The sequence below is a fragment of the Sphingopyxis sp. EU05-FHT14B03 genome (assembly GCF_058790875.1).
The window spans coordinates 172,445-227,403 of record NZ_JBYTDC010000002.1 but is presented as its reverse complement, the minus strand read 5'-3'; the positions used below and the strand labels follow the sequence as shown (position 1 = coordinate 227,403).

At 65.5% G+C, this 54,959-nt stretch carries 54 protein-coding genes, 1 tRNA gene and 2 riboswitches (1 of these 57 cut by a window edge); of the genes, 23 read left to right on the top strand and 32 right to left on the bottom strand.

The genetic code is table 11. The annotated features are described in order from the left end of the window. Nucleotides 1–107: 107 nt before the first annotated feature. Together AC3WS4_RS10180 and AC3WS4_RS10175 are read left to right on the top strand one after the other, a co-directional pair. Nucleotides 108–239: a hypothetical protein gene (locus AC3WS4_RS10180; protein ID WP_262407985.1), complete on the top strand. Its 132-nt coding sequence runs from the start codon at nucleotides 108–110 to the stop codon at nucleotides 237–239. A 60-nt stretch (nucleotides 240–299) separates the two neighbouring features. Continuing rightward, nucleotides 300–479, top strand: coding sequence for a PspC domain-containing protein (locus tag AC3WS4_RS10175; protein ID WP_056348315.1), 180 nt, complete (start codon nucleotides 300–302; stop codon nucleotides 477–479). A 97-nt stretch (nucleotides 480–576) separates the two neighbouring features. Here the strand turns inward: AC3WS4_RS10175 and AC3WS4_RS10170 are convergent, their stop codons facing one another. From AC3WS4_RS10170 to AC3WS4_RS10155, 4 genes are all read right to left on the bottom strand, one after another. After that, nucleotides 577–1,290: a TonB-dependent receptor gene (locus tag AC3WS4_RS10170; RefSeq protein ID WP_492739039.1), complete on the bottom strand. Its 714-nt coding sequence runs from the start codon at nucleotides 1,288–1,290 to the stop codon at nucleotides 577–579. Nucleotides 1,291–1,427: 137 nt separating this feature from the next. Beyond that, a complete protein-coding gene (rpoC, locus tag AC3WS4_RS10165; protein ID WP_187138896.1) occupies nucleotides 1,428–5,714 on the bottom strand; it encodes a DNA-directed RNA polymerase subunit beta' in 4,287 nt (1,428 codons plus the stop codon). 55 nt (nucleotides 5,715–5,769) lie between these two features. Beyond that, nucleotides 5,770–9,948: a DNA-directed RNA polymerase subunit beta gene (rpoB, locus tag AC3WS4_RS10160; protein WP_056348324.1), complete on the bottom strand. Its 4,179-nt coding sequence runs from the start codon at nucleotides 9,946–9,948 to the stop codon at nucleotides 5,770–5,772. A 224-nt stretch (nucleotides 9,949–10,172) separates the two neighbouring features. Beyond that, nucleotides 10,173–10,853, bottom strand: coding sequence for a TetR/AcrR family transcriptional regulator (locus AC3WS4_RS10155; RefSeq protein WP_492739040.1), 681 nt, complete (start codon nucleotides 10,851–10,853; stop codon nucleotides 10,173–10,175). A 142-nt stretch (nucleotides 10,854–10,995) separates the two neighbouring features. Between AC3WS4_RS10155 and AC3WS4_RS10150 the strand changes: the two genes are divergently transcribed. After that, a complete protein-coding gene (locus tag AC3WS4_RS10150) occupies nucleotides 10,996–13,353 on the top strand; it encodes a TonB-dependent receptor (RefSeq protein WP_492739041.1) in 2,358 nt (785 codons plus the stop codon). 158 nt (nucleotides 13,354–13,511) lie between these two features. Here AC3WS4_RS10150 and AC3WS4_RS10145 read toward each other — a convergent pair whose 3' ends face one another. Continuing rightward, on the bottom strand, nucleotides 13,512–14,180 hold the full coding sequence (locus AC3WS4_RS10145) for a DUF4197 domain-containing protein (protein ID WP_262407984.1): 669 nt from the start codon (nucleotides 14,178–14,180) through the stop codon (nucleotides 13,512–13,514). A 399-nt stretch (nucleotides 14,181–14,579) separates the two neighbouring features. Here AC3WS4_RS10145 and AC3WS4_RS10140 point away from each other — a divergent pair, with 399 nt between their 5' ends. Beyond that, nucleotides 14,580–14,870, top strand: a complete 291-nt coding sequence (locus AC3WS4_RS10140) for a hypothetical protein (RefSeq protein WP_187138899.1) — start codon at nucleotides 14,580–14,582, stop codon at nucleotides 14,868–14,870. 42 nt (nucleotides 14,871–14,912) lie between these two features. Here the strand turns inward: AC3WS4_RS10140 and AC3WS4_RS10135 are convergent, their stop codons facing one another. Both AC3WS4_RS10135 and AC3WS4_RS10130 read right to left on the bottom strand, forming a co-directional pair. After that, entirely contained in the window at nucleotides 14,913–16,700 is a 1,788-nt protein-coding gene (locus tag AC3WS4_RS10135; RefSeq protein WP_492742761.1) for a sensor domain-containing diguanylate cyclase, read from the bottom strand. A gap of 92 nt (nucleotides 16,701–16,792) precedes the next feature. Then, nucleotides 16,793–17,401, bottom strand: coding sequence for a TetR/AcrR family transcriptional regulator (locus AC3WS4_RS10130; RefSeq protein ID WP_492739044.1), 609 nt, complete (start codon nucleotides 17,399–17,401; stop codon nucleotides 16,793–16,795). Between the two features lie 85 nt (nucleotides 17,402–17,486). On the opposite strand from AC3WS4_RS10130, the gene AC3WS4_RS10125 reads away from it, so the two are divergent. Then, nucleotides 17,487–18,929: an 8'-apo-carotenoid 13,14-cleaving dioxygenase gene (locus tag AC3WS4_RS10125; protein WP_492739045.1), complete on the top strand. Its 1,443-nt coding sequence runs from the start codon at nucleotides 17,487–17,489 to the stop codon at nucleotides 18,927–18,929. Between the two features lie 100 nt (nucleotides 18,930–19,029). After that, the gene (locus AC3WS4_RS10120; protein ID WP_492739046.1) at nucleotides 19,030–19,359 is read left to right on the top strand and encodes a beta/gamma crystallin-related protein; all 330 of its coding nucleotides are present in this window, start codon (nucleotides 19,030–19,032) and stop codon (nucleotides 19,357–19,359) included. Here AC3WS4_RS10120 and AC3WS4_RS10115 read toward each other — a convergent pair. Together AC3WS4_RS10115 and AC3WS4_RS10110 are read right to left on the bottom strand one after the other, a co-directional pair. Further along, nucleotides 19,294–20,181: an NTP transferase domain-containing protein gene (locus AC3WS4_RS10115; protein ID WP_492739047.1), complete on the bottom strand. Its 888-nt coding sequence runs from the start codon at nucleotides 20,179–20,181 to the stop codon at nucleotides 19,294–19,296. The two genes, AC3WS4_RS10120 and AC3WS4_RS10115, sit on opposite strands and share 66 nt — an antisense overlap. Beyond that, the gene (locus AC3WS4_RS10110) at nucleotides 20,178–21,206 is read right to left on the bottom strand and encodes a D-alanine--D-alanine ligase family protein (RefSeq protein ID WP_492739048.1); all 1,029 of its coding nucleotides are present in this window, start codon (nucleotides 21,204–21,206) and stop codon (nucleotides 20,178–20,180) included. The genes AC3WS4_RS10115 and AC3WS4_RS10110 overlap by 4 nt, the downstream gene beginning before the upstream one ends. A gap of 135 nt (nucleotides 21,207–21,341) precedes the next feature. On the opposite strand from AC3WS4_RS10110, the gene AC3WS4_RS10105 reads away from it, so the two are divergent. Together AC3WS4_RS10105 and AC3WS4_RS10100 are read left to right on the top strand one after the other, a co-directional pair. Further along, on the top strand, nucleotides 21,342–22,865 hold the full coding sequence (locus AC3WS4_RS10105) for a hypothetical protein (protein WP_492739049.1): 1,524 nt from the start codon (nucleotides 21,342–21,344) through the stop codon (nucleotides 22,863–22,865). Nucleotides 22,866–23,098: 233 nt separating this feature from the next. After that, nucleotides 23,099–24,037, top strand: a complete 939-nt coding sequence (locus AC3WS4_RS10100; protein WP_492739050.1) for a hypothetical protein — start codon at nucleotides 23,099–23,101, stop codon at nucleotides 24,035–24,037. Nucleotides 24,038–24,139: 102 nt separating this feature from the next. On the opposite strand, the gene rplL is transcribed toward AC3WS4_RS10100, so the two are convergent. Further along, on the bottom strand, nucleotides 24,140–24,511 hold the full coding sequence (gene rplL, locus AC3WS4_RS10095; RefSeq protein WP_056348362.1) for a 50S ribosomal protein L7/L12: 372 nt from the start codon (nucleotides 24,509–24,511) through the stop codon (nucleotides 24,140–24,142). A gap of 58 nt (nucleotides 24,512–24,569) precedes the next feature. Further along, the gene (gene rplJ, locus AC3WS4_RS10090; RefSeq protein ID WP_056348365.1) at nucleotides 24,570–25,085 is read right to left on the bottom strand and encodes a 50S ribosomal protein L10; all 516 of its coding nucleotides are present in this window, start codon (nucleotides 25,083–25,085) and stop codon (nucleotides 24,570–24,572) included. A gap of 441 nt (nucleotides 25,086–25,526) precedes the next feature. On the opposite strand from rplJ, the gene AC3WS4_RS10085 reads away from it, so the two are divergent. From AC3WS4_RS10085 to AC3WS4_RS10060, 6 genes are all read left to right on the top strand, one after another. Next, the gene (locus AC3WS4_RS10085) at nucleotides 25,527–25,730 is read left to right on the top strand and encodes a hypothetical protein (protein WP_156377715.1); all 204 of its coding nucleotides are present in this window, start codon (nucleotides 25,527–25,529) and stop codon (nucleotides 25,728–25,730) included. A 126-nt stretch (nucleotides 25,731–25,856) separates the two neighbouring features. After that, nucleotides 25,857–26,456 (top strand): PadR family transcriptional regulator, encoded by a 600-nt coding sequence (locus AC3WS4_RS10080; RefSeq protein ID WP_492739180.1) that lies wholly within the window; start codon nucleotides 25,857–25,859, stop codon nucleotides 26,454–26,456. Between the two features lie 12 nt (nucleotides 26,457–26,468). Further along, nucleotides 26,469–26,789 (top strand): DUF2218 domain-containing protein, encoded by a 321-nt coding sequence (locus AC3WS4_RS10075; protein WP_187138908.1) that lies wholly within the window; start codon nucleotides 26,469–26,471, stop codon nucleotides 26,787–26,789. Nucleotides 26,790–26,878: 89 nt separating this feature from the next. After that, nucleotides 26,879–27,406: a DUF2975 domain-containing protein gene (locus tag AC3WS4_RS10070; RefSeq protein WP_187138909.1), complete on the top strand. Its 528-nt coding sequence runs from the start codon at nucleotides 26,879–26,881 to the stop codon at nucleotides 27,404–27,406. Continuing rightward, entirely contained in the window at nucleotides 27,406–27,615 is a 210-nt protein-coding gene (locus tag AC3WS4_RS10065) for a helix-turn-helix domain-containing protein (protein WP_187138910.1), read from the top strand. Before AC3WS4_RS10070 ends, AC3WS4_RS10065 begins: the two co-directional genes overlap by 1 nt. Before the next feature lie 140 nt (nucleotides 27,616–27,755). Next, nucleotides 27,756–28,016 (top strand): TFIIB-type zinc ribbon-containing protein, encoded by a 261-nt coding sequence (locus AC3WS4_RS10060; RefSeq protein WP_492739181.1) that lies wholly within the window; start codon nucleotides 27,756–27,758, stop codon nucleotides 28,014–28,016. A 3-nt stretch (nucleotides 28,017–28,019) separates the two neighbouring features. Here the strand turns inward: AC3WS4_RS10060 and AC3WS4_RS10055 are convergent, their stop codons facing one another. The 3 genes from AC3WS4_RS10055 to AC3WS4_RS10045 are packed head-to-tail and all read right to left on the bottom strand — an operon-like array spanning nucleotide 28,020 to nucleotide 30,408. Then, nucleotides 28,020–29,417: an amino acid permease gene (locus AC3WS4_RS10055; RefSeq protein WP_492739051.1), complete on the bottom strand. Its 1,398-nt coding sequence runs from the start codon at nucleotides 29,415–29,417 to the stop codon at nucleotides 28,020–28,022. A gap of 60 nt (nucleotides 29,418–29,477) precedes the next feature. Next, nucleotides 29,478–30,116: a YoaK family protein gene (locus AC3WS4_RS10050; RefSeq protein ID WP_492739052.1), complete on the bottom strand. Its 639-nt coding sequence runs from the start codon at nucleotides 30,114–30,116 to the stop codon at nucleotides 29,478–29,480. A 4-nt stretch (nucleotides 30,117–30,120) separates the two neighbouring features. After that, nucleotides 30,121–30,408 carry a 4a-hydroxytetrahydrobiopterin dehydratase gene (locus AC3WS4_RS10045; RefSeq protein WP_187138912.1) on the bottom strand — a complete coding sequence of 96 codons (288 nt, stop codon included), beginning with the start codon at nucleotides 30,406–30,408 and terminating at the stop codon, nucleotides 30,121–30,123. A gap of 53 nt (nucleotides 30,409–30,461) precedes the next feature. Between AC3WS4_RS10045 and AC3WS4_RS10040 the strand changes: the two genes are divergently transcribed. The 3 genes from AC3WS4_RS10040 to AC3WS4_RS10030 are packed head-to-tail and all read left to right on the top strand — an operon-like array spanning nucleotide 30,462 to nucleotide 32,115. Next, nucleotides 30,462–30,890: a metallopeptidase family protein gene (locus AC3WS4_RS10040; RefSeq protein WP_187138913.1), complete on the top strand. Its 429-nt coding sequence runs from the start codon at nucleotides 30,462–30,464 to the stop codon at nucleotides 30,888–30,890. Beyond that, nucleotides 30,890–31,471: a heme ABC exporter ATP-binding protein CcmA gene (ccmA, locus tag AC3WS4_RS10035; protein WP_492739182.1), complete on the top strand. Its 582-nt coding sequence runs from the start codon at nucleotides 30,890–30,892 to the stop codon at nucleotides 31,469–31,471. Before AC3WS4_RS10040 ends, ccmA begins: the two co-directional genes overlap by 1 nt. Next, the gene (locus tag AC3WS4_RS10030; protein WP_056348396.1) at nucleotides 31,468–32,115 is read left to right on the top strand and encodes a heme exporter protein CcmB; all 648 of its coding nucleotides are present in this window, start codon (nucleotides 31,468–31,470) and stop codon (nucleotides 32,113–32,115) included. The genes ccmA and AC3WS4_RS10030 overlap by 4 nt, the downstream gene beginning before the upstream one ends. A 716-nt stretch (nucleotides 32,116–32,831) precedes the next feature. Here AC3WS4_RS10030 and rplA read toward each other — a convergent pair. From rplA to AC3WS4_RS10000, 6 genes are all read right to left on the bottom strand, one after another. After that, nucleotides 32,832–33,530 (bottom strand): 50S ribosomal protein L1, encoded by a 699-nt coding sequence (gene rplA / locus AC3WS4_RS10025; RefSeq protein WP_056348398.1) that lies wholly within the window; start codon nucleotides 33,528–33,530, stop codon nucleotides 32,832–32,834. Between the two features lie 4 nt (nucleotides 33,531–33,534). After that, entirely contained in the window at nucleotides 33,535–33,966 is a 432-nt protein-coding gene (gene rplK / locus AC3WS4_RS10020) for a 50S ribosomal protein L11 (protein ID WP_056348400.1), read from the bottom strand. Nucleotides 33,967–34,122: 156 nt separating this feature from the next. Continuing rightward, nucleotides 34,123–35,052 carry an acyl-CoA thioesterase gene (locus AC3WS4_RS10015; RefSeq protein WP_492739053.1) on the bottom strand — a complete coding sequence of 310 codons (930 nt, stop codon included), beginning with the start codon at nucleotides 35,050–35,052 and terminating at the stop codon, nucleotides 34,123–34,125. Between the two features lie 40 nt (nucleotides 35,053–35,092). After that, on the bottom strand, nucleotides 35,093–35,629 hold the full coding sequence (nusG, locus tag AC3WS4_RS10010) for a transcription termination/antitermination protein NusG (RefSeq protein WP_056348403.1): 537 nt from the start codon (nucleotides 35,627–35,629) through the stop codon (nucleotides 35,093–35,095). Between the two features lie 30 nt (nucleotides 35,630–35,659). Beyond that, nucleotides 35,660–35,857 (bottom strand): preprotein translocase subunit SecE, encoded by a 198-nt coding sequence (gene secE, locus AC3WS4_RS10005; protein WP_056348406.1) that lies wholly within the window; start codon nucleotides 35,855–35,857, stop codon nucleotides 35,660–35,662. A 182-nt stretch (nucleotides 35,858–36,039) separates the two neighbouring features. Then, nucleotides 36,040–37,356 (bottom strand): MFS transporter, encoded by a 1,317-nt coding sequence (locus AC3WS4_RS10000; protein WP_492739054.1) that lies wholly within the window; start codon nucleotides 37,354–37,356, stop codon nucleotides 36,040–36,042. A 193-nt stretch (nucleotides 37,357–37,549) separates the two neighbouring features. On the opposite strand from AC3WS4_RS10000, the gene AC3WS4_RS09995 reads away from it, so the two are divergent. Next, on the top strand, nucleotides 37,550–39,178 hold the full coding sequence (locus tag AC3WS4_RS09995; RefSeq protein WP_492739055.1) for an alkaline phosphatase family protein: 1,629 nt from the start codon (nucleotides 37,550–37,552) through the stop codon (nucleotides 39,176–39,178). 251 nt (nucleotides 39,179–39,429) lie between these two features. Here AC3WS4_RS09995 and AC3WS4_RS09990 read toward each other — a convergent pair. After that, nucleotides 39,430–39,505, bottom strand: a tRNA-Trp gene (locus tag AC3WS4_RS09990). 97 nt (nucleotides 39,506–39,602) lie between these two features. Here AC3WS4_RS09990 and AC3WS4_RS09985 point away from each other — a divergent pair. Genes AC3WS4_RS09985 through AC3WS4_RS09975 form a run of 3 tightly spaced genes read left to right on the top strand, consistent with a single transcriptional unit; the run spans nucleotide 39,603 to nucleotide 41,966 of the window. Next, nucleotides 39,603–40,535: a DMT family transporter gene (locus tag AC3WS4_RS09985; protein ID WP_492739056.1), complete on the top strand. Its 933-nt coding sequence runs from the start codon at nucleotides 39,603–39,605 to the stop codon at nucleotides 40,533–40,535. Next, nucleotides 40,532–41,152, top strand: a complete 621-nt coding sequence (locus tag AC3WS4_RS09980; protein WP_492739057.1) for a glutathione S-transferase family protein — start codon at nucleotides 40,532–40,534, stop codon at nucleotides 41,150–41,152. Before AC3WS4_RS09985 ends, AC3WS4_RS09980 begins: the two co-directional genes overlap by 4 nt. A gap of 13 nt (nucleotides 41,153–41,165) precedes the next feature. Beyond that, the gene (locus tag AC3WS4_RS09975) at nucleotides 41,166–41,966 is read left to right on the top strand and encodes an SDR family NAD(P)-dependent oxidoreductase (protein WP_492739058.1); all 801 of its coding nucleotides are present in this window, start codon (nucleotides 41,166–41,168) and stop codon (nucleotides 41,964–41,966) included. On the opposite strand, the gene AC3WS4_RS09970 is transcribed toward AC3WS4_RS09975, so the two are convergent. The 3 genes from AC3WS4_RS09970 to AC3WS4_RS09960 all read right to left on the bottom strand — a co-directional run bounded on the left by AC3WS4_RS09970 (nucleotide 41,898) and on the right by AC3WS4_RS09960 (nucleotide 45,583). Further along, the gene (locus AC3WS4_RS09970; protein ID WP_492739059.1) at nucleotides 41,898–43,517 is read right to left on the bottom strand and encodes an energy transducer TonB; all 1,620 of its coding nucleotides are present in this window, start codon (nucleotides 43,515–43,517) and stop codon (nucleotides 41,898–41,900) included. The genes AC3WS4_RS09975 and AC3WS4_RS09970 overlap by 69 nt on opposite strands. Before the next feature lie 93 nt (nucleotides 43,518–43,610). Beyond that, nucleotides 43,611–44,030, bottom strand: coding sequence for a GFA family protein (locus tag AC3WS4_RS09965; RefSeq protein WP_492739060.1), 420 nt, complete (start codon nucleotides 44,028–44,030; stop codon nucleotides 43,611–43,613). Then, a complete protein-coding gene (locus AC3WS4_RS09960; protein ID WP_056346926.1) occupies nucleotides 44,027–45,583 on the bottom strand; it encodes a fatty acid--CoA ligase in 1,557 nt (518 codons plus the stop codon). The genes AC3WS4_RS09965 and AC3WS4_RS09960 overlap by 4 nt, the downstream gene beginning before the upstream one ends. A gap of 281 nt (nucleotides 45,584–45,864) precedes the next feature. Between AC3WS4_RS09960 and AC3WS4_RS09955 the strand changes: the two genes are divergently transcribed. Both AC3WS4_RS09955 and AC3WS4_RS09950 read left to right on the top strand, forming a co-directional pair. Next, entirely contained in the window at nucleotides 45,865–47,085 is a 1,221-nt protein-coding gene (locus AC3WS4_RS09955) for a hypothetical protein (protein ID WP_492739061.1), read from the top strand. Between the two features lie 70 nt (nucleotides 47,086–47,155). Beyond that, nucleotides 47,156–48,427 (top strand): hypothetical protein, encoded by a 1,272-nt coding sequence (locus AC3WS4_RS09950; RefSeq protein ID WP_492739062.1) that lies wholly within the window; start codon nucleotides 47,156–47,158, stop codon nucleotides 48,425–48,427. Here the strand turns inward: AC3WS4_RS09950 and AC3WS4_RS09945 are convergent. The 8 genes from AC3WS4_RS09945 to AC3WS4_RS09910 form a co-directional block, all read right to left on the bottom strand. After that, the gene (locus AC3WS4_RS09945) at nucleotides 48,424–49,041 is read right to left on the bottom strand and encodes a DUF938 domain-containing protein (protein WP_492739183.1); all 618 of its coding nucleotides are present in this window, start codon (nucleotides 49,039–49,041) and stop codon (nucleotides 48,424–48,426) included. The genes AC3WS4_RS09950 and AC3WS4_RS09945 overlap by 4 nt on opposite strands. Before the next feature lie 14 nt (nucleotides 49,042–49,055). Next, complete coding sequence (locus tag AC3WS4_RS09940) at nucleotides 49,056–49,511, bottom strand: ABA4-like family protein (RefSeq protein WP_492739063.1); 456 nt, start codon at nucleotides 49,509–49,511, stop codon at nucleotides 49,056–49,058. Between the two features lie 43 nt (nucleotides 49,512–49,554). Continuing rightward, nucleotides 49,555–49,893 (bottom strand): hypothetical protein, encoded by a 339-nt coding sequence (locus tag AC3WS4_RS09935; RefSeq protein WP_492739064.1) that lies wholly within the window; start codon nucleotides 49,891–49,893, stop codon nucleotides 49,555–49,557. After that, a complete protein-coding gene (gene gcvPB / locus AC3WS4_RS09930; protein WP_492739065.1) occupies nucleotides 49,890–51,482 on the bottom strand; it encodes an aminomethyl-transferring glycine dehydrogenase subunit GcvPB in 1,593 nt (530 codons plus the stop codon). The genes AC3WS4_RS09935 and gcvPB overlap by 4 nt, the downstream gene beginning before the upstream one ends. Continuing rightward, complete coding sequence (gene gcvPA / locus AC3WS4_RS09925; RefSeq protein WP_492739066.1) at nucleotides 51,479–52,837, bottom strand: aminomethyl-transferring glycine dehydrogenase subunit GcvPA; 1,359 nt, start codon at nucleotides 52,835–52,837, stop codon at nucleotides 51,479–51,481. The genes gcvPB and gcvPA overlap by 4 nt, the downstream gene beginning before the upstream one ends. A 117-nt stretch (nucleotides 52,838–52,954) precedes the next feature. After that, entirely contained in the window at nucleotides 52,955–53,326 is a 372-nt protein-coding gene (gene gcvH / locus AC3WS4_RS09920) for a glycine cleavage system protein GcvH (RefSeq protein ID WP_056346911.1), read from the bottom strand. Between the two features lie 3 nt (nucleotides 53,327–53,329). Beyond that, on the bottom strand, nucleotides 53,330–54,475 hold the full coding sequence (gene gcvT / locus AC3WS4_RS09915) for a glycine cleavage system aminomethyltransferase GcvT (protein WP_056346909.1): 1,146 nt from the start codon (nucleotides 54,473–54,475) through the stop codon (nucleotides 53,330–53,332). Between the two features lie 56 nt (nucleotides 54,476–54,531). Further along, nucleotides 54,532–54,638: riboswitch (glycine riboswitch) on the bottom strand. Continuing rightward, a riboswitch (glycine riboswitch) is annotated at nucleotides 54,639–54,740 on the bottom strand. A gap of 57 nt (nucleotides 54,741–54,797) precedes the next feature. Then, nucleotides 54,798–54,959 carry the 3' portion of a Rossmann-fold NAD(P)-binding domain-containing protein gene (locus tag AC3WS4_RS09910; protein WP_492739067.1) on the bottom strand. Its footprint extends 498 nt past the window's final position, so the window shows 162 of its 660 coding nt (coding positions 499–660); its start codon lies beyond the right edge, outside the window — the gene reads right to left on this strand; the stop codon is at nucleotides 54,798–54,800.

Here is a 54,959-nt window from a genome sequence, read left to right as displayed (position 1 = left end):
CCGAAAAACCGCAGTTAACCGCCAATGAATGAAATTGGCACGGCTCCTGCATTACCCTTGGCATCTGCCGGAAGGTCCGGCGGGATGAAAAAAGGAAGGACAAAATCATGGCCCATTTCAACGCAGACTCGCTTCGCAGCTACGCCGTCGCCGCTTTCGCTTCGGTCTATTGCTCCGCGATGCTCTTCATGGTCGCCGTCGGTCAGACGGGTGCACATGTCGGTCAGTTGGTCGCTTGACCAACTGACCCGCCGCCACCGAAAAACGCCGGCCCGATGGCCGGGATGGAAAGGAAAGAAATGACACAGGGTTTTCGCAAGAATCGTCGCGATGGGATGGTCTTCGGCGTCTGCGCCGGCATGGCCGACCGCTTCGGCTTCGACGTCTTGTGGACGCGCGTCGCCTTTGTCGCGCTGACTTTGCTGGGCTTCGGCCTGCCGCTGCTGCTGTATGTCACCGTCGCGATCCTCGCGCCGTAGAGCCAGCACCGGGCCGGCCGCCTTTCAGGCGCAGTCGCACCGGCCCGCACATTCCCACAGATCAAAGGCTCGCCGGTCTATCCCCCGGCGGGCCTTTTCATTTGGGTCGGATCGAGAAATTATACGGCAGGTACAGGAACACCTCGGTCGGGCTGGCCTGCGCCCAGGCAAGCTGCTCGTTGAGCCCGGTGACCTCGACGCCATAGTCGGGACCGAAGACCGCCGCGGTCTTCAGCCCCTCGGCGGCGACCAGCCTGACGATCTCGGTCCGATACTGGTCGGGATTCTTGATCGTCAGCGTGATGCCGCCACGCTTCTCGATCAGCGCACGACCGTTCGCGGGCACGCCTTTGACAAAAGTGTCGATCCGCTCCTGCGCGCTGCCGACCGAACCCGCGAGTCCCGCCTTGACGAACAGCCCGATCTCGCTGGTGTCGGGCCGTCCGCCGCGCTGGAAGACCAGGCCTTTGTAGTTTGTCAGCGTGACCTTGGTCAGTTCGAAATCGCCGGTAACCAGTTCGACGCCGGCACTCTCGGCGCGGCGGATCGCGGCCTCCAGCATCGCGTGGATCTCACGCTTGCGGACATCCTCCTCGCGCGAGTCCGAGGTGAATTGCACCCGCTGGATCGCGCTGTCGGCGGTGCGGCGCAGGCCCACCACCGGCTGCACATCGGCAAGATAGCCCGCCGAGGCGCGCTGCGCGGTGACCACCACCTCGCCCTGGATATTGCTGTTGTCCTGCGCGGCGACGCCACCGCCGCCCGCCGCCAGCGCGAGAACCGCCGCCAGTCCGATCCTGCCGATGCTCATGATACCCTCCTTCGCCGCAGATGTGCGTTCCGTGGACGGCGTATCAGGCAATGGCCTGCCCGGCCATGAACGAAAAAGGACCCGCCGGTTTCCCGGCGAGTCCTTGTTTCTTGTCGCAAGCCGTGTGGCCGAGGAGCTTACTCCTCGCCCTCACCTTCGGGACGGTCGATCACCGCGACATCGTCGGTGGTGAAGTCCTCGCCCTGCACCTTGCCCAGCGGATCGTCGCCGATCGCCGCTTCAGGGCCCTGCGCCAGTTCGGCGGCATGCTCTGCGGCGGCGGTCGCCGGTGCGATCAGGTCTACCTGGTTCGCGGCGCGCATCGCAGCGCGCAGCGCGGCATCCTTCGACGAGGCCGTCACGCGGACGCGGTTCATGGCAGCGCCGGTACCCGCCGGGATGAGGCGGCCGACGATGACATTTTCCTTAAGCCCGATCAGCGAGTCCACCTTGCCCTGCACCGACGCTTCGGTCAGCACGCGGGTCGTTTCCTGGAAGGATGCCGCCGAAACGAAGCTGCGGGTCTGCAGCGACGCCTTGGTGATGCCCAGCAGGACCGGGCGACCTTCGGCCTTGCGGCCATTCTTCGGCAGCTTGGCGTTATATTCCATCATCTCCAGATAATCGAGCTGCTCGCCCGGCAGCAACGTGGTGTCGCCGCCTTCGGTGATCTCGACCTTCTGCAGCATCTGGCGAACGATCACCTCGATGTGCTTGTCGTTGATCTTCACGCCCTGCAGTCGATAGACTTCCTGGATTTCGGCGACGAGATATTCGGCCAGTGCCTCGACACCCATGACGTCGAGGATGTCGTGCGGGTTCGGCGAACCGCTGATCAGCGCATCGCCGCGCTTGACCTGGTCGCCTTCCTGCACTTCGAGGACCTTCGACTTGGGGATCAGATACTCGATCGGATCGCCTTCTTCCGGAACGATCGCGATCTTGCGCTTCGCCTTGTAATCCTTGACGAATTCAATGCGACCGCTGATCTTCGCGATGACGCTGTTGTCCTTCGGAATGCGCGCTTCGAACAGCTCGGCAACACGCGGCAGACCGCCGGTGATGTCGCGCGTCTTCGACGCCTCGCGGCTGACACGCGCCAGCACGTCGCCCGCCTGCACTTCCTGGCCGTCCTCGACCGACAGCATCGTGCCGACCGCCAGCAGGTAGCGCGCAGCCTCGCCCGACTGGTCGTCGAGCAGGGTCAGGCGCGGCTGGAGGTCTTCCTTCTTCGAACGACCCGCCGAGCGATATTCGATCACGACGCGCTGGGCGATGCCCGTCGCTTCGTCGACCTGTTCGATCAGGGTCTTGGTATCTTCCAGATCCTGATACTTCACGACGCCCTGCTTTTCGGTGATCAGCGGCATGGTGAACGGATCCCATTCGGCAATCCGCTCGCCCTTCTTCACCTTGTCGCCATCCTTGAGCAGGATGTGCGCACCATAGGGCAGCTTGTGCGACGCGCGCTCGCGGCCTTCGCTGTCGATCACCGCGACCTCGCCCGAACGCGCCAGCGCCAGGCGGCGGCCACGCTGGTCGACGATCGTCGGCATGTCGCGATATTCGATCGTGCCGTCCGAGATCGATTCGGCGTTCGACTGCTCGTTGACCTGCGCCGCGCCACCGATGTGGAAGGTACGCATGGTCAGCTGGGTGCCGGGTTCACCGATCGACTGGGCGGCGATGACGCCGACCGCTTCACCGATGTTCACCGGGGTCCCGCGCGCGAGGTCACGGCCATAGCATTTGCCGCAAACACCCAGCGTCGCTTCGCAGACCAGCGGCGAACGGATCTTCACCGACTGGACTTCGGCGTCTTCGATCCGCTGCGTCGTCGGCTCGTCGAGCAGGGTGCCGACGGGCGCCAGCACATTGCCGTCCTTGTCGAGCACATCTTCCAACGTGGTACGGCCCAGGATGCGCTCGCCCAGCGAGGCGATCGTCGAACCGCCCTGGATGATCGCGCGCATTTCCATGCCGCGTTCGGTGCCGCAATCTTCCTCGATGACAACGCAATCCTGCGACACGTCGACCAGACGGCGGGTCAAATAACCCGAGTTCGCCGTCTTGAGCGCCGTATCCGCGAGGCCCTTGCGGGCGCCGTGGGTCGAGTTGAAATATTCAAGGACGGTCAGGCCTTCCTTGAAGTTCGAGATGATCGGGGTTTCGATGATCTCACCCGACGGCTTGGCCATCAGGCCGCGCATGCCGGCGAGCTGCTTCATCTGCGCCTGCGAACCACGAGCACCCGAGTGCGCCATCATATAGATGGAGTTGATCGGGGCCAGACGACCCGTTTTCGGATCCTTCGGTTCGGCGCGGATTTCGTCCATCATCGCGTTCGCGACCTTGTCGCCGCACTGCGACCAGGCGTCGATCGCCTTGTTGTACTTTTCCTGCTGCGTGATCAGGCCGTCCTGATACTGCTGCTCGAAATCCTTCACCAGCGCGCGGGTTTCGTCGACCATGCCTTCCTTCGACGCCGGGATGATCATGTCATCCTTGCCGAAGGAGATGCCGGCCTTGAACGCGTTGCGGAAGCCCAGCGCCATGATGGCGTCGGCGAACAACACGGTCTCTTTCTGGCCGGTGTGACGATAGACCTGATCGATCACGTCGCCGATTTCCTTCTTGGTCAGAAGGCGGTTGACGACGTCGAAGGGCACGGTGTGCGACTTCGGCAGGCATTCGCCGATCAGCATGCGGCCCGGGGTCGTCTCGAAGCGGCGCAGATATTCATTGCCCTTCTCGTCGGTCTGCGGGACGCGGCTGATGACCTTGGTGTGGAGCGTCACGGCACCGGTGAACAGCGCCTGATGCACTTCGGCCATGTCGGCGAGCAGCATGCCTTCGCCGGGTTCGCCCGCGCGCTCCATCGACAGATAATAGAGACCCAGCACCATGTCCTGCGACGGAACGATGATCGGCTTGCCGTTCGCGGGGCTCAGGATGTTGTTGGTCGACATCATCAGCACGCGCGCTTCCAGCTGGGCTTCCAGCGAGAGCGGTACGTGGACGGCCATCTGGTCACCGTCGAAGTCGGCGTTGAACGCGGCGCAGACCAGCGGGTGAAGCTGGATCGCCTTGCCCTCGATCAGCACAGGCTCGAACGCCTGAATGCCGAGGCGGTGAAGCGTCGGGGCGCGGTTCAGCAGGACCGGGTGCTCGCGAATGACTTCGTCGAGGATGTCCCAGACTTCCTTGCGTTCCTTTTCGACCCACTTCTTCGCCTGCTTCAGGGTCATCGAGAGACCCTTGGCGTCGAGGCGCGCGTAGATGAACGGCTTGAACAGCTCGAGCGCCATCTTCTTGGGCAGGCCGCACTGGTGCAGCTTGAGTTCGGGACCGGTCACGATGACCGAGCGGCCCGAATAGTCGACGCGCTTGCCGAGCAGGTTCTGACGGAAGCGGCCCTGCTTGCCCTTGAGCATGTCGGACAGCGACTTCAGCGGACGCTTGTTGGCGCCGGTGATCGTGCGACCGCGGCGGCCGTTGTCGAACAGCGCGTCGACGGCTTCCTGCAGCATGCGCTTTTCGTTGCGGACGATGATGTCCGGCGCGCGCAGCTCCATCAGGCGCTTCAGGCGATTGTTGCGGTTGATGACGCGGCGATACAGGTCGTTGAGATCCGACGTCGCGAAGCGACCACCGTCGAGCGGCACCAGCGGGCGCAGTTCGGGCGGGATCACGGGAACGACTTCGAGGATCATCCATTCGGGGCGATTGCCCGAATCGATGAAGCTTTCGACGACCTTCAGGCGCTTGATGATCTTCTTGGGCTTCAGCTCCGACTTGGTCGTCGCCAGATCTTCCATCAGGTCGGCGCGTTCCTGTTCGAGATCGAGATTCTCGAGCAGGACGCGGATCGCCTCGGCGCCGATGCCGGCGCTGAACGCGTCTTCGCCATATTCATCCTGCGCGTCGAGCAGTTCGTCCTCGGTCAGCAGCTGGAACTTTTCCAGCGGCGTCAGGCCGGGTTCGAGGACGATATAGGCTTCGAAGTACAGGACGCGCTCGAGCTGCTTGAGCTGCATGTCGAGCAGCAGGCCGATGCGCGATGGCAGCGACTTCAGGAACCAGATGTGCGCGACCGGCGCGGCGAGCTCGATATGGCCCATGCGCTCGCGGCGGACCTTGGTCACCGTGACTTCGACACCGCATTTTTCGCAGACGATGCCCTTGTATTTCATGCGCTTGTACTTGCCGCACAGGCACTCATAATCCTTGATCGGGCCAAAGATGCGCGCGCAGAACAGGCCGTCACGCTCGGGCTTGAACGTGCGGTAGTTGATGGTTTCGGGCTTCTTGATCTCGCCGAACGACCACGAACGGATCCGCTCGGGGCTCGCAATGCCGATCTTGATCATGTCGAAGGTTTCCGGCTTCGCGACCGGGTTCATGAAGTTGGTAAGCTGGTTCATATTCTAGCTCCACTCTTCCCCTCCCGCTTGGTGCGGGAGGGGCGAGGAAAAGATCTTATTCGGCGGCTTCGGGAAGGGCGTCGGGGCCTTCGTCGGGATCGGTCTCCGCATAGGAAGACAGTTCGACGTTGAGACCCAGCGAGCGCATTTCCTTGACGAGCACGTTGAAGCTTTCGGGAATGCCGGCCTCGAAGGTGTCGTCGCCCTTGACGATCGCTTCGTAAACCTTGGTGCGGCCGATCACGTCATCGGACTTCACCGTCAGCATTTCCTGGAGCGTGTAGGCGGCGCCATAAGCCTGGAGCGCCCACACTTCCATTTCCCCGAAGCGCTGGCCACCGAACTGCGCCTTACCGCCCAGCGGCTGCTGGGTAACAAGCGAGTAGGGCCCGATCGAACGCGCGTGGATCTTGTCGTCGACCAGGTGATGGAGCTTCAGGATATACATATATCCCACCGTCACCTTGCGGTCGAAGCGGTCGCCGGTGCGGCCGTCGTACAGATCGACCTGACCCGACCGGTCCAGACCGGCGCGTTCCAGCATCTCGGACACATCGCCTTCGCGCGCGCCGTCGAACACCGGGGTTGCAAAAGGCACACCCACCGAAAGATTGCCGGCAAGCTCGACGACCTCATCGGCGCTACGCGCCTTGATTTCGTCCGCATATTCATCGCCATAGGCCTGCAGAAGCGCCTCGCGCACCGCCTCGGGCGGAGCGCCCGCCTCGGGGTCGGGGTTCGCCATGCGCCAATCTTCGAGCGCCGCGGTGATCCGGCGACCAAAGCCGCGCGATGCCCAGCCGAGGTGCGTCTCCAGGATCTGCCCGACGTTCATGCGCGACGGCACGCCCAGCGGGTTGAGCACGAAGTCGACGTGCGTGCCATCTTCGAGGAACGGCATGTCCTCGATCGGCAGGATGCGGCTGATGATGCCCTTGTTGCCGTGACGGCCGGCCATCTTGTCGCCCGACTGCAGCTTGCGCTTCACCGCGACGAAGACCTTGACCATCTTGAGCACGCCCGGGGCGAGTTCGTCGCCGCGCTGCAGCTTTTCGACGCGATCTTCATACTTCGCGCTGATCCGCTTGATCGCGTCGTCATACTGCGCCTTGATCGCTTCGAGGGCGGTCTGGGCATTGTCTTCGACGACCGCCAGCTTCCACCAATCGCCGCGGTCGAGTTCGACCAGCATGTCCTCGGTGACCACATCGCCCTTCTTCAGGCCCTTCGGCACCGCGCTGGTCGTCTGACCGATCAGCAGGTCCTTCAGGCTCGAGAAGGTCGCACGGTTGAGGATCGCGCGCTCGTCGTCGGCATCCTGCTTCAGACGCTCGATTTCCTCGCGCTCGATCGCGATCGCGCGCTCGTCCTTGTCGATGCCATGGCGGTTGAAGACGCGGACTTCGACGACCGTACCCGACACGCCCGGCGGCAGGCGGAGCGAGGTGTCGCGCACGTCGCTGGCCTTTTCACCGAAGATCGCGCGCAGCAGCTTCTCTTCCGGCGTCATCGGCGATTCACCCTTGGGGGTGATCTTGCCGGCCAGAATGTCGCCCGGGCCGACTTCGGCACCAATATAGACGATACCCGCTTCGTCGAGGTTGCGCAGCGCTTCCTCGCCGACGTTCGGGATGTCGCGCGTGATGTCTTCAGGGCCAAGGCGCGTGTCGCGCGCGGTGACTTCGAATTCCTCGATGTGGATCGAGGTGAAGACGTCGTCCTTCACGATGCGTTCGCTGATGAGGATACTATCCTCATAGTTATAGCCGTTCCACGGCATGAACGCGACGAGCACATTCTTGCCCAGAGCCAGTTCGCCCAGTTCGGTCGACGGACCGTCGGCGATGATGTCGCCGGTCTTGACCACTTCACCGACCTTCACCAGCGGACGCTGGTTGATGCAGGTGTTCTGGTTCGAACGCTGGAACTTCTGCAGGCGATAGATGTCGACGCCCGACTTGCCGGGCTCGACCATATCGGTCGCACGGATGACGATACGCGTCGCGTCGACCTGGTCGATGATGCCGCCGCGGCGGGCCGCGATGGCCGCGCCCGAATCGCGGGCAACGGTTTCTTCCATGCCGGTGCCGACGACGGGCGCTTCGGCCCGGATCAGCGGCACGGCCTGGCGCTGCATGTTCGATCCCATCAGCGCGCGGTTGGCGTCATCGTTTTCCAGGAACGGAATGAGCGATGCCGCGACCGAAACGAGCTGCTTCGGCGACACGTCCATCAGCGTGATCTGCGCCTTGGGCGCCATCAGGAATTCGCCCGCTTCGCGTGCCGAGATCAGGTCCTCGACAAAGCTCCCGTCCTCATGGAGATCGGCGTTCGCCTGCGCGACGGTGTGCTTCTGCTCTTCCATCGCCGACAGATAGACGACGTCGGTCGTGACCTTGCCGTCGATGATCTTGCGATAGGGGGTTTCGATGAAGCCATATTTGTTGACGCGCGCGAAGGTCGCGAGGCTGTTGATCAGACCGATGTTCGGGCCTTCCGGCGTTTCGATCGGGCAGATGCGGCCATAGTGCGTCGGGTGAACGTCGCGGACTTCGAAGCCCGCGCGCTCGCGCGTCAGACCGCCCGGCCCGAGCGCCGAAACGCGACGCTTGTGCGTCACTTCGGACAGCGGGTTGGTCTGGTCCATGAACTGCGAAAGCTGCGACGAACCGAAGAATTCACGCACCGCGGCAACCGCGGGCTTCGCGTTGATCAGGTCGTTCGGCATCACGGTCGATACGTCGACCGAACTCATGCGTTCCTTCACCGCGCGCTCCATGCGGAGCAGGCCGACGCGATACTGGTTCTCGAGCAGTTCGCCGACCGAGCGGACACGACGGTTACCGAGGTTATCGATATCGTCGATTTCGCCCTTGCCGTCCTTCAGGTTCACCAGTTCCTTGACCACGGCGAGGATGTCCTCGCTGCGCAGCGTCGTCACCGTGTCCTCGGCGTCGAGGCCGAGGCGCATGTTGAGCTTGACGCGGCCGACGGCCGACAGGTCGTAACGCTCGGCGTCGAAGAACAGGCCGCCGAACAGCGCTTCCGCGGTTTCGCGCGTCGGCGGTTCGCCGGGGCGCATCACGCGATAGATGTCCGAAAGCGCCTGGTCGCGGTCCTCGGCCTTGTCGACCTTCAGCGTGTTGCGGATCCAGGGGCCGGTGTTGTTGTGGTCGATGTCGAGCAGGACGAGCTTGTCGATGCCCGCGCCGTCGATCTTCTCGAGATTCTCGGCCGACACTTCGTCGCCGGCTTCGATGTAGATCTCGCCGGTGGCTTCGTTGATCAGGTCATAAGCCGAGTAACGGCCGAAGATTTCCTCGGTCGGGATCAGCAGCGTGTCGAGACCATCCTTCGCCGCCTTGTTGGCGAGGCGCGGGCTGATCTTGTGGCCGGCGGCAAAGACGACTTCGCCGGTCTTGGCGTCGACGACGTCGAACGCGGGCTTCGACCCGCGCCAGTTTTCGACCATGAACGGCACGCGCCAGCCATTTTCGGCGCGCTCGAAGACGAGGCGGTCATAGAAATCGTTGAGGATTTCCTCGCCCGTCATGCCCAGCGCATAGAGCAGGCTGGTGACCGGAAGCTTGCGCTTGCGGTCGATACGGACGTTGACGATGTCCTTGGCGTCGAATTCGAAGTCGAGCCACGACCCGCGATACGGGATCACGCGCGCGGCGAACAGGAACTTGCCCGACGAGTGGGTCTTGCCGCGGTCGTGATCGAACAGCACACCCGGCGAACGGTGCATCTGCGACACGATGACGCGCTCGGTGCCGTTGACGAAGAAGGTGCCGTTCTCGGTCATGAGCGGCATGTCGCCCATGTAGACGTCCTGCTCCTTGATATCGAGAACCGAACGGGTGTCGGTTTCGCTGTCGACTTCAAAGACGATCAGGCGCAGCGTGACCTTCATCGGCGCCGCATAGGTGATGCCGCGCTGACGGCATTCGTCGACGTCGTATTTCGGCGCTTCGAGTTCGTAGTGGACGAAGTCGAGCTCGGCGGTACCGGCGAAGTCGCGGATCGGGAAAACGCTGCGCAGCGTCTTTTCGAGGCCCGAAACATAACCCGTCGACGGATCCGAGCGCAGGAACTGCTCATAGGATTCGCGCTGCACCTCGATGAGGTTGGGCATTTCCACCGCTTCGTGGATGTTGCCGAACAGCTTACGGATTCGCTTGCTTGCGGTTGCTTCGAGGGCCTTGCCCACCGACTTCGCCTTGGTCGCCATAAGTGATTGTCTCGCCTTGATAAAATAACTCGTGGGCGCATCGACGCGAAAAAAGCCGCAGGCAACCGTCGCCGGTTTACCGCAGCTTTCAAACGCCTGTCGAAATCCCCGCCGACCTATCCGTACAGCCTGCCGCGCAAAGTCAGGCTCTATCTCGGACGATGGGGTGTGACCGCGATATAGGATCGGGGCCCTGTTTTGTCAACGCGGCGGCGACAGGAACCTCAGCGATCGAGCCCGTCGATCTTGCGTTCGATCCGCTCCAGCCGCGCGGCGATATCGCCGCCAGCGCTGCCCGGCGGCGCTGGCAGGTTCAGCACCGGCATCACATAGATGGCGACGCGGCGCCGGATTTCCAGCGGATCGTCATAATCCTCGGCACCGAGCACGAGCATCTGATGGAGCAGCCATTCGATCAGCCGGTCCAGGTCGTCGGGCGGCGCCCAGCCGCCCGAGGCGATCGCGCCGTCGAACATCGACCGCACCAGCGCCCCGGTGATCGACTTGTGCGCCGCGAGGAAGATCGAGAAATCGTCGTGGAGCAGCCCGTCCTGCGCGACCTTGTGGATCCACGGGGTGTTGCAGATGCTTTCGATCCCGCCCGCGATCACCTGCTCCAGCCGGTCCTCGATCGGCCCCAGCCCGACCGCGATCTTCGCCCCCTGTTCCAGATACGGCCCCGCCAGATGCCGGAGCAAGGCGAGCAGCAATCCGTCGCGGTTGCCGAACCAGCGATAGAGCGTTGCCCGCGACACTCCCGATTCGCGCACGACATGATCGATCGTCGTGTCGTGAAAACCGATGCGCGACACCACCTCGGCGGTCGCGTCGAGCACCGCCGCGCGCGCCGCATCGCCGCTCGCGGGGCGCAGATTTTGGCCGAGACTCGCGATCTTTCCCTCCATCGTTGAGACGCGCTGGCTAGCATATCCCACCCTATGAGGCAAAATGTTGCATCTATCTCACTTAGTGTGATAAGTGGGCCTCAATGTCTCGCGGACGAACAGACCGGCTCCAGCCGGTGGCGCGCGATGGAGGGAGAGAAAAATGAGAATGACGCACGGACTGTTTTTGCTGCTGACCAGCGCCAGCATCGCGATCGCCACCGGCGCCGCGGCACAGGAAGCGCCCGCCCCCGCCCCTGCCGACGCGGAGACGACGCAGGGCGGCATCGAGGATATCGTCGTCACCGCGCGCCGCACCAGTGAGGTCGCGCAGACGATTCCGATCGCGATCACCGCCTTTGGTGCGCAGCAACTGACCGACGCCAATGTCGAGGGCATCGCCGACATCGCCAAGCAAACCCCGAACTTCTTCGTCCAGACGTCGAGTGCCGACCCGACCGGCGTCCTCCTGACGATCCGCGGCCAGTCGCAGCAGGATTCGATCCTGACCATCGAATCGCCGATCGGCGTCTATGTCGACGGGGTGAACTACATCCGCTCGTCGAACCTCGAGACCGCGCTGTTCGACACCGAGCGCGTCGAGGTGCTGCGCGGGCCGCAGGGCACGTTGTTTGGCAAGAACACCACCGGCGGCGCGATCAACATCACGACGCGCCAGCCCGACCTGTCGGGCGTCGGCGGCTATGTCCAGGCGAGCGGCGCGACCCACGACCGCTACGATATCGGCGCGGTGTTCAACCTGCCCGTCGTCACCGACAAGCTGGGTGTGCGCCTCGTCGGCCGCTGGCTCGACAACGGGTCGCTCGGGGTCAACGGCCTGAACCAAGGCATCGGCGGGCGCGAGCAGATCGCCTTTCGCGCGAACACATTGTTCACCCCCAACGATGCGGTCAGCTGGGCGATCTCGGCCGATTACACCCGCACCAAGGGCGATGGCCCGGTCAGCAAGCTCGCCTTCGTCAGCCCCTTCCCCAGCCCCGCGGCGGGCACCCCCAACCCCGCCCCGGCGCTGATCGACATCGCGATCAACCAGGGCATCCTTAACCCGGCGCTGCTCGCCGATCCGGTCGCCAACGGCCCCGCGATCGGTGCCGCGCTGGCGCAGGCCCGCACGCTTTTCGCCGGTCTCGTCGACCGGCGCGGATTTTACGACAATGATGCAACGGGCGCGCAGGGCATTTATGCGCGCACCTATGGCGTCAGCTCGAACCTGGCGGTCGAGCTGACGCCAAATTTGTCCTTCCGCTCGATCTCGGCGGCGCGCTGGCTGAAACGCTGGCTCGACGTCGACCTCGACAGCTCGCCCTTCCCGCTGCTCGAGGCGAGCCTTTCCAGCCGCGCGAAAAATCTCAGCCAGGAATTCCAGTTCAGTGGCACTGTCGGCCAAGGCCTCGACTGGATCGTCGGCGCCTATTTCAACGAGGAAACCGGCCGCGATTTCTCGCGCGCCACCGCGCTCGGCACGATCAACGCGACCAATCCGAACATCACCGACGGCTTCGTCAAGAACAGCAGCTGGGCGGTGTTCGGCCAGTTCAACTATGACCTGACCGATGCCTTGCGCTTCACCGGCGGGCTGCGCTGGACCGAGGAAAGCAAGGAATTGCGCTCGTTCAACCGCTCGTCGGGCGGCGCGGTGTGCAACATCCCGCCGGCGCTGCAACTCGGCGGCACCTGCCAGGCGGTCTTCAAGGACGGCTTTTCGGATTACAGCTATCTCGCCAGCGTCGACTGGACCCTGCGGCCGGGGCTCTTGGTCTATGCCCGCACCGCACGCAGCTTCAAGGGTGGCGGCCAGAATCTGCGCGGCACCGGCAGCGCCGACAGCTTCGCGGCCTTCGCCCCCGAAACCGTCACCGACTATGAAGTCGGGACAAAGGCCGACCTGTTCGACCGGCGGCTGCGCATCAACGCCGCGATCTTCCAGGCCAATTACAGCGACATCCAGCGCACGATCGTCCAGGCCTCGCCCGGCGGCGCGATCGTCAGCCTGGTCACCAACGCGGCGCGCGCGCGGATCCGCGGCGGCGAGCTCGAAGTCACCGCGATCCCGCTCGACGGGCTGACCCTGTCGGGCAGCGTCGGGGTCAACGACGCCAAATATCTCGACTTCACCGACGTCACCGGCGACCGCTCGAACGAACCCTTCCAATTCCCCAAATACAGCTACCGCCTCGGCGCCACCTACGCGGCGCCGCTCGATTTCGGCGAACTGCGGCTCAGCGTCGACTGGACCTGGCGCAGCGCGACCCAGCTCGTCGGTTCGGCGATCTACCGCGATAGCCTGCGCCAGCCCGCCTACGGCCTGCTCGGCGCCCGCGCGTCGGTGGATATCGAGAGCCTGAACAGCCAGATCGCGATCTTCGCGACCAACCTGACGGGCAAACGCTATGCGGTGTCGGCGGTGCAGTTCGACAACAGCCTGGGCTTCAACAGCCTCTACGCGGGCGAACCGCGGGTGATCGGGGTGCAGTTGACGACGCGGTTCGGCGGGGAGTGAGCACGGCCGCCGCGGTCGCAACGCCGCTCTCATAAGCTTCGTCATTGCGAGCGAAGCGAAGCAATCCAGAGCGGTTTACGCCGCTCTGGATTGCCGCGTCGCTTCGCTCCTCGCAATGACGAGACTTGAGTGGCAGCCCCCGCGCGCGCCGACCGACGTCAGAAAATCCCCTTCAACAAATTCGCCGGATTCTTCCGCAACGCCGCCTCTTCGCCCGCCATATATTGGAAAATGCCTTTCAGCGCCTGCTCGGTCACCGACTTGGTCAGCCCGTCATGCGTCAGCCCCGCCGACGCCAACAGCGAATTGCCCTTCGACAAATCGTCGAGTTGGCGAAAGGCGCCGACATTCTGCAGCGCCGATCCGACCAGCGGCGACACTTTGGTGAACAGCACGTCCCCGGCGCTGGTCTGCAGATAGCGCGTCGCGCCATCCTTCTTGGTCACCAGCGCGGGTGCGTCGGACCAGCGCAGGTCGTCGATCGCGGCACGAAAAACCGGCTTCGCCTCGCCCGCGGCCTTGCCGCCGGCGTCGTTCAGGCTTCTGGTCAAATTGGTCGTCAGGCCCAGCTTGTCGCCCATGCCGAACAGCTTCGACGCCATTTTTCCGCCCGCCCCCGGCAACAGGATGCGCACCGCCTTGTCGGCGTAAAAGGCCCCCGGCTGCGCCAGTTTGTCGAGCGCCCCGTCGGACGCGTTGCCGATCAGCGACTTCACACCGCCGTTCGGCGCCTTGGCCATGGCGAATGGCGTCACCGCGAGCGCCAGCATCCCGGCCGCCCCCGCAAACAGCGCCCGGCGCCGCATTTCCGTCTCGTCCCACTCCATGACGCACTCCTGCTCGGGCCTGCCGCAATCGACGGGCCGGTTGTAGCAGCAAAGCGTTGGCCGCCATAGAGCGTCGGTGAGACGGATGACGTCCGCTAACGACCGAAGCCAGCCCTAAAAATCCTCCCTGCGGCGCAGCCGTGGGGAGGGAGGCCGCCGCGCAGCGGTGGTGGAGGGGCGGTGGCCTTGCGCCAGCCTTTGACGGCGTCGGCCCCTCCGTCAGCGCTGCGCGCTGCCACCTCCCCATCGCTGCGCGACAGCGAGGAGCGGCGACGCCCGCTTTCTACCCCTTCTCGTCCGCGCGACTCCAAGCGGAGGCGATGACGGCAAACGACCGGTTGCGGACGATGGATTCCTGCTCCATTCAAACATGTAATGGGTATTGTTGCGAGAGCGTAGATGTTGCGAGACAAACAGAGAGCGGTCATCGTGGCCGCAATCCTTTCAGTCGCCGCCTCCCTCTCCATGCTGGTGAGCACTTTTGTGGCCCCGGAATTTCCCATTTGGCCCATTATGGCGTGCAATTGGCTGCTCTTCATGTCTGTAACTTGGCTCGTCGGCCACCAGGTGAGCTTATTCGGACAATGCAAAGGCATCGGTCGCGTCAACCGGAACATCTGGCGCGTGGTGATACTTGCCTTCTCCGGTTGTGGCTTCGTCGCGATAGCCAATGGCGCAACCATCATCTGAAATTACTGACGGCGCCCCACCCCAAAGCCGACCGCCCACCGCTCAAGCCGCCATGCGCAGCCGGTTCCGTCCCTCGCGCTTGGCGGTGTAGAGCGCGTCATCGGCGCGCTGGAGCAGTTCCTCGACGCCAGTCTCGCCGGCATAGACCGCGACGCCGATGCTGACCGTCGCCGGCGGACCGTCGTCGTCGGCGCGGCCGTTCAAGGCCTCGACCGCCTGCCGCACCCGCTCGGCGACCAATTCGGCGGCCTGCGCGCTCGACCGTTGCAGCACGCAGACGAATTCCTCGCCGCCATAACGGCCGACCATATCCTCTTCGCGCAGCGACGCCTTGGCGCGCTGCGCGACGCGGCGGATCACCGCGTCGCCGACGCCATGGCCGTGGATGTCGTTGATCCGCTTGAAATGGTCGATGTCGAAGATCGCGACCGCCAGCGGCGCACCATTCTCCCGCGCGCCGACCAGCGCGCTCTCGAGGAAGGCGAGCGTGTGGCGGCGGTTCGGCAATCCGGTCAGTGCGTCGGTGTTCGCCGCGGCCTCGGCATCGCTTCGCGCCGCTTCGAGCATGCGGGCGTTCTCGACGGTCTCGGTGACATCCTGGATCGTGCCGAAGATGCCGACCGGCTTTCCGCCACGGCTCATTTCGATCGAGCCGTGCGACACGATGTCGCGCACCTCGTCGTCGGGGCGGATGATCTGGCCATGGAATGCGAAGGATGTGCCGTCGGCGACCGCCTTTTGCAGCGTCGCGCGCATCCGGTCGCCGTCCCCGGGCATATAGCGGTCGAGGCTGCCCTGAACCGTCATCGGGGTGTCGGGTTCCAGCCCGTGGATGCGATAGGCCTGATCCGACCATTGGATCGTCCAGCGGACTAGGTCGACGCGCCAATGGCCGACGAGCGCCGCCGCCTCGGCCTGGAGCAGCCAGCGGTTGCTCTGCTCGAGCCGTTTCGCCAGCCGTTGCCGCACGACGAGCAGCGCCGCGAGCGGCAGTGCGGTGAACAACAGCGTCAGCAGATAGAATTGCAGGAACAGGACGATCGTCGTCGGCGCGGCGTCCATATTGGCGATCGGGCCGAGCCCGTGCCCCGTCATCCACGACGCGATGATCGTGACGATCAGCACGCTGGCCGCGGCGCCGAACGGGCCGAGACGATAGGAGGCCGCGACCACCGCGACGCACGGCAGGAAGGTGACCGGAAATTCGGCCTGCGAAAAACAGACCGTGGTGATCGCCGCCGCCGCGGTCAGGATCGCGGTCGCCTCGACGGTCCCGGCGCGATTGCTGTTGCCGAGCGCGCCCGCTCCGGCAAGCCGCGCGAGCATGACGATCGGCGGGGTGACGATCAGCATTCCCAGCCCGACGGTGGTCAGCCACGACCGGAAAAAATCGAAACCGCCACCGGTCAGCAAGGTCGCGATGCCGGCGCTGGCGCAACTGGCGGTCAGCGCCGCGATACAGAAATTGCCGACCGAGCGCGGCACCATGAACGACAATATGCCGCGCTCGCGGCGATTGATCATCCACAGCGCGACGCTACCCTCGATCGCATTGGCCAAGGTGAAGGCGACCGACAGCGACAGCGGGGCGCCGCCAAGCATATTGGCGCTGACGCTGGCGCCCGCCATGCCGACAAGGGCGCCGATCCGCGCGCCGGCCGGCGCCAGCAACAGCATCGCGAGCAGATAGCCCGACGGCGGCCACACAGCGGCGATATTATCGGCGCCCTTGGTCGCGGCAAGCGACAGGCTGGCGAGCAGGAAATAGCCCAGCGCCGTCAAAAGCGACCAGAACAGCGTCTCGACCTTGGGGGACATCGACCGCGTCATGTCGCAAGACTGATCGAAATTGGCAAAGAAATCGATAACATAAGCGCCGTCGCCGCGGATTTGCGACGAAATGCGGGTCGCGGCGCCGGCGGTCAGGCCACCCCGCCGAAGGTCAGCCCGACGACCTGTTCGACGATCGCCTCGTTCCAGTCGATGCGGCGGTCGAGGATCAGCATCGCCAGGCCATGGACCAGCGCCCAGGCGTGCAGCGCGGCAATATCAGGGTCCTTCACCCCCGGCAGCGCCTCGCCGACCCCGGCACGGAGCAGGTTGTACGCCACTTCGCCGCCGTCTTCTTCGCCATCCTTGCGGTCGGGCATCTGGCGCGTGAAACTCAGGCGGAACAGCGCCGGCTCGTCGTGCGCGAACCGCACATAGGTGGCGCCGGTCGCCTTGAAGCCCGCGACCCCGCCGCCCGCCTTCAGCCACGCCTGCGCCTGCAGCGCGCCGAGCCGCCGCAATCCCTCACCCGCGAGCGCGTCGAGCAGCGCCTCCTTGTCGGGGAAATGGCGGTAAAGCGCGGTCGCGCTGACCCCGACATCGCGCGCCAGCGCGCGTAGCCCCAGTTCGCCGTCGTCGCCGGCTTCCAGCCGCTTGAGCCCCGCCGCGATCACCGCCGCGCGCAGGTCGCCATGATGATAGGTGCCCGCCGCTTTCGCGCCGTCGCTTTTTATGTTGACACTGTTATCTTTGCTCGCCATCATGTTGTCACTGTAAACATATCGAGTCGCCCACGCAACCCCACGTTGCGCGGCACCTTCGCCAACTTCCGTACGGAGCTTCATCATGGCCAGCAACGTCGAAACCATCATCCGCGGTGCCGTCACCAAAACCATCGGCAAGGTCGCCGATTTCAACCGCAAGCGCCTCCCCCGCCCCACCGACGCGCATCCCTTCCTGACCGGCATCCACCAACCGATGACCGAGGAATTCACGCTCGAGGAACTGCGCGTCGACGGCGAAATCCCGGCCGCCCTGACCGGCCGCTACCTGCGTAACGGCCCCAACCCCGCGATCGCCCCCGATCCCGCCAGCTATCACTGGTTCACCGGCGCCGGCATGGTCCATGGTATCCGCATCGCGAACGGCAAGGCCGACTGGTATCGCAATCGCTGGGTGCGCGGCAGCGAGGCCTGCGAAGCCCTCGGCGAAGATCTGCCCCCCGGCCCGCGCGAAGGGCGCAACGATGCCCCCAACACCAACGTCGTCGGCCTCGCGGGCCGCACCTTCGCGATCGTCGAGGCGGGCGGCAAGCCGGTCGAACTGGGTTACGAATTGAACACGATCGCTCACAACCCGTTCGACGGCAGCCTCGCCGGCGCCTTTACCGCACACCCGCACCACGACCCCTTCACCGACGAAATGCACGCGATCACCTATCGCGGCGACGAGCCGAACAAGGTCTGGCACGTCGTGCTCGACAAGGATGCGCAGGTCGTCCGCGAACTGGCGATCCCGGTGAGCGACGGTCCGTCGATCCACGATTGCGCGATCACCGAAAATTATGTGCTGGTGCTCGACCTGCCGGTGACCTTCTCGATGAAGATGCTGCTGGCGGGCTACCGCTTCCCCTATGCGTGGAACGACGCGCATCAGGCGCGGGTCGGCCTCCTCCCCAGAAAGGGCGGCGCCGACGACATCGTCTGGGTTCCGGTCGAGCCTTGCTATGTCTTCCACCCCGCCAACGCCTTCGAGACGGCGGACGGCAAGGTGATCGTCGACGTCGTCGCCCACGAAACGATGTTCGCAAGCTCGAAGCGCGGCCCCGACAGCGAAAAATCGCGGATGGAACGCTGGACGATCGATCCCGCGGCCGGCACCACGACCCGCACCGTGATCCACGATCATGCGCAGGAATTCCCGCGCTACGACGAGCGGCTGACGACCCGGCCCTATCGCTACGCCTACAGCGTGGCCATTCCCGATGCGCAATCGAGCGAATGGGCACTGGCTGAAACGCGGCTGCTCCGTCACGACCTTGATGCCGGCACCACGACGGCGCATGACTTCGGCCCTGGTCGCCACCCCGGCGAATTCGTCTTTGTTCCGCGCAGCGAAGATGGCGCCGAAGACGATGGCTGGCTGATCGGGCTGGTCGTCGACATGAACGACGAGACCACCGACCTCGTCATCCTCAACGCCGACGATTTCACCGGCGCGTCGCAGGCGGTGATCCACCTGCCGCACCGCGTCCCGCCGGGGTTCCACGGCAATTGGGTCGCCGACTGACGCCCAAAGCACTGAAACGGGACAATTTCGGGACCGGCGTCACCCAGTTGACGCCGGTCCCTTTTTTCCGCCATGAGGGTCACCATAAAGGAGATTCCGCATGGCCCGTTTCACCCGCCTCGCAGCCGTCGCTGTCGGCGTCACTCTGCTGGTAAGCCCGCTTGCGGCACAGGATAAGTCCAAGACGATCGAAGGCACGTTGACCCTGTTCGAAGGCCAGAAGTTCGACGGCGATTCCTATCGCCTCGAAAAGGACGAACCGTCGCTGCAGCACGACTTCCTCGTCGGCAGCATCGCGGTCTATCCCGGCGAAACCTGGGAATTGTGCGACAAGCCCAAGTTCAAGGGCAATTGCCTGACCGTGTCAGCCAACGAAACCGGCATCGGCAAGGCGATGATCAAGTCGGCCCGCGTGATCAAGGCCAAGTAATAAGTCCGCGTCCGGCCGCTGCGGCGGCCGGCGCCTTTCCATGATCGCCTCGGTCGCGCGCAGCGACCGTTCGTTGTCGACGTCGACCGCGGTAGCGCCGTCGCGCACGAGCAGGGCCGCGACATCGACCTTCAGGTGCCGCGAGATGCGGCCGAAGATATGATGGATCGGGCCGAGCCCGAAGCGGAAACGCAGCAGGTTGACCAGCCCGAATGCCTGCATCACCCGCACCGGTTTCTTGACGAACTGCCCACCGCCGCGAAATGCCTCGGCTGCTTTCAGCGCTCTGCGATGGCCGATCCAATAGGCGTTGCAGTTCGACACCGCGACGTCCGAAAATTCGTAAAAGCGCCGCTGGCCCTCAGGATGCGCCGCCAGCACATCCTCACGCCGCGCCAGCGCCACCCCCGCCTCGGCACCGAGGCGCGCCGCTTCGGCGCTGATTTCGGCGATCGTCGCGGGGGTCAGCAGGCAATTGTCGGCGGTCGTAACGAGCAGCGGGAAATCCGCCCGTTCGGCAACAGCGAGTACGGAATCCGCCAGATTGTCGGAAGCGGGCACGAACACCAGGCGATCGCCGAGGCTGTCGACGACGATATCGCCAAGATCGTCGGCCAGTCCTTCGTGATGGCTCGACACGAAGATGCGCGCCGCGTCGGTCGCGGCGGCGCTGACGAGCACATGCGCGACCATCGGACGGCCTGCAACGGGCACCAGGCATTTGTCGGCGACGCCATGCGCCTCGGCGAGGGCGTCGACCGCGCCGGGCCGCCGGCCCGCGAGGATGAGGATAGAACCGAGGCCCGTTTGCTGTCCGCTCATGCCGCGTCCCTCCGCGCCGCCGCCGGCGCCAACTGGCGGAGCATGCTTTCGGCGACGATCGTCTCGATCAGGTCGGCCTGGGTAAATCCGGCAGCGACAGCGGCGCGGCCGAAGACTTTTTCCGACCAGAGATTGCAGTTGAGGTTCACCTCGAGCAGCCGCACCTCGCCGGTCGCGAAGTCGACGCGGAACTCGAAACGCCCGAAATCGAACGGGCGGAAGACCTCGGCCATCTGCGCGGTCATCGCCGCGATGCGCGCACCGATTTCGGGTTCGTCGAACAGTTTGAGGCTATATTTGGCGCTGCGGTCGACCAGGTCGCGCTTTTCCTGATAGGTGCGCAGGTGCGTCGGATCGGCCTGTTCGAAGATCATCATCGGCAGCATCGCGGGTTCGCCGCCCTGCGTGATCACCGGCACCTCGACATCGCTGCCGGCGATGAAGGGTTCGACGATCGCGTCATGGTCGAGCGCATGGATCTCGGCGACCGCCTGCGCGAGTTCGATGCGATCGTGCGCGTCGCGAATGCCCCATGACGCCGAGCTGTTGTTCGGCTTGATCACCCAACGCGAGGCGGGCGGGCAGCGCGACACGTCGACCGGCACGCCGCGGCGGAACAAGGCCCAGGGCGCGGTCGGCACGCCGCGCGCGGCGGCCTCCAGCTTGGTCAGATGCTTGTCGTCGGAGAGTCCGCGCACGATCGGCGAGGCGCCGACATAGGGCAGGCCCATGCGGTTGCAGAGCAGGGGCAGCAGCATTTCCGAATTGAAGAAGCCACCCCGGTTGAGCAGCGGAAAGACGAAATCGGCATCGGGCCTGTCGAACAGCGCCGCATAGCTGTCAGCGATGACAAGCGGGACACCAAGCCCTTCCAATATCTCGCGAATCTCGCGGTGGTAGAGCGCGTGGTTGCCGTCCTCGGGGTGCAAGGCGCCGGTCCAGCGCGCATGTTTGGCAATGAAAAGCAGCCGCCGCTGGCGGATGGCGTCGGATAGCCGCGTGGGCTGAAGAGAGGTGGTTCGCATAAGGCGGTTCGACCACACGGAGGTTGCAGCGGCATGACCTTTCGGTGACGGCGCTGAAACCAAAACGCCAAATCTCTGTCATGTTGGGGCGGTAGACGTCGGTCTTGCCCTCCCCTTGCCAGGACCGCGCTCCCGATGTTGCTCAACGCGATTGCCGCCGACGAACCCCGCCTTCCGCCCGCCAAACGCTACGCGGCGCGACTGGCGACCGCACTCACCAGCGGCGGCGATGCGCGGATCCGCCCCGACGCCGACGGTCGCAACCAATATCATGCCAGCGTGCTGCCGTCGGACGCACTCGCCTATGGCTCGTCGACGATCAGCAGCATCTCGGACCACGCCTTTCATACCCTGCTCGATCGCTGGCATCACGGGCTCGACCGCCCCGTCGCCGCGGGCGATTATGCCGAGGCCCTGGCGATCCTGCGCTTCAAGCTGGTCGAAGCCTTTGGGACGCCGGACACCGCGGTGGTGTTCGCCGCGTCGGGCACCGACCTCGAATATGCGGGACTTGCCGCGGCCCATGACGGGCGACCGCTCACCGCGATCCTGCTCGGGCGCGACGAAGTCGGCAGCGGCTGCGTCCACAGCGCCGCGGGGCGCTTTTTCGCCGACGAGACCGCGACCGGCGCGCGGGTCGTCGCGCAATCGGCGATTGATCCCGCCTTTGCCGGCACCGAACTGGTCGATGTTCCCGTGCGCGACGCCGCCGGACGACCGCGCGCGTCGAGCACCGTCGCCGACGACCTCGCCGCCGCTGCGCAGCGAGCGATCGCAAACGACCGCCGTCCGGTCGTCCATGTCGTCCACGGGTCGAAATCGGGCCTGACCCTGCCGGTCCTCGCCGATGTCGAACGGATCGTCGCGGCCTTCGGCGACGCGGTGACGATCGTCGTCGACGCGTGCCAGCTGCGCGTCGCGCCTGCGATGATCCGCCGTTACCTCGCGCTCGGTTGTGTCGTGTTGATGACCGGCTCGAAATTCGCCGGCGGGCCGCCGTTCAGCGGCTTCGCGCTGATCCCCGACGCGGTGCGGGCCAGAGCCATGCCGCTTCCCGACGGTTATCGCCGCGTCGCGACGCGCGCCGAATGGCCGGCGGACTGGCCGGGGGCCGATCGTTTGCCGGCGTCGGGCAATTTCGGCCTGCTCCTTCGCCTGCAGGCGGCGATGATCGAGATCGAACGCTTTGCCGCGCTGCCCGCGCCGCAGGTCGATCATATCGCCGCGCGCTTCGGCCATCATGTCGGCCGGATGGTCGCGCGGCTCGAACTGCGCAACGTACTGGACAGCGACGGCAAAGACAGGACCGCGCCCTGCCTCGCCGCCGCGACCCTGCGCACGCTCGACCTCTCCGCACGCTGGACGACCTGCGATTTCGATCAGGCGCGAGCAATCCATCGCCATATCGCGCGCCAATCGCGCCAGTGGCTGGGTCGCGAAATCCGCCTGGGCCAGCCGGTGCGCACGCATAGTCTGGCCGATGGCCGCGCCGCGGGGACGCTGCGGCTTTCGCTGTCGATGCCGATGATGGTCGAGATGGCGACACTCGACGATGCGGCGCTCGACACCCGGTTCGACCGTGACATGGGGCTGATCGGCGCAGCGATTTCCGCCGCGGCGGCGGCAATGGATTCGTCGCGCCCGCCCCAACACGCCTGACCGCGATTCCGACGCCGCAAGGCGCCGAAACGAGTCGAAATCATCGCCGCGCCGTCCGGCTGCCACGGTTCATCGTGAAAATCGCCGCCATTCGGCAGCATTTTTTGCGTGCCGTTCGTTGGCCCTTCACTATGACGAAGAAAATTCCCCTCTCCCGCCCCGCCACGTGCGCGATTGCCGCGTTCCTGGTTCTGTCCAGCCCCAGCGCTTTCGCGCAGGAAACCGCCGCCCCCGTGGCCGAGCCCGTCGCCCCGCCGGTGATGGTGCCGCCGGTCGCGCCGACGACGGCTCCGGCGCCGGTAATGAGCGCCCCGGTCGCCGCACCGACGCAGCCCGCGCCGGTGATCCGCGTTCCCGTCGATATCGAACCCGCTCCCGCTCCGGTCGCCAAGGCGACGCCGCGCGCCGCGCCCAAGGCCGCCACGCGTCCGACAGCAACGGCACGCACCGCCGCGCCCGAACCGGTTGCAGTTGCGCCCGTCGCGGTTGTCTCAAGTGCAGCGATTCCCGCCGAAGCCGCGGCCAGCACCTTGCCCGTGGAAAGCCTGCCCCCGGGCGCGCCGACGGTCGATCCGGTTCCGACGCCGGTCGCCGATGCGGCACCCGCCACTGACGGCTTTCCGTGGGAGCTCGCCGGTGGTGCCGCCGCGCTGCTGATAGTCGGCGGTGCCGCGCTGGCTTTCAGCCGCCGTCGCCGGACGCGCGAGGCCTGGGCCGAATCGACGGTCGAATATGCCGATGTCCCGGTCGTCGCACCCGTCGCCCCGGCGGTGGTTCGTGGACCCGTGACTGCCCCTGCGGCGCCCGCCTATGCGCCGCGCGACGAACAGGTCTTTGCGCCCCCCGCGCCGGCCCAGCGCTCGACGCCGGCCTTCGCCGCCGCACCGAGCGGCAGCATGGGACGCCACGAGGCGCTGGCAATGGTCGGACCGACCGCCGACAACCCGTTCCTGACGCTCAAGAAGCGCCTGAAGCGAGCGCGCTTCCATGACCGCAAGGAGCGGATGGAATATGACGGGCTGATGGATCAGCCGCAGGTCGTGCGCCAGCCGGTCAGTGCATGGGAAATCGCCAACCGTCCCGAGCCCGCGCTTGCCAAGCAGACGACGCGCCGCCCCGATCAGGCACCGCTCTTTCCCGGCCGGCTTCGTCCCGGATACGCCGGCAGCTAGTTAGCTGCCTGCGATATCCGGAAACAGAAAAGGGCGGTGCCTCGCGGCACCGCCCTTTTCCTATTCCAACCCGCGCCCCGACGAAGGGGCCCGGACAAGGACTTACTTCAGTTCGACGGTACCGCCGGCGGCGAGAATCTTCGCCTTCAGCTCTTCGGCTTCCGCCTTGTTCACGCCTTCCTTGATCGGCTTCGGCGCGCCTTCGACGAGCGCCTTGGCTTCGCCAAGACCCAGGCCGGTGATCGCGCGGACTTCCTTGATGACGTTGATCTTGTTGCCGCCGTCACCGGTCAGGATGACGTCGAATTCGGTCTGCTCTTCAGCAGCCGGGCCTGCAGCGGCAGCGGCCGGAGCGGCAGCAACAGCAGCGGCAGCCGAAACGCCCCACTTTTCTTCGAGCAGCTTCGACAGGTCAGCCGCTTCGAGGACGGTCAGGGTCGACAGTTCTTCAACGATCTTTGCAAGATCAGCCATGTTCATTCTCCATCAGAGCCGGGATGTCCCGGCAGTAGTTCAAGGGGTTAGTTCGAAATCACGCTGCTTCTTTGGCGGCATATGCGCCAAAAACCCGCGCCAGCTGGCCCGCCGGGGCTGCGGCAATCTGCGCAACCTTGGTGGCCGGAGCCTGCACCAGACCGATGATCTTGGCGCGCAGCTCGTCGAGCGAGGGAAGCGAAGCAAGCGCTTTGACGCCATCGACGTCGAGCACCACGTCACCCATGCCGCCGCCAACGATCTCAAGCTTGTCGTTGGTCTTGGCAAACTCCACGGCGATCTTCGCAGCCGACACCGGATCGGTGGAGGTTGCGAGCGCCGTGGGACCGGTCAGCAGTTCGCCGATGCCGGTGTAGGACGTGCCGTCGAGCGCGATTTTGGCAAGACGGTTCTTCGTGACGCGAAAGTCGGCCCCGGCATCACGCATCTGCTGGCGCAGCACCGTCGACTGAGCGACGGTCAGACCCAGGTTGCGGACGACCACAACCGAGGCAGCTGACGACAGCGTAGCGTTCAGCGAGGATACGGCTTCGGCCTTTTCCGTACGATCCATGCCTATACTCCACTCTGTGCCCGGTACCGCGCGCAAGCGCGCGCCGCCGGGCGGCTAAAACACGCAAAGGCGGCAGCGAGCCAAAGCTCGCCTGTCCTTTGCGCAACGATGTCCGATGGGGTCGGTCAAGCCGCGTCACCTGAAACCAGGCGGGCGACCGATAAAGACTGTTCCCCGTCTCGGCTGGAAATTAAGAAGGGCATATTCCCCTCACCAACTGTCTCGGACGGAATCGCCGCTGCCGGAGCAGCGACAATGTGCGGTGGCCAATAGCGCCGACGCCGGGGAAGTCAAGGCCGATGCGCCGCCTGGCCGACTCCGTTCCCCGCCCGGGACGACAAGAGAGCAGCCAACCCCAAGACAAGCCTCCTTTAATCTGATAAGTTGTCACAACTTGATGTCACTCCCCCCGTGCATCTTCCATGTCGACAGGAGGGATCATTGGGTTTTTCGGATATGTTCGGCGGTCGACGTGCGGCACAAAAGCTCGCCGACGACCTCGACGCATTGCAACAGATGAAGCTGAAACACGGGGACAACACGCGCCCCGAACTGGAACGGCGCGCCGCCGATCGCGGCCTGAACGGCCGGGACCGACGCCACTGGCAACGCCTGCTGGCACTGGCCCGGGAAGAAGGCCTTTGACGCATCGCGGCGCATCGGTTCACAAAAGCCGCAGGATCATGTCCGGAAAATTTGCGGACGCCCCCTTGTGTAGCTATTCATAAGATATATCTTAGAGCTATCGGAAATAGCTCTAAGGACCATATGATGTTTTACGGAAAGATGGAGGGACGCGGCTGCGGCATGCGCCGCGCTATGCACAACGGCGGACACGGACGGGGCTTCGGCCATGGACGCGGCTTCGGCGGTCGCCACGGACATGGAGGCGGCGACGACGGCCGGTCGCGGCGGCGGATGTTCGACAGCGGCGAACTGCGGCTGGTGCTGCTCCGGCTGATCGCCGACGAACCGCGCCATGGCTATGACCTGATCCGCCGGATCGAGGAACTGACCAGCGGGGCCTATGCCCCCAGCCCCGGGGTCATCTACCCAACCCTCACCCTGCTCGACGACATGGGCCAGATCGCCGCGCAGCAAAGCGAAGGCGCCAAGAGATTGTTCGCGATTACGCCAGATGGCGCGGTCGAACTCGACGCGAACAAAGATATCGTCGAAGCCCTGCTCGCGCGGCTGGCCGAGGTCGGCGAAGAGCGGCAGCGCACCGATGGCGGATCGGTTCGCCGCGCGATGGGCAATCTGCGCCAGGTGCTGCTCAATCGGCTCGGCGACCGCGACATCGACGAGGCAAAGCTGCACGAAGTCGTCGCGCTGATCGACGAAGCCGCGCAGAAGATCGAACGGCTGTAAGGAGCAACGGATATGACGATATCGGCAACCGCCAGCGTGCCCACCGCGCATGCCGGCAAATATCTCCAGCAACTGTGCAAGCATTGGCAGCACAACCTCGCGGTCGAATTCACCGCCGACCATGGCACCGTTACCTTTCCCAAGGACGCTCGCGGCGCCGAGTGGCCGGGCGACGGGCTGGTGACCTTCGATGCCGGCGCGGATGCGCTGGCGGTCCGCATCGATGCCAGCATCGACGGCCAGCTCGAGGGTTTGAAGGGTGCCGTGGCGCGCCACCTCGATCGCTTCGCCTTCCGCGAAGCGCCGCTGACGTTCGACTGGAAGGCGGCCTAGGCCCGAAATATCGTTTTTCGATAATATCGATTGACGATAAGGACGACTCGCAATATTGTTCTTCGATAAACAACCTATCGGAGAACGATATGCCCGCTCAACATTCCACATTGCTCGGGGTCACCCGCGGCCTGCTCTGGCTCATGCTGGGGCTGGTGGCGGCGGCCACCGTGCTCGTGCTCGTCGTCGGCATCGCGCTGGTCGCCGCCTGGCCCGACGTGATGGTCGAGCTGAAGAACAGCAAGGTCTTTGTCGACCCCGGCATCATCCAGTCGCAACTGCTCTGGATGATGGCCGTGCTGGCGGCGATCCTGGCGGTTGCCGTCTATGTGCTGCGCCAGTTGCAGGCACTGGTCGCCAGCGCCGCGACCGGCGATCCCTTCGTCCCCGCGAATGCTCGGCGCCTCCGCCGTATCGGCTGGGGCCTTGTCGCGGCGCAGCTGCTGGCGATCCCGCTCCACATGATCGCGAGCAGCGTCGCGGCGGCGCACAGCGAATTTGCCGGCATGGGCGGGCTGTCGCTGAACAACATCCTCGCCATCCTGCTCGCCTTCGTCCTCGCGGCGGTGTTCGAACAGGGCGCAGCGATGCGCGACGAACTGGAAGGAACCGTGTGATGGCGATCGTCGTGAAACTGGACGACCTCCTCCACGCGAAGCGGATGACGCTAACCGACCTGTCCGAGCGCATCGGCATCACGCTGGCCAATCTGTCGATCCTCAAGACGGGCAAGGCCAAAGCGATGCGTTTTTCGACGCTCGAGGCGATCTGCACCGAACTCGGGTGCCAGCCGGGCGACCTGCTCGTCCATGAGGCCGATGGCTGACCGCGCGGGAACGCAAATCCCGCTCCGGCGTTGAGATGAAAGGCGGTCGCTTTCGGCCGCCTTTCGCATGTGCCGAGAAAGGAATTTTTGTGACCGATGCCCAAGGGCTGCTTTGCCCGACCTGCCGCGTGAATCTGACGATGTCCGAACGGCAGGGGATCGAGATCGATTATTGCCCGCAATGCCGCGGCGTCTGGCTCGATCGCGGCGAACTCGACAAGATCATCGAGCGCAGCGAAGCCGCGACCGCGCCGCAGCAGCAGGCCGCGCCTCCGCCCCAGCAGCCGCAATATCGCGAGCAGGACTATCGCGGCGGCGAGCGCGGCCATGACGACCGCCACTATGGCAAGCCCTACAAGAAGAATTACAAGAAGAGCTTCCTGAGCGAGCTTTTCGACTGACGATCAGCCCGCGACGGCATTTCGCCGGGCATAGAGGAAATAAACGCCCAGCCCGGCGATATTCCAGATGAAGAACCAGATCTGGGTCTGCGCCGGCAGGCTGAAGAACAGATAGATGCAGCCGAGCACCGCGATGCCGCCGACCACCCAGGGCAGCGGCGTGCGGAAGGTGCGCGGCGCATCGGGCGCGCGGACACGCATGATCAGCATGCAGACCGAAACGGCGGTGAAAGCCGCGAGCGTGCCGGCATTGGCCAGCGCGGCCAGCTCGTCGAGCGGGATGAAGCCCGCGAGTACCGCGACGACGAGCGCGGTGAAGATGGTGATGCGCACCGGCGAACCCCGCTCCGACAGCTTGGCGAGCCCCTTGGGCAACAGCCCGTCGCGCGCCATGGTGAAGAAGATGCGGCTCTGGCCGTAGAAGAAGGCGAGGATAACGGTCGGCAGCGCGACGACCGCCGAAACGCCCAGATAATAGGCCGCGTTCGGGCTGCCCAGATCGCGCAGGATCAGCGCCAGCGGCTCGGGACTGTTGGCGAATTTGTTGTAGGAAATGGCACCGACCGCCGCGACCGCCACGGCGACATAGATCAGCACGCAGACGATCATCGACCCGACGATGCCGATCTTGAGGTCGCGGTCGGGGTCTTTCGCTTCCTCGGCGGCGGTCGCGATCGCATCGAAGCCGTAGAAGGCGAAGAAGATGATCGCCGCCGCCGCCATCACCCCGCGCTCGACCCCGTCGGGGCCGATATGCTTGGCGAAGCCATAGGGGCTGAACGGTTCGAGATTGGCGGCGTCGAAGGCGGGCAGCGCCACCGCGACGAACACCGCCAGCGCGATGATCTTGACGACGACGAGGATCGCATTGACCGTCGCGCTTTCGCGCGTGCCGAACAGCAGCATGCCCGCGACGAGGGCGATGATCGCGATCGCCGGCAGGTTGACGATGCCGCCAAGTTCGGGACCCTGCATCAGCGCCATCGGGACGTCCGCCCACGCCTGTAGCAGCGGCGCCGCATAGCCCGACCAGCCGACCGCGACCGCGCTGACCACCAACGAATATTCGAGGATCAGGCTCCAGCCAACGATCCAGGCGATGAGTTCGCCGATCACGACATAGCTGTAGGTATAGGCGCTGCCCGACGCGGGGATCATCGTCGCCATTTCGGCATAGGCGAGCGCGGCGCAGGCACAGATCAGCCCCGCGACGGCAAAGGACAAAATGACCGCGGGTCCCGCCTTGTCGGCACCGACGCCGATCAGCGTCAGGATGCCGGTGCCGACGATCGCACCGACGCCCAGGGCGACGAGATGTGGCCAGCCGAGCGTGCGCGCGAGCCTGTGCCCCTCCTGCTGTTCCGGAACGATGGTTTTGCGGCGCAGCAGGCTGTCGGTCATTCGGGCTCCCCTATTTTCGTTGCTTGTGAAACGGGATCGGGGAGAAGGCAAGCGGAGCCATTAACCCGGGCGCGCCACCCTATGCGCACGCGCCGCCAGCCCTGCCGCCAACAGCACCGCCAGCGCGTAAGCGAGCGGCGCCGACCACAGGACCACCCGCGCCCCGGCGACCGCGCCGGCAACCAGCGCAGCCCACAGCCAAAGATGCGCGAGCCAGCGCCCGTCGCCCGTACCCCGCAGCGCATTGGCGATCTTGTGCCCCATCTGCACCAGCGTGCCGGTCATGTAAGTGACGCCGACGACGGCGCCGTCCTGCCCCTCGATTGCGGCATTGACGACCCCCATGGCGAAGGCGAGGCAAAGGACAGGCGACCAGCCGGGAAGGATGGAACGCAATCCGATCGCCAGCACGAGCAGCAGCGCGACGAGCGCGAGCACGCAAGGCGACCGCCGCGAACCGGCACGCGCGGCAACGAGCGAGCCCGTCACCACCCCCGCGACGAAGGTCGCGATGATGCCGCCCGCGACCATCGCCGCGTCGCTCCATTGGGCGAGACCGACCGCCAGCCGGGTCGAATTGCCCGTCATGAAGGATACGAAAAAGCCCGACGACTCCACAAAGCCGATCGCATCGACGAAACCGGCGAGGATCGCGATCCCAACCGCCAGATGCTGATGGGTGCGGTCGAAACGGATCATCGCGTCAGAGCAAAGCCTCGATCGCCTCGGCCAGTTTCGCATCGCGCGCCGACAATCCATCGGCATCGTGGGTTGTCAGCAGAATGTCGACGCGGTTGTAGACGTTCGACCATTCGGGGTGATGGTCCATCTTTTCGGCGATGATCGCGACGCTGGTCATGAAACCGAAGGCTTGCGCGAAATCGGCGAACTTGAAGCGGCGGGTGATCGCATCGCGCTGCGGCTCGTGTGTCCAGTCGGGAAAGCGCGCCAGCAGGGCATCGCGCGCGGCATCATCGAGTTTCTGGATCATCGCTTCGTCTCCCCGCTGGTAATGGCGCGATGCTCCCCATAAGGAAGGGCGCGATGAGCGACAAGACCGCCCTTTCCTCTCTTCCTCCCGGCTGGACCGGCACGGCGCCCGATACCGACGCGCTGTTCGCGATGGCCGAGGCGGCGCTGGACAGCCTGCCCGCCGTGTTCGCGCCGCATATCCAGGATGTGGTGATCGCGATCGAGGAATTTGCCGACGACGACGTGTTGAAGTCGCTCGACATCGAGCATCCTTACGACCTCACCGGCCTCTACGAAGGCCGCCCGCTGACCGAGCGCAGCATCGACGCGAGCGGCGGCATGCCCGACCGTGTCACCCTGTATCGCATTCCGATCCTCGTCGAATGGATCGAGACCGGCGAGAAACTCGACCGGCTGGTGCGCCATGTGCTGATCCACGAAATCGGGCATCATTTCGGTTTCTCCGACGACGATATGCACGCGCTCGAGGATATGGCGTGATGGTATTGCTGCGGTTCGACCGGGTGGCCTGCATCCGCGGCGACCGGCTGTTGTTCGAAGAGCTGTCGCTGGCGCTGGCGCCCGGCGAGGCGCTGTGGCTGCGTGGCCCCAATGGCGCGGGCAAGTCGAGCCTGATCCGCGTTGCGGCGGGGCTGCTGCGCGCCGCTGCGGGAACGGTCGAGCGCTTCGGCCGGGTCGCGCTGATCGACGAGGCCGCGGCACTCGACGCCGAACTGCCGCTGCGCCGGGCGCTCGATTTCTGGGCACGGGTCGATACTGTCGACGGTCATACGGTGGATCGCGCGATGGAAGCGATGGCGCTGCATCCGCTGGCCGAGGTGCCGGTCGCGATGCTGTCGACCGGACAGCGCAAGCGCGCCGCGATGGTCCGGGTGATCGCCAGCGGGGCGCCGATCTGGCTGCTCGACGAGCCCGCCAACGGCATGGACGATGCGGCGCAGGCGCGGCTGGTCGCGGCGATTGCGATGCATCGGGCCAATGGCGGCGCGGTGATGCTGGCGTCGCATTTTGCGCTGGGCGTCCCCGATCTGGCCGACCTCGACATGGGGGCGCTGGCATGACGATGCTGATCGCCCTGTTCTGGCGTGACCTGCGGCGGGCATGGGGTAGCGGGGCGCTGTGGCTGCCGGTGCTGTTCTTCCTGCTTGTCGCCACTGCCTTTCCCTTTGCGGTCGGCCCCGATGCCCCTTTGCTCCAGCGCGCGGGCGGCGGGATGGCATGGGTTGCGGCGCTGCTCGCGGCGCTGCTGCCGATCGACCGGCTGGTCCGTCCCGACCGCGATGCCGGGGTGCTCGACCAGCTCGCGGTGCGCGGGGTCGCCGACGAGGTGATCGCGGCGGTGAAGATCGGCGCGCATGCGGTCGGCTTTGGCCTGCCATTGCTGATCGCTCTCCTCCCCGCCTCGGCGCTGCTGGCGCAGGATGCGGGGCGGATGGAGACGCTGGCGACGGGGATCGCTATCGCCATCCCCGCCCTCGCCTCGCTGGCGGTGCTGAGCGCGGCGCTGACTGCGGGTCTCAAGGGCGGAAGCGCGATCGGCGGGCTGCTGGTGCTGCCGCTGGCGGTGCCGCTGCTGATCTTTGGCGCCGGCATGCTCGACCCGTCGGGGCGCGGGGCGATCAAGCTGCTGGCGGCGGTGAGCCTGTTGCTCACCGCGATCGGGCCGTTTGCGGCGGGCGCCGCGTTACGAGGCTTGCGCGAATGACAAACGCCGGCGGATCGCGAAAAATCGGCCCGGTTTGGCCTTAAAGCCACAAAAGCCCCGCATGGCCGCGTCGGAATTGTATCCTTTGTGGCTTTAAGCGGGCGATGGAGGACGGGCGTCGTTGCGGGGTTCGGCGGGATAGGCGAGACGGCCATCTGGCAGGGTAGATCATGGCCGAATAAATTAGGAAAGCGGTTTTTGGCGCTGCAGTGACGATGACTGCTCCCGACCAAATGCTGTCGTTCCCGTCGCCATTTTGGGGCGCTAAAAGCTGACACTGGAGACGATCGATGAATGAGCCGAGCGGATGTCAGCGATGTGGCCATCTTATCGGGTATCATTGGGACGGCGACGGCGAGATGTCGTGTACGGTTAAAGACTGCGGATGTCGCGAATATCTCGATCCAGACCATCCTTCACCCTCAAGGCCAGCGGACGACGGCGACCGTTAATGACCGATTGCGGAAATGAATCCTCCCTGCGGCGCAGCCGTGGGGAGGGGGACCGCCGCGCAGCGGTGGTGGAGGGGCGGCGGCCTTGCGCCAGCCTTTGACGGCGTCGGCCCCTCCGTCAGCGCTTCGCGCTGCCACCTCCCCATCGCTGCGCGACAGGGAGGATCGGCAAAGTCCGCTTCCCACCCCTAAGCGGCCTTTCGCGCATAAGAAAAGGGCCGGAGTTTCCCCCGGCCCTTCCCTAAATCGTTGCGGTGCCTGAAATCAGGCGCCGGTGACGTCGGCCGTATCGACCTTGACGCCCGGACCCATCGACGACGACAGCGCGATCTTGCGGACGTACTTGCCCTTCGCGCCGGCCGGCTTGGCCTTGACGATCGCGTCGACGAAGGCGTCGAAGTTCTGGCGGAGCTTTTCCTCGCCGAACGACAGCTTGCCGAGGCCGGCGTGGATGATGCCGACCTTTTCGACGCGGAATTCGATCTGACCGCCCTTGGCGGCCTTCACGGCTTCGGCGACGTTCGGGGTGACGGTGCCCAGCTTCGGGTTCGGCATCAGGCCCTTCGGACCCAGCGTCTTACCCAGACGGCCGACGATGCCCATCATGTCCGGCGTCGCGATGACGCGGCCATAGTCGAGGTTGCCCGCGAGCATGTCTTCCATCAGGTCTTCGGCACCGACCTTGTCGGCGCCGGCGGCGAGCGCCTTGTCGGCATTGTCGCCGCGCGCGAACACGGCGACCTTGACGTCCTTGCCGGTGCCGGCAGGCAGCGTGACAACGCCGCGGACCATCTGGTCGGCGTGGCGCGGATCGACGCCGAGGTTGATCGCGACCTCGAGCGTTTCGTCGAACTTGGCCGAGGCCAGTTCGCGAACGGTCTTGATCGCTTCGTCGACGGCGTGAAGCTTCAGCGCGTCAACCTTGCCCTCGAGGGCCTTCTGCTTCTTGGTCAGCTTTGCCATCGGATCAGCCCTCCGTCACTTCGAGGCCCATCGAGCGCGCGCTGCCCTCGATGATCTTCGTTGCCTGTTCGAGATCGTTCGCGTTGAGATCCTTCATCTTGATCTCGGCAATTTCGGCGAGCTTCGAGCGCGCGATCTTGCCACCGCTGATCTTGCCGGGTTCCTTCGAGCCCGACTTCAGGTTCGCGGCCTTCTTGATCAGATAGGTCGCCGGGGGCGTCTTGGTGACGAAAGAGAAGCTCTTGTCGGCAAAGACGGTGATGATGGTCGGGGTCGGGGTGCCCTTTTCCATGGAATCGGTCGCAGCGTTGAACGCCTTGCAGAATTCCATGATGTTGACACCGCGCTGGCCGAGTGCCGGCCCGAGCGGCGGCGAGGGGTTTGCGGTCCCTGCCGGAACTTGCAGCTTGATGTAGCCGCTAATCTTCTTAGCCATGATGGCCTCCTATCTTTCTGTCGACTTTCCCGAAGGAAAAGCCTCAAAATTAGCGGTCAAGCAGAAGGGCATCACCCCTTCCTCCCGCGCGGAATCACGCCCGTGTCTGGCGCGAAGCGGCGCCGTTAGACGGAAACGGGCACGAAAGCAAGGTTTTTAGCCCTGCGGAACAAGGCGCAGCAGCCCTTCCTGCACCGCCGATGCGATCAGCGTGCCGTCGCGGCGATAGATCGAACCGCGATTGATGCCGCGGCTGCCGCCCGACCAGTCGCTGTCCATCACATAGACGAACCATTCGTCGACGCGCACATCGTCGTGGAACCACATCGCATGGTCGAGGCTGGTCGAGAACAGGCCGGGCGTCGACCAGTTGAGCCCGTGCGGCAGCATCGCCGACGACAGCAGCCCCATGTCCGACGCGAAGGCGAGGAAACCCTGATGGACCAGCGGGTCGTCGCCGATCGGCGCGGCGGCGCGAAACCATTGATAATGCTGCGTCGCCTTCGCCGCGGCGGGCGGGCGATAGTTGCGCAGTTCGAACGGACGGCGCCGCGCCATATGGTTGAACGACTCCTCCGACACATTCGGGTCGGCGGCGATCGTTTCGAGGAAATCCTGGCACTCTTCGGGCGGCAACAGATCGGGCATCGCGACCTGATGCGCGAAGCCCGGCGTCGGTTTCTGGAACGAGGCGGTGAGGTTGAAGATCACCTTGCCGTCCTGGCGCACCACGACGCGGCGGTTGGCGAAGCTGCGCCCGTCGAAGTCGCGGTGAACACGGAAATGCAGCGGCTTGGTCTCGTCGCCGCCGCGCAGGAAATAGGCGTGCAGCGAATGGACCCGCTTGTCGGGATCGACGGTGCGCGCCGCCGCGACCATCGCCTGCGCGATCACCTGGCCGCCGAAGATGCGGTCGCGCGCGGTGGTTGCGAGCGCGGGAAAGGTGAATTCGTCCTCGACCCCGGGCACGGCATCGAGGTCGAACAGACGCGCGACGGCACCCACCACGTCGCCGACATCGACGCTGGCGTTGATCGCGCGGGCACGGTCGATGCGGGCCTGAATCGCGTCGGGAGTCAGCCCCATAAACCTGTCCGTTCCTGAAGGAGAGCGACGGCGCGAGCCGTCACTTCATGCGCTCGACCTGTTCGAAGTCGAGTTCGACCGGGGTCGCACGACCGAAGATCGACACGCTGACCTTGACGCGTGCCTTTTCGAAATCGAGCTCCTCGACCAGCCCGTTGAAGCTGGCGAAGGGACCGTCGAGCACCTTGACCTGGTCGCCGATTTCGTAATCGACGCGGATTTCCTGCTTCGGACGGGCCGCGGCCTCTTCCTTGCTGTTCAGGATGCGCGCGGCTTCGGCTTCGCTGATCGCCTGCGGCTTGCCCATCGAACCCAGGAAGCCCGTCACCTTCGGGGTGTTCTTGACGAGGTGATAGACGTCGTCGGTCATCGTCAGCTTGGCGAGCACATAGCCGGGGAAGAATTTCCGCTCGGCCTGCACCTTTTTGCCGCGCTTGACCTCGGTGACGGTCTCGACCGGGACCTCGACCGATTCGACGAGTTGGGTCAGGCCCATGCGCTCGGCTTCGGCGATCACCGAATCGCGGACCTTGTTCTCGAAACCCGAATAGGCGTGAATGATGTACCAGCGCGCCATGTCTATACTATCCCTGTAAGCCTGCGCGGATCAGCGCGCGAGCGACGTCAGCCAGGTGACGATCGCGTTGAAAACCGTGTCGACGCCGAGGAAGAAGAACGCCAGGATCGTGGTCATGATCAGCACCAGGATCGTCGTCTGCATCGTCTCGCGGCCCGTGGGCCAAACGATCTTGCGCGCTTCATCCTTCACCTGATTGATGAATTGGCTCGGGCTGGTCTTCGCCATGATCGTCCTAATCCTCTAAGCGTCCGAATATCGGGCAGATGGGTTGCCGCCCGCCGCGCGTCAACCGTGCTTTGGGCAATAGTCCGCCCACCCTCCCCGAGCATGTCGGCGAAAGGCGGAAGGAAAACGGCGCATCTGTCCGAATGCTGCGGCCTTTACTTGCGCCCGGGAGCGATTGCAAGTCAAAGGCGGGATGCGGCGTGGGACATGTGGCGGCGCATGAAAAGCAACAGCACGATCATGATCGCCCAACTGGCCACCGGCTGGAACACGAACAGCAGATGCAGCGCGCCCGCCGATGCCCTGCCGTCCTGCGGATCGAAACCGACGAGGCCGAGCAGCGCGTAGCTGACCGCGATGGCGGCGGCGACGCCGAACTTCTGCATCAGGTTCAAAAGCGCGAACAGAAAGGCCGAGCGGCTGCGCCCGCAGCGCGCCGCATCGCGCGGGACGAGGTCGGCGAGCATCGAATAGATGAACAGCAGGCCGACGAAGCCGGTCCCGAGCAGCAGCGAGAAGCCTGCCGCCTGCGCCAGCCCGCGCGGTTGCTGGGCCAGCGTCGCGAGCAACAAGCCCGAAATCAGCAGCGCCATCGCGATCATCGTCACCGGCTTGCCGAACCGACGCGCGAGGAAGGTCCACACCGGCGAGGCGATGGCACCGCCGATGAAGCTCGCGAACAGCAGGATCGCACTTTGCGCATCGAGGTCGAGCACCGCGGCGGCGAAAAAGACGAAGAGCGAGGTCAGGGATCCGAAAGCGAAGCTGTTGAGGAACTGGACCCCGAACAGCAGCATCAGCGGCGGAAACGCTAGCGAAACGCGAATCTCGTTTCGCCAGCCGATCCCCGGTTCGGCGACGATGGTGCGCGGCGGCACGCGCCCGATCGCGAACAGCGCGATCGGCACCATCACGAGGAACAGGCTGGCATAGGCCATAATCCGTCCCTGCAGGCTGATGCCCGGGATCGCGACCTGCGCCGCCGCCGGGGCGGCAAAGGCGGCGATCAGAGCGATCTTCGCGAACCAGTCGCGCATGCCATAGAGCAAGGCGCTGTCGGCGGGCGAACGCACCAGCGCCGAACCCCACGACAATTGCGCGACCTCGTAGAGGCTATAGCTCGAATAGAAGAGCACCATGATCAGGAACAGCGCCGCGAACGGCAGGCTGTCGCCGATCGTCACGATGGTGACGAGCAGCAGCGCCAGCGGCACCAGCGCGAGCAGCATCCAGCGCCGATGCGCGCCGAGCCCGGTGCGGACGCGGTCGATCATCGTACCGATCAGCGGATCGACCACCCCGTCCCAGATGGTGGTGAGCGAAAAGAGCAGCCCGACGAGGCCCACCGCGATCACGCCGCCTTCGGCGATATAGGGCGGGAGATAGACGCTGAACGGCAGGCTCAGGATCGCGGTCGGCCCCGCAGTTGCGGCATAGGCGGCAACGGTGCGCGGGCGCAGCGACGCCTCGGGCGCGTCGCCGGCCGGCGCGGGAATCACGGAGACGGACGGCGCCGTCGAAGCCTGCTGCTCTGCCACGTCGCCTTGTCTCCGATCCCGCCGCGAAGCTTTCAGCAATTGACACTCATGTCAACAAACGAACGATGCCCTTTTCGATTGCCGTGCCCGGCACATCGGCCCACATGTCGATGAAAATATCGGGCGCATGTGTTTCATTCCGGGGGGATCAACCATGTCCGACGCCGCCAAGGCCGCGATCACCAATATCTTCGTCCTGATGCTGGAAAATCATTCGTTCGACAATATGCTCGGCCGGTCGGGGATTCCCGGGCTGCGCGTCGCGCCGGCGGACGCCAGCAACAGCTATGACGGGCAGACCTACAAGGTCAAAAGCCCTGCCCCCTGGTGCATGACCACCGATCCCGGCCACGAATATCTCGACGCGCTGCAGCAATTGTGCGGCGCGGACGCGTTCGGCCGCTTCGTGAAGAAATGCGGCAGGGAGGCGCGCGGCTTCATCGAATGCGCGGGGTGCAGCTATCCGCCGGTCGACAATTCGGGCTTTGCCAGCAGCTATGCGACATCGGTCAGCGAGGACACGGGGACGCCGCAGCCCGGGAATATCGGCGACATCATGGCCTGTTTCGACACGCCGGCGCAATTGCCCGTCCTGTACACGCTGGCAACCGAATTCGCAGTGTGCGACGCATGGCATTCGGCGCTGCCCGGACCGACCTGGCCCAATCGTTTCTTCGTACACGGCGCCTCGTCGTCGGGCATGAACATCAGCCCCAGCTTCGGCGACGAAGCCGAATGGGAGGCGTGGCGCGGACTGGGTTTCGAATATGCCAATGGCTCGATCTACGACGCGCTCGATGCCAAGCAGCATCAATGGAAGCTGTACCAGGACAAGGATAATGGTTTCAGCGACCGGCCGTCGCACTGGGACCAGGGCGGCTGGATTTCGCAGGTCGCGGCGATCAAGAACATCGGCCTCGAGCGCATCGAGAACCTGACCAAATTCGCGCACGACATCAACGCGCGCGACGGCAATGGCAAGCCGAGCTACACCCAATATCCCTATACCTTCATCGAGCCCAATTTCGGCGCCAGCTTCTTTTCGCCGCAACCCGGCGGCGACGGCAAGGGGCCGCGCTACACGGGGGGATCGTCGCAGCATCCCGAGGATAATTGCTATGGCGGCGAGGGGCTGATCAAATATGTCTATGAGACGATCCGCAATTCGCCGGTCTGGGAGAGCAGCCTGCTGATCGTCGTCTATGACGAACATGGCGGCTTCTATGACAGCGCGGCGATCCCCCCCGCGGTCGAACCCGGCGATCATATCCATGCCAAGGATCGCAAGCTCAACGAATATTGCTTCGATTTCAGCGTTCTCGGCGTCCGCGTCCCGGCGGTGATCGTGTCGCCCTGGATCGCGAAGGGTCATGTCGATCACACCCGCTATGACCATAGTTCGGTGCTCGCCACGCTGACGCGCAAATTGGGCATGGGGCCATTGACCAAACGCGATACCGCCGCCGCCGACCTGTGGCCGCTGCTAACCGAAAGCGCGCCGCGCAGCGATTGCCCGACGACGCTGCCCGACCCGGTCCTCCCGCCGCAGGGAAGCGACTATGAGACCGGCGCGGCGCCCGACAATCGGCACGAACAGCCGCTGCCGCGATCGGGCAATGCGGTCGGTTTCCTGCATGTGCTGCTCAAGACCGAGATCGAGCTCGCGCAAAAATGCGGCGGCCGCGCAGCCGAGGACATCATCGCCGATTTCCGGAAGATCGAGACCCACGCCGATGCCAGCGCCTATGTCGGCAAGGTGAAAGCGATGCTTGACGCGCTTTAACTCGGCGACGCGACCTGCATCAGCACGAGGTCGCTGACGAACAGCAGCGCCACGACGATGCGCACCGCCAATGCGGCGAGGCGCATGAGCCGTCCGATTGCTTCATCGAAAAAGCCCAGACGATTTCGAGCAGGCCGGCGATTGTCAGATAGATCCAGACCATGGGGGCAGCCTCCTGCAACGGGCTGCCGGGCCGTCCCGGCCTTGAAGAACCGTGAACGCGGGCGAGGACGTGACCTCTGTCGGCGGCCTGGCAGGGGCAGTAGGACTCGAACCTACGACCCTCGGTTTTGGAGACCGATGCTCTACCAACTGAGCTATACCCCTAGGCCGGAGTGCGCCATTAGCGGGACAAGGCAGGCGGGGCAAGCCTTATGGCGATGCATAGCTTGCAAAGCATCGCCGCCCTGATATGCGCCCCTGCATGACCGCCGTCGCCGCATCCGATCCGCCACAACATTATCTCGGCGGTATCGCGCTCCGGCTGCTCGCGATGCTCAGCCTTTCGGTGATGTTCGTGCTGGTCAAATATATCGACGCGGCGGGCATCCACCTCGTCGAAAGCTTGTTCTGGCGGCAGGCGCTGGTGCTGCCGCTGCTTGCGATATGGGCGTTAACGCACGGCGGCCTTGGCCTGTTCAAGACCCGGCGCATCGGCATCCATGCGCGGCGCGCGATGATGGGGCTGACCGGCATGGCGCTCAATTTCGGCGGCATGATCTTCCTGCCGATGGCCGAGGCGACGACGATCAACCTGTCGGTGCCGATCATCTGCGTTTTCCTTGCGGCCGCGCTGCTCGGCGAGCGAGTCGGCTGGCAACGCTGGGGGGCGGTCGTCATCGGCTTCGTCGGCGTGCTCATCGTACTCAACCCGACGACCCTGCTGATGCAGGGATTCGAGGGCGATCATGGACTCGGCACGCTGATCGCGCTCGGCGGCGCGATGATGACCGCGCTGATCACGATCCAGGTCCGCGACCTCGGCCGCACCGAAAGCGCGATGACGATCGTCTTCTGGTTCAGCCTGATCTCGATGATCCCGCTCGGCATCGCCCTGCCCTTCGTCTTCACACCGCACAGCGCGGGCGAATGGAGCCTGCTCGTCGGACTCGGATTGCTCGGCGCGGTGGTGCAATTGTCACTGACCGGTGCGCTGCGCCTCGCCCCCGTGTCGGTGGTGACGCCGATGGATTATTCGAGCCTGCTGTGGTCGATCGCCTGCGGCTGGTGGTTCTTCGGCACCCTGCCCGCCGACACGACCTGGATCGGCGCGCCGCTGATCGTCGCCAGCGGACTGTTCATCGCCTGGCGCGAACATCGCCTGCATATCGAGCGAATGAAGGATATCGCCGCATGACCCTGCCCGTCCTCTATCATTGCGCCGACGCGCGTTCGCTGCGCTGCCTGTGGGCGGTCGAGGAGGCGGGGATCGACGTCGACCTGCGTGTCCTGCCTTTTCCGCCGCGCGCCTTTGCCCCCGATTACCGCCCTGTAAACCCGCTGATGACGGTGCCGGGCTGGGTCGAGGACGGGCGACTGATGACCGAGTCGGCCGCGATCTGCGAACGCATCGCGGAGGGAACACCGCTCGAGGTACGCCGCGACGAAGCGGATTATTGGGACTATCGCAACTGGCTCCATCGCAGCGACGCGACGCTGACCTTCCCGCTCGCGATCATGCTGCGCTACACGCGCGTCGAGGCCCCGGAGCGGCGGCTGGCGCAGGCGGTCGACGATTATAAGGCCTTCTTCGGTGGCCGTGCGAAGAGCATCGAGGCGGCGCTGGGCGATGGCCGCGAGTGGCTCGTCGCGGGACGCTTCACCATCGCCGATATCGTCATCGGCTATGCCGCCTTTCTCGCCACCACGCTGAAGGCCGACGATGTGCTGGGCGAGGCGACCAAGGCGTGGCTGGCGCGCTGCATGGCGCGCGACGGGTTCGTCCGCGCGCGCGAACGGCAAAAGACGGCATAGAGGGAACCCCGCGATGGACCTCGAACTGGCAGGCGAGCCGGTCGTCATCGTCGGCGGGACGCAGGGCATGGGTTATGCGACCGCGCGGCAACTGGCCGAGGAAGGCGCGAAGCTGGCGCTGATCGCGCGCGATATGGAGCGCGGCGAGGCGAAGGCTGCGGCGCTGCGCGCGCTCGGCGCCGAGGTGATCGTGCGCGGCGCCGATGCGACGCGGCCGGGCGAGGTCGAGGATGCCATCGCTTCGGCAGCCGATCATTTCGGGCGGCTCTATGGCCTCGCGGTCACCGCAGGGCCGGTGCTGAGCCACGGCAGCTTCGAGGAGGAAGGCGACGCCGCCTGGGAGGCGAGTTTCCAGGCCGTGCTGATGACGAGCGTGCGCGCGTGCCAGGCGGCGCTGCCGGTGATCGCCGCGTCGGGAGGCGGAGCTGTGGTGCTGACCGCTTCCTATTCGACCCGCGCGGCGGCGGCGCATCTCTATCCCTATGTGGCGATGAAGTCGGGGATCGCCGCGCTGTCGAAGAACCTCGCCATGGCCTATGGCCCAAAGGGCGTGCGGGTGAACTGCGTCGCGCCCGGCGCGGTGGCGACCGAGGCGTTGGCGTCGGCGACCGAGCAGGCGGTCGCGGCCTATGGCGGCGATCCCGAGGCGGCGCTCGACCGCTGGATGACCGAACAATGGGGGATGAAGGTCGCGCTGGGCCGCGTCGGGCGCCCGCACGAACTCGCGGACCTCTTCACCTTCCTGCTATCGAAGCGCGCCGCCTATATGACCGGGGCGATCATCAACCAGGACGGCGGCACGCAATTCTTCTGAGGCCGCAGCCGTCGTCACGGGCAGCGGCACGTCGAGAATCGGCTGGCGACAATAATCGCCGTCGACGAGGATCGCGGCCTCGATGGCGGGGGTACGCACGGTGTCGGTCATGCAGCTCGGCAGGCGGAACTGGATCGGCGGCAGCTTGGCACGCACATAGCGCCCCGCAAATTCGGGCTTGTCCTTGAGCCGGAAGCGTCGGACCACCAGCTGCTGGACGCTCTCGTCGAGCGTCGGCGACGCCGAGCGCGTCACCACGACATGGAGGGCGCGTCCATTGGGCGCAATGACCACCTCCGCCTCGACCACGCCTTCGCTCTCCTCGCGGATGGCACGTGCCGGATAATCGTCAACGGTGATGAACGGCCGGAAGTTCGCAAGCTGCAGCGCGCCGCCGTCGAGCAGGCCGCCCTCGCGCGCATAGGCCGCGGTCATCACCGCCTCTGCACCCGGCTCCTGCTTCAACACCAGCCGCCCGAGATTGGACCAGCTCGCGGCCTTTTCCGCGTCACTGCCGCGCCGCAGCGCAGTGTCGAGCCAACGGAACAGCGGCGCGCGGTCGCCCTCGGCGCCGAGCACCGCATATTGGGTGAGGTCGCGCGCGGCCGCGATCTGGTCGTCGGACGCAGGCGCCGCGAGCCTCGCGACGAGGCGCGGCCATAGCCGGGCGCGGGTTGCCGCTCCGCCCGGTTCGGTCTTGGCGGCCCAGGACTGGATCCGTGCCAGCGCGGCCTGCGCGACCGCCGGATCGGCGCTGTCGAGGCGCGGCGCCAGCACCGGCAGCAGCAACAGACGGGCGGCGTCGTCATTTTCCGCAGCGCGGACGAGCAGCGCCTCGGCGCGCGCCGGATCGGCGGGCAGCTGCTTGCCATCGAGCAACAGCCGCCCGGCGCGGGTCCAGTCGCGGCTGTCGTTCCCTGCCTCGATCATCGCCACCGCCCGCATCGCATCGTGGCGCGGCGACAAGGGGTCTAACAACGCTTCGAGCAGGATCAAACGGTGTTTCCAGCTGTCGCGCCGCCCGGGACTGTCGACATAGGCCCAGACATCGTCGCGCGCGATGAAGGCGCGTTTCTCCTCGGCGGAACCGAGCACCGGATCGCCCACGCCATAATAGTCGCCGCGCACCCACAGAATACGCCGAAGCTCGTCGCGTTCGGCGAGGTCGGCGGGCTCGCCGCGCGCGTCGAGGAAGCGCTTGAGTTGCGCAACGGTGTCGACCTTGGCGAAGGTCAACGCCCGATCGTCGATGACGCGGCGCGTCACCTCGATCGCCAGCGCCGGGTCGCGGCGGCAGCCATGCTCGCCCTCCCAAAGCCGCCCGGCAACTTCGGGCAAGCTGCCCTCATCGGCGCCCTTCTCCGCGAGCAGCTTGTCGAGGTCGCCGCGATGCCGCTCGGCCTTGCGACACAGCGCCGCCAGCTGGCGGTCGCGGCGTTGCCGCTCGCGGATTTCCCTTGGCGTGGGTTCGTGGACGGTGAAGACGGTCGACGGCACGGCCGAGGCGGCGACCGGCGCGATCATCAGCGCATATGCCAAGCCGAACGTCATTGGGCCTCCCCGCCGCCCCTTGGTCGAATGACAGGAGCGTGAGGTCATCCTAGGCGCGCCGCCCTTGGCTCGCAAGACGGCGGCGAGCCGGCGCTAGAACCACAAATCGCGCACGCAACGGCCGTCGGCCGGCAGGTCGTCGAAACTGTCGAGCCCGTCGAAATGGTCGATCGGCAGGTCGGCGACGGCATCGGGTTCGGCAAGGCGGATGTTGACCGCCATGCGGCGGCGCCCGTCCTCCTCCAGCCGCAAGCCGCGCCAGGCGAGCACGCAACCGCAGCTCGGGCAGAAATGGATCTCGAGCGCCGGATCGACCTTGCCGCGGCGCGTGAAGGCCGCGGTCGGCCCGGTCATCCCGATGCGCTCGCTCTCATAGTCATAGGCCCAAAGCGCGCCGTAACGGCGGCACAGGGTGCAGTTGCAGGCGGTGATCGAACCGGGATCGCCGGTAAGCGTCCAGCCGGCATCGCCGCACAGGCAGCGGCCTTCGAGGACGGCCTCGCCGTTGGTCAATTGACCATCCGTTCGCGCCCCTCCCAATAAGGCGCGCGCAGATCCTTGCGCAGGATCTTGCCGCTGGCGTTGCGCGGCAGCGCCTCGATCACGTCGATGCTGCGCGGCGCCTTGAACGCGGCGATGCGTTCGCGCGCCCAGGCGATGATGTCGGCCTCGTCGATACTCATGCCCGGCTTGGGCACGACGACGGCCTTCACCGTCTCGCCCCATTTCTGATCGGGAATGCCGATCACCGCGACCTCCTGCACCGCCGGATGGCCAAAGATCGCGCTCTCGACCTCGGCCGGATAGACATTCTCGCCGCCCGAGATGATCATGTCCTTCATCCGGTCGTGGATATAAAGATAGCCGTCCGTGTCGAGATAACCCGCATCGCCGGTGTGGATCCATCCGTCGGCGGTCATCGTCTTCGACGTCGCCTCGGGCAGGTTCCAATAGCCGATCATATTGTTGGACGAGCGGGTCACGACCTCGCCCACTTCGCCCACCGGCACCGCCTGCCCGTCGTCGCCGAGGATGCGGATTTCGACCCCGGGCAGCGCCTTGCCCGCCGAGCGCATGCGCTGATTGCCTTCGGGATCATGATCTTCGGGCGGCAGCATGCAGATGGTGCCCGTCGTTTCGGTCATGCCATAGGCCTGGATGAAGTCGGCGCCGAACATCTTGATGCACTGGCGCAGCAGTTCGAGCGGGATCGGTGCTGCGCCATAGAGGATATATTTGAGGCGGCTGAAATCGGTCTCTGCGCAGCGTGGGTGGAGCAGCAGCATCTGCAGCGCCGCGGGCACGATAAAGAAGCGCGTCACGCCATGATGCTCGACCGCGTCGAACACGCCATCGGGGTTGAATTCGGCGAGGACAACGCCCGGCAGTCCCGCCGCGAGCGCCATGATGCCGAGGCCCGTGCCGCCGATGTGCGCGCAGGGCATCGCGACCAGCACCGCCTCATCATCCTCCCACTTGGTATAGGGCAGGTCGAGGTCGCTGGAATTGCGGCGCAGCGCGAACAGGTTGCGGTTCGACAGCACCGCGCCCTTGGGATTGCCGGTGGTGCCCGAGGTATAAAGCTGGAGCACCGCGTCGTCGGGACCCGAGCCCTCGAAGGCCGCGCGCGGGGTCGTGGCGATCAGCGCGCGCGCTTCGCCGTCACCCACGATGCGCGGATCATGATCGAGCTTGCCGGCGAGTTGCTGCGCCACCGCCTCGAAGCCGGGGCCGGTGAACAGGATCTTTGCCCCGGTATCGTTGAGGACATAGGCCCATTCGGCGGGCGACAGCCGCCAACCGATCGGCGCCATGACGATCCCCGCGCGCGCCGCGCCGAAAAAGAGCTGGAAATAGAGGTCGCTGTTCTTGCCGATCCACGCGATGCGGTCGCCCTTTTTTAGCCCCGCGCCGATCAGCGCGCTCGCGACCTTCGCGGTCAGATCGTCGAGTTCGCCATAGCTGAACTCGCGATCCTCTTCGCGCAGCGCGAGCCGGTCGGGACGGTCGGCCGCCCAATGGGTGAGAAACTCGTCAAAAGTCAGAAGGTCGGCCAGCGCTTTCATAAATCTCTCCCGGATGCCGTTCTCGGCAATTCTCAAGTCTGATAACAACGTCGCGGGCGGTTTGACAAGCCATCCGCGCGCCGCGTGTCGTCCGCCATCTTGCGGATAGTTCGCTCTCTATGCAATCCCGCACGACGTCCGGCGTTCGTCGAAGCGCGCGGTGCATTGGGCGGGCGACCATTGCACCGTGGCGCCCCCAACTTATTGCGACACCTGGGCAATCCCTCTATGGTGGATTATCAAAATAACACAGCGGCGCCATCGCCCGCACGGAGACTCATGTGACCAAGACCCGCCTGTCGATCCTGCTGCTCGCCTCGGCCTTCGCCCTTCCCGCCGCGGCGCAGACCAACGGCGACCCCGAAATCGTCGTCACCGGCCGTTCGCTCAAGGACACCGCCGACGCGCTCGCCGCTTGCCTCGCGCGCAATTGCCCGCCCGACGAGGATGTCGCGGCGTCGCTCGCCCACGCAGAGAACCAGCTGCTGCAGGGCGACTACAAGGATTCGCGCACGACTTTGCTCAAGTCGATCGGCCGCAACCGCAAGTTCGGGACCAAATATCCGGTCGAGGTCTCCGACCTGTTCCGCGCCAACAGCCGCGTCGCCGAACATGTCGGCGAGGCGAAGAATTTCCAGCTGTCGGTGCTCGACATGCGCAACACGCTGAAGGCCGGACTCGGCGAAAAGGACCCGCGCGTGATGGTCGCGCAGATCGAGGTCGGCGACAGCCGCGCCAAGCTGGGCTTCCCCGACGAAGCGAAACGCATCTATCAGGATGTCGAAAAGGATGCGCTGGCGGGTGGGCAGAACCGCGTCGCGATGTTCTCGCGCGTGCGCCAGGCGTTGTTGCTGCAGACCGAAGCCGAAGCCTCGGGACTCGACGCCGATTATGCCAAGGCCCGCGCGAAGCTCGACGAGATCTCGGCGCAACCGCTCGCCGGGGGCGAGGATTTCGCGCTCGTCGCGACGGTCATGCGCGCGCGCATGGACCGCAAAAAGGGCGACGCCAGTTCGACCGAGGCGATCCTGAAGGATTTCGCTGCCAAGGGCGGCGCGACACGCCCGCTTCTGCTGTTCAGCGAACCGATCAAGCGCATCGACCTGACCCAGGATTATGGCAACGACCAGCCGCAGGCGAACACGCTGCAGCGTCTGACCGCGCTCAACAGCATCGCCAAATGGGCCGATGTCGGTTTCTGGATCAACGCCGACGGCCGCGTCGGCGATATCGAGGTGCTGCGCGGCGAAGGCACGAAGCAATGGTTGAAACCCGTGCTCAAGCAAATCCAGACCCGCGTCTATGCGCCGCTGCGCCGCACCGACAATGATGCGACCCCCGGCTTCTACATGATCGAGCGCTATACGCTGACCGCGCGCTGGACCGACGATGCGACGGGCACCAACATGCGCCGCCGCGAAGCGACCCCGCGCATCGAACGGCTCGACATCACCCCCGAAAATTACCAGCGCCCGATCATCGACGACGGCAAGACGGGCTGACCGGGTCCGATTGACGAAGAACGCCTTTCATGAGACCCTTCGCGCACATCAGCGTGAAGGGAGAAGGTCGATGCGTCGCCTGATTTTTCTCGCCCCGCTCGCCGCGACCCTGTCGGTCGCGCCTGCGCTTGCCGCCGAAGTCGACGGCCCCATCATCGTCACCGGCCAGCCGCTGGGCGAGACCGCTGCGGCGCTTGCCGCGTGCCTCGCCCGCGCCTGTCCGCCCGACCAGGACGTCGCGGCGACGCTGACACATGCCGAGAACCAGTTCCTCGCCGGCCGGTACAAGGATGCACGCTCGACGCTGTTGAAGTCGATCGACCGCAACAAGGCGCACGCCCGCGCCTTCCCGGTGCCGGTATCCGACCTCTATCGCGCCAACGGCCGCGTCGCCGAGCATGTCGGCGAAGCACGCAACTTTCAGTCGTCGGTGCTCGCGATGCGGGACACCCTGCGCGAAGGGCTCGACCGCGGTGATCCGCGGGTACTCGGCGCGCAGATCGAGGTGGGCGACAGCCGTGCCAAGCTCGGCTTCCCCGACGAGGCCGCGCGTATCTATGCCGACGTCGAAGCGCAGGCGCTGGGCCGCGGGCTAAGCCGCATCGCCATATATGCACGGCTGCGGCAGGCGGTGCTCGCACAGGTCGCGGCAGAGGACAGCAATCTGTCCGCCGACCGCAAGCGCGCCCGCGCGATGCTCGGCGATATCATCGCCGATCCGCTTCCGGGCACCGACGACCTGCGGCTCGTCGCGCAGGTATCGCTGGCGCGGATGGACCGGAAAGCGGGCCGGGCGGATTCGACCAGCGCCCTGCTGCGGCAATTCGCCGTCGAGGGCGGCGCCGCGCGGCCGATCCTGATCGCGGCATCACCGATCAAGTCGCCGGGCATCGACACCATGCGCAACCCCGCCACCCAGAGCATGGCCGACAACGTCACGAGCGCCGGCTTCCTGGCCATTGCGGCTGGCGATACGTCGCGTCGGCTGGTCGCGCTCAATGCGATCGGCAAATGGGCCGACATCGGATTCTGGGTCACGCCATCGGGCAAGGTATCGGATATCGAGGTGTTGCGCTCGAGCGGCGGCACCCAGTGGCTGGCCCCCGTGGTGACGCACCTCGAAGGGCGCGTCTACGCTCCGCTCAAACCGGGAAGTGACGGCGTGAATCCGGGTTTCTACATGGTCGAGCGCTATTCGCTGACGGCGCGCTGGACCGACGATGCCACCGGCACCAACATGCGGCGCCGCGAATTCACGCCGCGCATCGAACGGCTGGACATCACGCCCGAGGATTATGCGCGCCAGCCACCCGAGGGGCAGGGAACGCCGCAGGGCGCCTAGGCCCGACGGAAGAGCAGCATCAGGTTGTTCGCGGGCATCGCCCGCCGCTCGGCGAAATCCAGCCCGGCATCCGCCGCTGCAGCCCGGACCGCATCGAGGTCGCGCAGCCCCCATGCCGGGTTGCGCGCCCGCAAACTGGCATCGAAGGCGAGATTGCTTTCGGCGGTCGACACAGCGGGATCGAAATAAGGTCCGTAGAGGATCAGCGGCGCGCCGGGCGCCAGCAGCCGGCCGGCACCCGCGAACAGGCCAAGCGTCGCCGCCCACGGGCTGATATGCACCATATTGATGCACAGGATCGCATCGGCGTTCGCAATCGGCCAGCCGGCCGCCGACGCGTCGAGCGCGAGCGGCGGCGCGATATTCACGAGGCCCGCGTCGGCGCTCCAGGCGGCGATCGAAACCAGCCCGGCCGGGTCGGGGTCGCTCGGTTGCCAGTGCAGACGGGGAAAGACGGCCGCGAAATGCACCGCATGTTCGCCCGAACCGCTCGCCACCTCCAGCACCGTTCCGGCGGGCGGCAGCCAGTCGGCGAGCACCGAGGCGATCGCGTCGCGGTTGCGCGTCGTCGCGGGGGCGTGGCGCCTGGCCGCTTCGCCGCCGTCGCCCGGCATCCAGGGTCGCGGTGTCACTTCGCGGCTTTGGCGTGCGCCCGCGCGCGGCGTTCGCGGACGATCAGCCACAGGAACAGACCGACGGGCCCCGCCATCAGCGTCAGGAACAGGAAGGGAAATTGCACGACGCGGCTGAAGCCTTTTTGGTCGGCATCGCGCGCGATCCACATGCCGGTGAACAGATCGAAGGCGAGATAATGGATCCAGCCCATCGTCGTGCCGCCGGGGGTATCGAATAGCTTCATCACCCCGGCGAGCGAGGTCAGGTTACCGTCGGTGCCCAGTCCGCCGGGATCGATCGCTCCGCTGAGAAAGCCGACGATCAGCACCGCATAGGTGAGGCACAGGAGAAAGACGCCGGCATACATGACCAGCGACAGGAGCCGCGGCCCGCGCGGCGCAAAGGCGAGGACGATCCAACCCGCAATCGCCCAGTAATTGGCCAGCAGAAACAATGTATCCCAGCTCATCGATCGTCCCCTCGTGTCGCGGTGCCCCCGTGCCTTGCCAGCGTCAGAGCAGTCCGCCAAGCCCGAAGAGCAGGATGCCAGCGAACAGCGCGATCAGCCCGGTCGCGACGATCAACAAGGTCAGCCGCGCCGCCGAGAAGCGCCGGGTCGCGAAGAAAGCCGCGACGAATCCGAGGCCGGCGGCAATCAGCGGAGCATAGAGAAACACCCAGTCATAACTGAATTCGCGCCGCGCGCGCACGAGTTCCCATTGCTCGACCACCAGCCCGTATAGGGTGATCGCGGCAAGCCAAACCGCGACGAAGACCACCGCGAACAACGCGCCGCCGATCAGGCATCCGGCCGGACCCGACGGACGCGCGCTGGCGGACGCCTCGCTCAACTGCCGCCGATCTCGCTAAGCGACGGGGTGCCGGAGGCGACGACCGGTTCGCTCCAGGTCAGGATCGGCTTGCGCGCCGCCGCCGTTTCGTCGAGCCGCGCGCGCGGGGCAAAATGCGGCGCCGATTTGAGCGCCGGATCGCCATTCTTGGCGCGCAGCGCGACGCTGCGCAGTGCCCCGACGAACTGGTCGAGTACCGCCTTGCTCTCTGTCTCGGTCGGTTCGATCAGCATCGCGCCATGGACGACGAGCGGGAAATAGACCGTCATCGGGTGATAACCCTCGTCGATGATCCCCTTGGCGATGTCGAGCGTCGAGAAGCCTTCGGCCAGGCCGTTGTCGGTGAACAGCGCCTCATGCATGCACGGACCCGAACCGCCGAACGGCGCCTCGAGCACATCGTCGAGGCTGCGCAGGATATAGTTGGCGTTGAGCACCGCATCCTCGGCGACCTGCTTCAGCCCGTCGGCACCGTGGCTGAGCATATAGGTCAGCGCGCGGGTGAACATGCCCATCTGACCATGAAAGGCGGTCATGCGGCCGAAGGTGTCGGGATGCTCGGCCCCCGCGCTTTCTTCCTCGACCAGCTTGAACGAGCCGTCGGCGTAGCGCGCGGCATAAGGAATCGGGCCATAAGGCGAGAGCGCCTCCGACAGCACGACCGGGCCCGAGCCGGGGCCGCCGCCGCCGTGCGGGGTCGAGAAGGTCTTGTGCAAATTGATGTGCATCGCATCGACGCCGAGGTCGCCGGGGCGCACCTTGCCGACGATCGCGTTGAAATTGGCGCCGTCGCAATAGACATAACCGCCCGCCGCATGCACCGCGTCCGAAATCGCCTTCATGTCGCGCTCGAACAGGCCGCAGGTGTTGGGATTGGTGATCATCACGCCGGCGACGTCGGGATCGAGGCGCGCTTTCAGCGCTGCGAGGTCGACGCGGCCTTCCGGGGTCGCGGGGATATCCTCGACGCTGAAGCCTGCGAAGGCCGCGGTCGCGGGGTTGGTGCCGTGCGCGCTTTCGGGGACGAGCAGCACGCGCCGGTCCTCGCCGCGCGCTTCCAATGCCGCCTTGATGCAGAGGATGCCGCAAAGCTCGCCATGCGCGCCCGCCTTGGGGGTCATCGCGACGCCGTGCATGCCGGTGAGCTTGATCAGCCACATCGCCAGTTCGTTGATCACCGCGAGTGCACCCTGCACCGTTTCCTGCGGCTGCAGCGGGTGGATGTCGGCAAAGCCCGGCATCCGCGCGACCCGCTCGTTGAGGCGCGGGTTGTGCTTCATCGTGCAGCTTCCGAGCGGGAAGAGGCCGAGGTCGATGGCGTAATTCTGGCGCGACAGGCGCGTATAGTGGCGGACCGTCTCGCCCTCGCTGAGTCCCGGCAGGCCGATCGGCGCCGAGCGTGCGAGGCCGCCGAGGTCGAACGCCGGGGGCGCCTCGTCGAAATCGACACCGGTGGTTTCGGTCGAACCGATCTCGAAGATCAACGGCTCTTCGAGCATCAGCGCGCGGTTGCCGGTGAAGGTCGTGCTGTCGTCGGCGCCGCCCGCGTTCATTTCGGGGCGCCAGCCGGATGCGTTGGGCGTGCTCATGCCAGCGCCTCCTTCAGCGCCGCGGCAAAGGCGGTGATATCCTCCGCGGTGCAGGTTTCGGTGACCGCGACGATCAGGCCGTTTTCGAGCCCGCTATTGTCAGGATAGAGGCGACCGAGCGAAACCCCGCCGAGGATGTCGCGCCCGGCGAGTTGATGCACGACCGGCCGCGCCGCGGTGGGCAGCAGCAGCGTGAACTCGTTGAAGAAGGCGGTATTGAGTACCGACACGCCCGGAATCTTCGCAAGTTCGGCGGCGGCAAGTTTCGCACGGCCATGGTTGATAGCCGCGAGCTGGCGCAGTCCTGCTTCGCCGAGCAGCGTCATGTGGATGCTGAAGGCCAGCGCGCAAAGCCCCGAGTTGGTGCAGATATTGCTCGTCGCCTTCTCGCGGCGGATATGCTGCTCGCGCGTCGAGAGCGTCAGCACGAAGCCGCGTTTGCCATTGGCATCGACGGTCTCGCCACACAGGCGCCCCGGCATCTGGCGGACATATTTCGCTTTGCACGCGAAGAGGCCCACGTAAGGACCGCCGAACTGCAACCCGACACCGATCGACTGGCCTTCGCCAACGACGATGTCGGCGCCCATTTCGCCGGGCGACTTGATCAGGCCGAGTGCGACGGGTTCGGTGACCACCGCGATCAGCAGCGCGCCCGCTGCCTGGCAGGCGCTCGCGAGCGCAGCCATGTCATCGATGCGGCCGAGGATGTCGGGATATTGCACGACGACGCAGCTGACCTCCTTGTCGACCGCGGCGGCGAGATCGGCCCAGTCGGTGCCGGGGACGAGTGCGGGGTCGGCCTCGACCAGCGCGTCGCCGGTATATTTGGCCATCGTCCGCGCGACGCTGCGGTAATGCGGGTGGACGCCGGTCGAGAAGAGCGCTTTCGACCGTTTGGTGATGCGGCGCGCCATCACGACCGCTTCCCAGCACGCTGTCGAGCCGTCGTACATCGACGCATTGGCGACGTCGGTGCCGAGCAGACGCGCAACCTGGCTCTGGAATTCGAACAGCATCTGCAGCGTGCCCTGCGCGATTTCGGGCTGGTACGGCGTGTAGGCGGTCAGGAACTCGCCGCGCTGGATCAGATGATCGACGCTCGCCGGAACATGGTGGCGGTACGCGCCCGCGCCGAGGAAGAAGGGCCCGTCGCCCGCCGCGCGGTTGCGCCGTGCCAAGGCGCCCATATGACGCTCGACCGCGAGTTCGCTGGCATGTCCGGGCAGATCGGCGATTGGGCCATCGAGCCGCGCTTCGGCGGGGACGTCGATGAACAGGTCGTCGATCGTCGCAGCGCCGATGGTGGCGAGCATGGCCGAACGGTCAGCGGGGGTGAGCGGGAGGTAACGCATGGCTAGTCAAACTCCGGGGGAGCAAAAACATCCGTTCGCATCGAGCGAAGTCGAGATGCGCCTAGCTGGCGCTCTCCTTCAGGGTGTCTCGACTTCGCTCGACACGAACGGGTTCGATCAAAGATCGTCGCAGAAGGCCTTGTACGCGGTCGCGTTCATCAGCGCTTCGAGCTGGCTCTTGTCGCTCAGCGTCATGCGGAAGAACCAGCCTTCGCCTTCGGGGTCCGAATTCACGAGCGCGGGGTCTTCCTCGAGTTGGCCGTTCCCTTCGGTCACGGTGCCGTCGACGGGGGCGTAGACGTCGCTCGCCGCCTTCACCGATTCGACCACCGCGGCGTCGCCGCCCTGGGTAAGCTCGGCGCCGGTGTCGGGGACCTCGACGAAGACGATGTCGCCGAGCTGGCCCTGCGCGAAGTCGGTGATGCCGACGGTCGCGACATCGCCATCGACGTCGATCCATTCATGTTCTTCGGTATAATAACGCGGCATCGGTCAGCCTCCCTGTTTGCGCACATAGCGGTGTGGAATGAATGGCGTCGCGGCAACGGTGCAAGGCACGCGCTTGCCGCGGACTTCGGCGGCGACCGACGTGCCGGGGACAGCATGGTCGCGCGGGACATAACCCATGGCGATCGGCGCGCCGACACTGGGCGCGAAACCGCCCGAGGTCACGACGCCGATCTCGTCCTCGCCGTCGAACAGCTTGGCGCCTTCGCGCACCGGCAGCTTGCCGTCGACGAGCAGCCCGACGCGTTTGCGCGGGCTTCCGTCGGCATAATGGCCGAGGATGCGTGCCGCGCCGGGAAAGCCGCCTTCCTCGCGGCGGCGCTTCTGGATCGCGAAACCAAGGTCGCCCTCGATCGGATCGATGGTCGGGTCGAGGTCGTGGCCATAGAGCGGCAAGCCGGCCTCGAGGCGCAGGCTGTCGCGCGCGCCGAGGCCGATCGGCTTCACCTCGGGCTCGCCGCACAAGAGGTCGGCGACGTACTGGACCTTGTCGGCGTCGACCGAAATCTCGAAGCCGTCTTCGCCGGTGTAGCCCGAACGGCTGATCCAGGCATCGACGCCGCCGATCTGGTACGGACCACCCATCATGAAGACGAGGGCGTCGAGGCCCCATTTGCCGGTGGTGTGGCGCTTCAGCGCGTCGAACGCCTTGGGGCCCTGCAGTGCGAGCAGCGCGCGTTCTTCGAAATGGTTGATCGTGATCGCGTCGGGAAGCGCTTCACGCAGATGCCCGATATCTTCCCACTTCACCGCACCGTTGACGACCATATAGATGCCCTCGGGCCAGCGGCTGAGCATCAGATCGTCGAGAATACCGCCATCCTCGGCGAGCAGCAGCGAATAACGCATCCGCCCCACCGCGAGGCTCTTCACATCCCCGGGAATCAGCGCCTCGAGCGCCTCGTCGAGCCCTTCGCCCGAGAGGTAGAGCTGGCCCATATGGCTGACGTCGAACAGCCCGGCATTTTCGCGGACCCACAGATGTTCGGCCATGATGCCGTCATATTGGATCGGCATCCAATAGCCGGCGAACTCGACCATGCGGCCGCCCTTTTCGCGGTGCCAGGCGTCGAGCGGCAGGGTTTCGGTGGCGACCTCTACGACTTCACTATCTTCTCGATCATCGCGCATATCGCGAACTCCCGTTTCAAGCACGGCAAGGAGCGGCGCGGGTGCCGCCTTGTCGCCATGCCCCCTCTGTCACGGGAACCTGAGAGTTTTCCCCCATGATATCATGGGGTTACCCCTTCGGTGGCTCCAGCCTGTGGCTGAAACGCTTTCCAGAGTGTCCGTTCCGGCCTGCGCGGTCCGCTTGACCTGAGAGTTTCCGGGGCGGTTGCTCCTTCGGTGGCGAAGCACGGGTGACCCCGCCCTCGCGCTCTCCCGCGCGGCCGGTCGAATCTCTTGCGATCTTCGACAGACGCCCGAGCCTTGGCGGCGCCCCAAGGCAGAGTCAATCGGCGAGCCGCCGCATCGCGTCATTTTCATGGATGCGCACGCCGGGCTGCGCATTTCCGGCCAGCGCGACGATCGCCCGCGCGACGGTTTCGCCGGGAATCGAACGATAGCGGCGCAGCGAGCCGTGCAGCAGCGCATCGGCGAGCGGCGCCGCGGC

Coding starts and splice junctions, on each gene's coding strand:
- AC3WS4_RS10180 (WP_262407985.1), top strand. CDS start 108: ATGGCCCATTTCAACGCAGACTCGCTTCGCAGCTACGCCGTCGCCGCT.
- AC3WS4_RS10175 (WP_056348315.1), top strand. CDS start 300: ATGACACAGGGTTTTCGCAAGAATCGTCGCGATGGGATGGTCTTCGGC.
- AC3WS4_RS10170 (WP_492739039.1), bottom strand. CDS start 1,290: ATGAGCATCGGCAGGATCGGACTGGCGGCGGTTCTCGCGCTGGCGGCG.
- rpoC (WP_187138896.1), bottom strand. CDS start 5,714: ATGAACCAGCTTACCAACTTCATGAACCCGGTCGCGAAGCCGGAAACC.
- rpoB (WP_056348324.1), bottom strand. CDS start 9,948: ATGGCGACCAAGGCGAAGTCGGTGGGCAAGGCCCTCGAAGCAACCGCA.
- AC3WS4_RS10155 (WP_492739040.1), bottom strand. CDS start 10,853: ATGGAGGGAAAGATCGCGAGTCTCGGCCAAAATCTGCGCCCCGCGAGC.
- AC3WS4_RS10150 (WP_492739041.1), top strand. CDS start 10,996: ATGAGAATGACGCACGGACTGTTTTTGCTGCTGACCAGCGCCAGCATC.
- AC3WS4_RS10145 (WP_262407984.1), bottom strand. CDS start 14,180: ATGGAGTGGGACGAGACGGAAATGCGGCGCCGGGCGCTGTTTGCGGGG.
- AC3WS4_RS10140 (WP_187138899.1), top strand. CDS start 14,580: ATGTTGCGAGACAAACAGAGAGCGGTCATCGTGGCCGCAATCCTTTCA.
- AC3WS4_RS10135 (WP_492742761.1), bottom strand. CDS start 16,700: ATGACGCGGTCGATGTCCCCCAAGGTCGAGACGCTGTTCTGGTCGCTT.
- AC3WS4_RS10130 (WP_492739044.1), bottom strand. CDS start 17,401: ATGGCGAGCAAAGATAACAGTGTCAACATAAAAAGCGACGGCGCGAAA.
- AC3WS4_RS10125 (WP_492739045.1), top strand. CDS start 17,487: ATGGCCAGCAACGTCGAAACCATCATCCGCGGTGCCGTCACCAAAACC.
- AC3WS4_RS10120 (WP_492739046.1), top strand. CDS start 19,030: ATGGCCCGTTTCACCCGCCTCGCAGCCGTCGCTGTCGGCGTCACTCTG.
- AC3WS4_RS10115 (WP_492739047.1), bottom strand. CDS start 20,181: ATGAGCGGACAGCAAACGGGCCTCGGTTCTATCCTCATCCTCGCGGGC.
- AC3WS4_RS10110 (WP_492739048.1), bottom strand. CDS start 21,206: ATGCGAACCACCTCTCTTCAGCCCACGCGGCTATCCGACGCCATCCGC.
- AC3WS4_RS10105 (WP_492739049.1), top strand. CDS start 21,342: ATGTTGCTCAACGCGATTGCCGCCGACGAACCCCGCCTTCCGCCCGCC.
- rplL (WP_056348362.1), bottom strand. CDS start 24,511: ATGGCTGATCTTGCAAAGATCGTTGAAGAACTGTCGACCCTGACCGTC.
- rplJ (WP_056348365.1), bottom strand. CDS start 25,085: ATGGATCGTACGGAAAAGGCCGAAGCCGTATCCTCGCTGAACGCTACG.
- AC3WS4_RS10080 (WP_492739180.1), top strand. CDS start 25,857: ATGTTTTACGGAAAGATGGAGGGACGCGGCTGCGGCATGCGCCGCGCT.
- AC3WS4_RS10075 (WP_187138908.1), top strand. CDS start 26,469: ATGACGATATCGGCAACCGCCAGCGTGCCCACCGCGCATGCCGGCAAA.
- AC3WS4_RS10070 (WP_187138909.1), top strand. CDS start 26,879: ATGCCCGCTCAACATTCCACATTGCTCGGGGTCACCCGCGGCCTGCTC.
- AC3WS4_RS10065 (WP_187138910.1), top strand. CDS start 27,406: ATGGCGATCGTCGTGAAACTGGACGACCTCCTCCACGCGAAGCGGATG.
- AC3WS4_RS10060 (WP_492739181.1), top strand. CDS start 27,756: ATGTCCGAACGGCAGGGGATCGAGATCGATTATTGCCCGCAATGCCGC.
- AC3WS4_RS10055 (WP_492739051.1), bottom strand. CDS start 29,417: ATGACCGACAGCCTGCTGCGCCGCAAAACCATCGTTCCGGAACAGCAG.
- AC3WS4_RS10050 (WP_492739052.1), bottom strand. CDS start 30,116: ATGATCCGTTTCGACCGCACCCATCAGCATCTGGCGGTTGGGATCGCG.
- AC3WS4_RS10045 (WP_187138912.1), bottom strand. CDS start 30,408: ATGATCCAGAAACTCGATGATGCCGCGCGCGATGCCCTGCTGGCGCGC.
- AC3WS4_RS10040 (WP_187138913.1), top strand. CDS start 30,462: ATGAGCGACAAGACCGCCCTTTCCTCTCTTCCTCCCGGCTGGACCGGC.
- ccmA (WP_492739182.1), top strand. CDS start 30,890: ATGGTATTGCTGCGGTTCGACCGGGTGGCCTGCATCCGCGGCGACCGG.
- AC3WS4_RS10030 (WP_056348396.1), top strand. CDS start 31,468: ATGACGATGCTGATCGCCCTGTTCTGGCGTGACCTGCGGCGGGCATGG.
- rplA (WP_056348398.1), bottom strand. CDS start 33,530: ATGGCAAAGCTGACCAAGAAGCAGAAGGCCCTCGAGGGCAAGGTTGAC.
- rplK (WP_056348400.1), bottom strand. CDS start 33,966: ATGGCTAAGAAGATTAGCGGCTACATCAAGCTGCAAGTTCCGGCAGGG.
- AC3WS4_RS10015 (WP_492739053.1), bottom strand. CDS start 35,052: ATGGGGCTGACTCCCGACGCGATTCAGGCCCGCATCGACCGTGCCCGC.
- nusG (WP_056348403.1), bottom strand. CDS start 35,629: ATGGCGCGCTGGTACATCATTCACGCCTATTCGGGTTTCGAGAACAAG.
- secE (WP_056348406.1), bottom strand. CDS start 35,857: ATGGCGAAGACCAGCCCGAGCCAATTCATCAATCAGGTGAAGGATGAA.
- AC3WS4_RS09995 (WP_492739055.1), top strand. CDS start 37,550: ATGTCCGACGCCGCCAAGGCCGCGATCACCAATATCTTCGTCCTGATG.
- AC3WS4_RS09985 (WP_492739056.1), top strand. CDS start 39,603: ATGACCGCCGTCGCCGCATCCGATCCGCCACAACATTATCTCGGCGGT.
- AC3WS4_RS09980 (WP_492739057.1), top strand. CDS start 40,532: ATGACCCTGCCCGTCCTCTATCATTGCGCCGACGCGCGTTCGCTGCGC.
- AC3WS4_RS09975 (WP_492739058.1), top strand. CDS start 41,166: ATGGACCTCGAACTGGCAGGCGAGCCGGTCGTCATCGTCGGCGGGACG.
- AC3WS4_RS09970 (WP_492739059.1), bottom strand. CDS start 43,517: ATGACGTTCGGCTTGGCATATGCGCTGATGATCGCGCCGGTCGCCGCC.
- AC3WS4_RS09960 (WP_056346926.1), bottom strand. CDS start 45,583: ATGAAAGCGCTGGCCGACCTTCTGACTTTTGACGAGTTTCTCACCCAT.
- AC3WS4_RS09950 (WP_492739062.1), top strand. CDS start 47,156: ATGCGTCGCCTGATTTTTCTCGCCCCGCTCGCCGCGACCCTGTCGGTC.
- AC3WS4_RS09945 (WP_492739183.1), bottom strand. CDS start 49,041: ATGCCGGGCGACGGCGGCGAAGCGGCCAGGCGCCACGCCCCCGCGACG.
- AC3WS4_RS09940 (WP_492739063.1), bottom strand. CDS start 49,511: ATGAGCTGGGATACATTGTTTCTGCTGGCCAATTACTGGGCGATTGCG.
- gcvPB (WP_492739065.1), bottom strand. CDS start 51,482: ATGAGCACGCCCAACGCATCCGGCTGGCGCCCCGAAATGAACGCGGGC.
- gcvPA (WP_492739066.1), bottom strand. CDS start 52,837: ATGCGTTACCTCCCGCTCACCCCCGCTGACCGTTCGGCCATGCTCGCC.
- gcvH (WP_056346911.1), bottom strand. CDS start 53,326: ATGCCGCGTTATTATACCGAAGAACATGAATGGATCGACGTCGATGGC.
- gcvT (WP_056346909.1), bottom strand. CDS start 54,475: ATGCGCGATGATCGAGAAGATAGTGAAGTCGTAGAGGTCGCCACCGAA.